Genomic DNA, 54,509 nt, shown 5'->3' with positions numbered 1-54,509 from the left:
TGTCACCAGCCATTGAGCCAACACAAAGGTCATGGTTGAAATCCTTGGAAAGGGATTTGAACAAATCAGCCTAGTCGCATTTTTTCCAAGTGCACGACCGATCAGCGGTACGGTAAAGTGCCGCCCCATGAAATTCTCCCGTTCCGATCGCTCACTGCTGGCCTGGATGCTCTATTGCTGCGTCCTGTTCAACGTGTTCGCCTGCAGCATCGGTCACGGGCAAATGGTCGGCATGCAGCTGAACGGTATCGGCGGCCAGTTCTGTACAGTCGACCCGGCCACTCAAGCGCCGCTCGCCAGCAACCCCACTGAAGAACAACTGCCGACCCTGTCCAAGGCATTTGGCTGCCCGCTGTGCTCGGTCGGCGGCGGCATGGGCCCGGCGTTCAACTCCAGCCTGACGCTGGCGATCCTGCCCGAACAACACAGCCCACCACTGGCGCCCATCGTCAGCGCCGACCTCCCTGCCCGCTTCACCTGGCCTTCGGCCAACCCTCGCGCCCCACCGCTCGCCTGAGTGTCTCTGCCTTTTTGATTTGTCAGCCTACTGCGCCAACGCGCCGCGTTCGCCTGTGCGCTGACTCCTAGACAAGCATTCAGGATTCAATGATGAAACAACTCACTCTGCTGGCGAGCCTGTGCGGCTGCCTGTCCATTAACGTCTGGGCGCAATCCACCGTGGATCTGGCGCCAATCACCATTGATGGCGAGTCCGGCGCAGAACCGGGTCTGAGCCTCGACCAATCCAGCGGCATGGCCTCGCGACTGGGTTTGAGCGTGCGCGACACGCCGGCCTCGGTGGCCATCGCCAATCGCAACGACATCGACCGCCATGGCGCGCAGAACTTCCAGGACGCCGCCAACACCTTGCCCGGGGTCAACGCCAGCGCACCGCCGGGGTTCGGCGGCTTCGTCTCCTATCGTGGCTTCACCAGCAGCCAGATCACCCAGATGTTCAACGGCATCAACGTCTCCGGCGGACTCGCGCGACCCGTCGATTCATGGATCTATGATCGGGTGGAACTGGTCGGCGGCCCGTCGTCGCTGATCAACGGCGCAGGCTCGGTGGGGGGATCGCTGAACTACGTGACCAAACTGGCCACCCGCGATGAGCAAGCGGTTGAAGGCCGGGTCAGCTACGGCACCTACGACACCAGCGAAACCGCTTTCGGCCTCAACCACGCCCTCACCGACCCGAGCGCCGACGTGCAGCACTACGCGCGCCTCGACGTCAGTCACAACACCAGCAACGGCTACATCGACCGCCAGGAGCGCGATGCCTGGAGCGTGGCGTTCTCGCTGCTCAGTGACCTCACCCCCGACCTGTCGCACACGTTGGCCCTGGAATATCAGGATGAACACGAAGACAGTCCGTACTGGGGCACGCCCGTGCTCAATCCCAAGGCCGGCGAGTTGAAGATCGATAAACACAATCGCTTCAATAACTACAACGTCGGGGACGGTCGTTACGAGCAGCGAACGATCTGGATTCGCTCGATCGTCGACTACCGGATCAACGACAGCACCACCCTGCGCAATACGCTGTACCACCTCGACAGCCAACGCGATTACCGCAACCTCGAAACCTACCAGTACAACGCCGACAACACCGCGGTGAATCGCTCCACTGCGTATCAGGTGCGTCATCAAGGCGAGCAAAACGGCAACCAGTTCGAGTTGCGCCATGACAACACGCTGTTCGGTCTCGATACGACGTGGTCGGGGGGCTTCGAATACAAGGTCAACCAGACCACTAACTCACCACTGAACGTCAAAGGTGCGAGCACGGTGGATCCGGACAACTACCGTCCGGGGCACTTCTACGACATTCCCGGTACCAACCCGAAATTGATCAGCGACAAAACCAACGAGGTCACCACCAAGGCATTGTTCGTGGAAAACCGTTTAGCGTTGACCGACAACCTGTCGCTGCTCACCGGTCTGCGCTATGACGACATTGACCTCGACGTGACCAACCATCGCACGGTAACCGCTACCAACCCGAAACATCTCAAGCGCAGTTGGGAACCAGTCACCGGCCGCGCTGGCCTGACGTACCAATTCATTCCGTCGGCCAACGTTTACGTGCAATACAGCACCGCCGCCGAGCAACCGAACGGCACGCAGGACTTCGACGTTTCCACCGGCAAGCAATGGGAGATTGGCAGCAAATTTGATTATCTGAACGGGCGCGGCTCGGCGACGATTGCGGCCTACACCATTGAGCGAAAGGACTTCGCCGTGACCGATCCGCTGGACCCGACCAGCAGTGTTCCGGTCGGCCAGCAGACGTCGAAAGGGTTAGAGATCGCCAGCTCGTTGCGGATCACCGACAAGCTGCTGGCTGAAGGCAACTTCGCTTGGGTCGATGCGCAATACGATGATTTCACCGAAAAGAATGCCGCCGGCGCGGTGGTATCACGCAAGGGCAACACGCCGACCAACGTGCCGGATCGGGTTGGCAATCTGTGGCTGACTTATGATTTTTCGCCGCAATGGCAAGGTGGGGTGGATGCACGATATGTGGCGTCGGTGTATGCCGATACTGCGAATACCATGACCGTGCCGTCTTACACATTGTTCGGCAGCTTTCTCAGCTACAAGGTTGATTCGCATACCACCGTCACCGGGCGCGTGCGTAACCTGACCAATGAGGTGTATGCCGAGTTTGCGCATGTTTCGCCGGCGTATTACCTCGGGACACCGCGTACCTTCGAATTGGCGGTGATGACGAAATTTTAAGAGCTTCGCGAGCAAGCTCGCTCCCACAGTGTTGTGAACGACACATATCCATTGTGGGAGCGAGCTTGCTCGCGAAGAGGCCGGCCGCTACGGCCTCTATTTCAGATCAGCCGAAACCTTCTCCGCCACATCCTTCGGCAACCACGCCTGCCACACATCCGGGTGGGCCTTCATGAAGGCCACCGCCGCATCACGCGGCGCCGTGTGCTTCTCACTCATTTCCGCCAATGCCTTGTTCAATGGCTCAATCGGGAAATCCACCTTGCTGAAGAACTCGGCAATCTGCGGATACTGCTTCTGGAACGGCGTCGACACACCAATCGACAGCTTCGACGCCAGCGACCGGGTCGGTTTTGGGTTGGGATTATCGGCATCGGTCAGCGTCTTCCAAGCCTCGGCATCAAATGGCGGCTCTTCCAGTTGCACCAGTTTGAACTTGCCCAGTAGCGGTGTTGGCGACCAGTAGTAAAACAGCACCGGCTTACCGCGACGAATCGAAGAACTGATCTCAGCGTCCAGTGCCGCACCGGAGCCACTGCGGAAATTGGTGTAATCGTCCTGCAGACCATAAGCCGTCAACTTCTGCTTGTTGACCACTTCCGACGTCCAGCCGATCGGGCTATTGAGGAAACGCCCCTTGCTCGGGGTTTCCGGGTCCTTGAACACGTCCTTGTACTTTTTCAGATCACTGACGCTGCGCAGATCCGGCGCCAGCGGTTTGATGCCTTTGGCCGGGTCGCCCTTGATCACGTACTCCGGCACCCACCAGCCTTCGGTGGCGCCCTTGACCGTGTCACCGAGGCTGACGACTTTGCCTTCGGCCTCAGCCTTGACCCACACCGGACTGCGCCCGGCCCACTCCTCGCCAATGACCTGAATGTCATTGTTGGCCAGTGCGGTTTCCAGCGTGATGGTGGTGCCGGGCAACGTGTCGGTCGGCAAGCCGTAGCCCTTCTCAACGATGACCCGCAGAACATCGGTAATCAGGCTGCCGCTTTCCCAGTTCAGGTCGGCAAAGTGGATCGGAGCCTGGGCGGCCAGCACCGATGGCGCTGATGCCAGCAAACCAAACGTGGCCACGCTGGCAGCCAATAACCGTCGAAATCCGTTCATGCATTGCACCTCGTGCTGTTCACAGCAATGGCAGGATGGCCTGACAGAAGACCGCAAGCCTCTGAATACTCAGTCAACTGACTGTAGCCGAGGTTCCTGCTTTTTCCGGGTCATGCTGCGGACGAGGTTATGAATCAGACTTTTCCTGCAGGCTTTGCAGCTCGCGTCTGACCATGCTGGCGTATTCCGCGGGGCGCAACTGATAGATCTGCGCAGCCAGCCAATTCAGCCAGGCACCTTGCAGTTCCGCCTTGGCGGCGAACAACCGCTGGGCTTCCTCGCGTGCAGTGTCGAGGTTCTGCGCATGGAAATCCGCGCGGCTCACTCGCTGGCCTTGAACGTCACCAGTTCGCCCTTGCGCCACTTGGCGGCTTTGGCCGTAACGGCTTTCAGGGTTTTGGTCAGGCCTTCCTGCAATTGCTCATGGGCGGCGAACACGGTCACCACGCTATGGCCTTCCTTGAACAGGATGGCGTGCCCGTCAGCGGTTTCGACGAAAGCGTAATCGCCCAGTCCATAGACCGTGAGTTTGATTTCGCGAAAACGCAGATCCATCTTGCCGCCTTCGCGGCTGGGCAAGACCGATGCACTGAAATGATCGCCGACCTTGAGCTTGAGCCCCGGTTTGTCATCGACCACCAAGGCACTTTCGGTGTCGATCTCGGCCACGTAAATGCCTTCGGCGTTCTGCTCGGTGATGTAAACAAAACGCGACTGGAACAGCTTGACCAGCTTTGCACGCAAATCACCCAACACGAACAAAGCATGCATATCGAGATTACTGACTGCCAAAGAAACATCCCCACATCTGAAAAAACCGCACACGGAAAACGCGCACGGCAAAAAAACGGCCAGGCCGATGTCACTGCAAACAAATCAATAAAGCCCGAATCGAGCAGAGTGCTCATTCAACGCGAGGTTGGTAAGACTACTGGATTGTCACTCGGGAAACTCATCCCGATGTCGCCAAAACCTGAAGGAAAAATCCTCAGCGTCGGCAAGAGCAGTCTGACTACGAACTTTAGGGAAAATTCTCACGAAAAAAAGCACTTCTCCGACATATCGCTGGCGAAAAATTGCTTTAGATAAGCCCTGTCGTCAACAGGTACTGGCGATTCTAGAGCAGCGATGCTCATTCCGACTACCCGAAACGGCCGGTAAATAACGGCCAACTGATGAAAAGGACTTCATATGTGCACTCGGACTCACTTTGCCATGACCGTTGACGCCCGGATCGAATCGCCGCTGATACTAAGTGCCACCACGATCAACGACGATTACCCGCGTTTCCAGGTGGTACCCGCCGGCAACGCTTTCTTCCATATAAAGGAAACATCGACCGGGCGCGTAAGAGGTTTCCGTGAAGATCACAACGAAGCCTGCGCCCTCGCCCGCTCACTTGAGTCAAAGATCGAACTCCTGGCGAGTGGATGCCTCAGATAAAGAGAGCGACCGATTGTGCCATCCCGGCGCAAATCAAAAAGGAGAACACGATGGATCTGGAAGGTTATAACTTGAAAACTCTGTTCGATCAGTTAGGTCTTCCTTCAGAAGGACCGGAGATCGACAGTTTCATCGACGCGCATACTCTCGACGCTGACACCAAACTAGTCGATGCCCATTTCTGGTCGGACTCTCAAAGGCAAACGCTGCAAGAGTGGATCAGCAAAGACGATGACAGGGCAATCGTCTTCGACGAGCTGAACGTACGCCTTCACGACGGCAAGTAACCGAACTCAGTGCAGGCTGTCACCACACTCGGCTTGCAATTGCGCGAGCCATGCAGCCTTGCACTCCTCGGCCTCGTTGCGACTGGCAAACGCGGTGCCGCGACGCTCGCCATTGAGCAAAACCACCCAGCACACGCTCTGCCCCATTGCGCGCAAACCGGCCGGCACGCCACTGCCGATCATCACAGCAACATCAACTCTGCACTGCATGCAGCCCCCGAAATCATTAGCAACCTAACTAAGCGGGCAGATTAATGGTTTCTTTCGAGCGGAAACAGCAAGCTCCGTGCACAGATTCATTGCACCGCAAGTAACAATCCCTCAGCGCGGTTTCTCCGGCTTATAGCCCAAACGCAATCCACCCCAGTGCCGCCCCTTGATCGTGATCGGCACCGACAGGTCATGCATCAGTTCACCGGTGTCGCGGGTGTAAGTCTGCAACAGCACCGTTTGCTGATGGCTGCCGCAGCGAATACCGGTGCGATCCGCGAACTTGCGTTTGGTGCGATTGTTCACCGCATCGACCTGCGCATCGCCAGTCAACGGCTGACTGAACTGCTGATTGTGCGTTGGCACATAACCTTGCTGCGTGCAGGCAATGGCGAACACCAACCCCTCGTGACGCGGCAACAATGGCTCCTGAATCGCCGGCAGCACCTGATCGGTGTAACGGTCGAAACGGGTCTGAAACTTCGCCGGTTGGGTATTCGGGATCGGCTGATACTGGCGATCAAACAGATCCTCGAGGCTAATCTTTCCTTGTTCGACATCCGCCTCGAAACGTGCGGCAATCTGGCTCGCCCCTTCGCGGGCCAGATCGTAGATGCGCTGGTGATAGTCATCCAGACCGACTGCGGCCAGCCGCTCGCTGATGGTTTCCGCTTGCCCTTCCATTTGCACCGCCGCTTCAGCGAGGCGGCGAGTCTGTTGATCGCTGATCGCCAGATCGCTGCGCATCTGCTCGATGGCCTTGAACAGGCTGTCGAGTTGCTCGCGATTGGTTTCCGCGCCCTGGGCGATTTCACCGACCTGGCTTTCCACCCCGGCAGCCAGTCGCGCGATGTTCTCCAGATGCTGGCCGGTGTGTTCGACCTGCTCGACACCGGTCTGCAGATCACTCGACAACTCGCGAATCTGCTCCACCACCTGCGCCGTGCGTTGCTGAATGTCGGCGACCATCTCACCCACTTCACCGGTGGCCGACGCCGTGCGCGCCGCCAATCCACGCACCTCATCCGCGACCACGGCAAAACCGCGACCATGCTCGCCGGCTCGCGCGGCCTCGATCGCCGCGTTCAATGCGAGCAGATTGGTTTGACTGGCAATCGACTGAATTACCAGGGTCACGCGCTGAATATCGTCACTGCGCAGGCTCAAGGCTTCGATCAACTCACGGCTGGCATTGGCGCGCTGACTGAGTTGATGCATGCGCGCGATCGAATCCACCAGTTCCGTGCGCCCCGCCGCGCTGCTGTGATGCGCCTGACTCGCTGCTTCAAGCGCGGCACGGCTGAGTTGTGAAGTGGCGTGTTCAGTCGCGATCATCACCTCGGCGTTGCTGACGATCCGCGCCGCCGCATCGAGTTGCGATTCGAGTTTGCTCGCCAGTTCCTTGACCGAAAACGCCACGCCAGCCGCCGACAAGGCGTTATGGCTGGTGGTGTAGGAAAGGTCGCGGGTCAGTTCGGACATGGCGCTGCCCGTGTCGGCAGGCTGGGCATCGGGGATGGCGCGGGAACGCAAGCGCGGTAGCCAGACAATCAGCACCGCTAGCGGCATGCCAACGTACAGCGACCATCCACCCAGCGTCATGCCGGCCAGCAACAGCATCAGGGCGATGCTTTGCAGGGTCGGCGCGATCCAGCGGTTTTTCGGCAAAAGCACTGGTGCAGGCAAAGCCCCAACCAGAGATCCGTCTCTCGTCATATCAACACCCCACGCTTGTTCTCATTATTGTGACTGCATTAAACGCCACTACAACGCCATTATCCATGGTCCGTTAGTCGTGGGGTCTGTGGCAGGTCAATGGAACGGCGCGGGCTTATTGCAGAGGAGCAAAAACAAAGATCGCAGCCTTCAGCAACGCCCATGTAGGAGCTGCCGAAGGCTGCGATCTTTTCAAGGTGCCCTGTTGAAAGGGTCACCCCACAGAATCAGGCCTGACGCTGGTGCTTGTCGATCTGCTCGTGACGCTCTTGAGCTTCGATGCAGTACTTGGTGGTCGGGCTGATCAGCAGGCGCTTCAGGCCAATGGCCTCGCCGCTGTCGTCGCACCAGCCAAAGCTGTCTTCCTTGATGCGCTCAAGGGCTTGTTCCAGTTGCGGCAGCATGCGCTGGTCGCGATCGATCGCGTTCACCAGCCAAGTGCGCTCTTCTTCAACCGAAGCCGCGTCCGCCGGGTCAGCCGGGGTGTCCAGGCTTTCGATGGCGATACGGTTTTGCTCAATGCGCTCGTGGGTTTCGACTTTCATGTTCTGCAGCAGCTCAGTGAAGAAAGCGTGCTGCTCTGCATTCATGTAGTCATCTGCCGGCATGGCCAGCAACTTGTCCTTTGTCATTGATATCTCTATAAAAAAACGTGCATTAAGGCGAATTAGGGAGCGTTTCGGCGAACCGCGTGCGGTCGGCGAAAAGGCATCGTTTATTGCAAATGCCACCCGGCACTCAATTTACGAGGGGCGGCAGTCTAAGGCCCGATCGAGGCCTCAGCAACTGTAAATACAGGGAATTTGTCCGACAACGCCCGGAAACTGCTCTGACACAGGGTTCACACGGCCATCGGAGTGCGTTTATAGCAAGAAATTCAGTCGAGCGGCTGTATATAGAAGACAAACGGCTAACCACGCAGCGCCCAGACGCAGTTTTTTACCACGCACTGCATCGTTTCAGCAAAGCAGAACCGCAAAAGCCCCCCTAATATCAGGCCCACCGTGTGATCAATCAGCCTGAAGGATGACCTATGCCCCGCCCCGATCTGCCGGCCATCGACGAGGTTTCACTCGCCAGCCCCCCGATCAATGCCGAGCGCCTGCTGCAACTGATCACCGACGAATACGACGCCCTGCCGCGCCAGCTCAAACGCATCGCCAGTTACATCAGCCAGCAGAGCGACCGGATCATGGTCGACCGCATCAGCGACATCGCCCGCGAGTGCGAAGTGCACCCGTCCGCCATCGTGCGCTTCTCGCAACGCTTCGGTTTCAGCGGCTTCAGCGAAATGCAGGCGCTGTTCCGCAGCGCCTACACGCACAAAGCCTCGCCAGTGCAAAACTACCAGCAACTCATCCGCAGCATGATCGCCGACCAGTCGCAGCAAGCCAGCGCCGGCGACCTCGCCCGCGAATGCATCGACGCCACCCGCTCCGGCATCGAACGCCTGGGCCGCGAACTCGACGACGCCGCGTTCGAAAAAGCCGTCGACCTGATCGTCAACGCCGACAACATTTATGTCGTCGGCGTGCGCCGCTCCTTCGCCGTCGCCGACTACCTCGTTTACAACTTGCAACACACTCAGAAGCGCATTCACCTGGTTTCGGGGCTAGGCGGTAGTTATCGCGAGCAAATGCGCAGCGTGCGCGCCAACGATCTGGTCATCGCCATCAGCTTCGTGCCCTACGCCAAGGAAACCCAACACTGCCTGCGCTTCGCCCGCCAGCAACAGGCCAACACCCTGATCCTCACCGACAGCCAGCTCTCGCCGCTGGCGAAACTCGCCAACAGCGTATTGCTGGTCAACGAAGGCAGCGCCCTCGCCTTTCGCTCGCTGAGTGCGACGCTGTGTTTGTGTCAGGCGTTGTTTGTGGCAGTGGCGTATCGGCTGGAACTGAATGTTGATGAGATTCACGAACAACCCGGCTTCGACGACTGACAATTGCCTCTGCGTCGGCTAGGTTATGCCTTCCCACCGGTTTGACTTGAAGGAACGCGTCATGAAACTGATCGGCATGCTGGACTCCCCTTACGTGCGCCGCGTGGCGATCTCCGCCAAACGCCTTGGCATCGACCTCGAACACGAGTCAGTCTCGGTGTTCCGCCACTTCGAGCAATTCCAGCAGATCAACCCGGTGGTCAAAGCCCCAACACTGATCCTCGACGACGGCGTAGTCCTGATGGACTCGACCCTCATCCTCGACTACCTCGAAGCCAGCTCCGGCAAAAGCCTGCTGCCAACCGACCTGAAACAACGCGCCCACGCCCTGCGCCTGATCGGCCTCAGCCTCGCCGCCTGCGAAAAAGCCGTGCAGCTCTATTACGAACGCAACCTGCGCCCAGCCGACATTCAATACCAGCCATGGGTCGAACGCGTCGAAGGCCAACTCGCCGCCGCGTTCACCGCCCTCGAACACGAACTGGAAAAAACCGGCCTGCCCACCGACGGCACACTCAGCCAGGCCGGCATCAGCCTCGCCGTCGCCTGGAGCTTCACCGGCCTCGTCGTCCCCGACCAGATCGACACCCGCCGCTACCCCCACATCGCCCAATACACCGCCTACGCCGAAACCCTCGAAGCGTTCGTCAGCACCCCGATGACCTGACCATGAGCACCACCGACACCGCCGCCCCGGCGTTAAAGGAAATCTTCAACGCCGAACGCTTGCAACACATCGCCTGCGAAATGAGCGCCGTGTACCCGGCGTTCAAGGCCAAGGCGTTTCTCAAACATGCCCAGGACGGACTCGCTGAATTATCAGTGATGCAACGTATGGCGCGCGTCAGCGAAAGCCTGCACGCCGTGTTGCCGCTGGATTACCAAGATTCCCTCGATGTATTGCGTGAACTCGCGCCTAGGTTGAACAGCGGATTCGTCAGCATGTGCCTGCCACACTACGTCGCCATCTACGGCGGACATGCGTTCGACACCTCGATGGACGCCCTGAAGTACTTCACCACCTTCGGCTCCTCCGAATTCGCCATCCGCCACTTTCTGCGCAGCGACCTGGAACGATCGTTAGAGCTGATGCACGACTGGACCCGCGATGAGAACCACCACGTCCGACGACTCGCCAGCGAAGGCAGCCGCCCTCGCCTGCCTTGGTCGTTTCGGTTGGAAGCGGTTCAGGCCGATCCGCAGTTGGCGGCAGGGATACTGGATCGGTTGAAGGCTGATGAGAGTTTGTACGTGCGCAAGTCCGTGGCGAATCATTTGAATGATGTGACGAAGGTGCATCCGGAGTGGGTGCTGGACACGATTGAAGGTTGGTCGTTGGAGAACAAGCACACGGCCTGGATTGCGAAGCATGCGTTGCGGAGTTTGATCAAGCAGGGGGATTTAAGAGCGCTGACGGTGATTGGTGCGGGGGCGAAGGCTGAGGTTGAGTTGTTGGATGTGCGGGTTGAGCCGGCGGTGGTGCGGTTGGGGGAAGCGATTACATTGTCGTTTGTGGTGAAGTCGACCGTGGCGCATGAGCAGAGGTTGGTGATTGATTATGCGATTGACTATGTGAAGGCGAATGGCGGGGTTTCGGGGAAGGTTTTTAAGTTGAAGACGGTGGTTTTGGCGGGGTTTGAGAGTGTGGTTGTGGGGAGGCGGCAGGTGATTAGGGATTTTACGACGCGGAAGCATTTTGCAGGCCAACATGTCATAACAGTGATAATTAATGGTGAGCATTTAGTAAAAACAACATTCAATATTATTCCTAATTCAGAAAACCTACACTCTTAGAAAATAAATTCCATCATCCAGCCACCTACTAACTTAAGGATTATCGCTGCAAAACTAGACGCAACAATGGCTATACGCTACCATACAAAAAAATGAAAGAGCACATGATATGGATATCAGCCCAAGCGATAAATTAATATTTAACCCATCAATACTAATAAGACTGGCTTTTTTTCACAAACCAGCAACCTTCTTAAATAGTGTAGTTAATTTAATTATTAATACACTAAACCATGACAACCAAAATCATATGCAGTGCAAAGCTTTGCATTAGCCTAGCGTTCTCACGCACTTTGCAAGCTTTGCGTACCGAGATAGCAAACCGATTTAGCAATCCAATTACAGAAACCACAGAGACAAATAACATGATGATTGAAAGCTTGCACGCAGTAGACTTACACGGATACATAACCGGCGTAACGCTTTTAAAGCCAGATCTGAACATTATTTTCGGAAAAAATGGATCCGGCAAGACTACTGCGCTCAACGTGATGAGAGCAATTCTAAACTTCGACACCGACTATATCCAGTCCTTAAAGTTCTCCGAATTGAAGTTGACATACTTCGATGAAAACACAAAAGGTACAATTTCAATAAAGAAAACAAAAGATGAACATATCGTAAAAGTTAACGACATCTCTGCGTCACTCTCATCTATCTCCATGATACTAAGAGAAGACAAAGGCAATGTACTGCGATCATTCATTGAAAGCTGGAATCTCGACAAAAAAAAAGGCAAGCCTTTAGGTGATGCTATAGCAGTAAAGGAAGCAATTGATGAAATAAAGAAAAAAACAAGCATAACACTAGTCAACATTGATAGAACAATTAAAGTCACAGCAAGCAGTGGTGATATCTCTTACGAAAATGCATGGCAACTCACAAAGCCAATGGACAGCCCTCTCGCGGAAAAAACCCCACTAGATGTCGTTCAATCATACTGCGTAAAAAACCATCGTGAGCTTACGAGAAATCTTGCCTCTATCAAGACCGAATTCATTAACGGCTTAATGGTTAAATTCCTAGACTTACGTGCAAATGAATTTGGCCGAGACAAAGCAAATGTGACCATTGACGACATATCAAGACTTGAACAACGACTAAGAGAGCTTGACATATACAGAGATCAAGGCCCAGCAAAAGTACTTGATAAATTTTTCAAAGACACTAAGAAAATTTTCGCCGCACAATCATCTGATATTCTTGAAAAGAAAAAAGCTGGACGCAGAACAGCAAAGGAGGAGCGAGACATTATTATTAAGAATATCTCCTTCGCTCGCATTGAAAGCCTTCTAACATCAATCCAGGAAATGGACGAAAAAATCGAGGCACGTAGCGCACGGATAAAAAAATACTTAGAAGTTGTAAACTCGTTCTTCTCATCATCTGAAAAAGAAATAGTATTTTCCAAAAGCGACAGCCAGTTGCGCTTCAAATTCCTTTCAGCTAGTGAAAATTTTGAATCGCAGGAATCAAGCATAAATGAATTATCGTCGGGTGAGCGACAAATCATCATTGTCCTCAGCTATCTATACTTCGTCGCTAAAAATGATTCGATTTTCATTATCGACGAGCCAGAACTATCGCTCCACTTAGCGTGGCAAAAAAAGTTTGTCGGTGCAATGATGGAACTAGCCCCCGTAAATTGCCAAATAATACTTGCCTCTCACTCTCCAGAAATAATCGGACCGTATAGAAGCACAGTAGCTAGAGTATTTAGCAACCAAGCTAGCGAGCAAAGCATATGAGCAACTATAAAGACCTCCCAATCTATTCAACTGAGGGCGGAGCAGCTCGCGATATATTTCTATCAGAATACTTCGACTTGCTATTTTACTTCGAAGATGAGAACCAGGAATATATCTACGAACAACTTCTAATAAAAATCGGAATAAACGAAGGATACGCCGTAATATGTACCGGCGGAAAAACAAAATTCAAGGAAATATCCAAAGAAACCTCTAACAAGAAAAGAATATTTGTTTGCGACAAAGACTTTGACGACATAACGGGCGAAGCAGAGTCATACACTGGAAGTCAATTCATTTACTTAGGCCGATTTTGCTTTGAAAACTATCTAATTTCTGAGAACGCAATAATCGGATTACTTCGTGAAAAACTAAAGAAAACCTCCCCGGAAATATCACCAACCTTGGATTATCAAAACTACTGGGAGAGACTAACATCTCAATATGAAAAACTTTCACGACTTTTTGCAGTTGCGAGAAATTACAGAGTCGGGATAAAAACCACAAAAGCAGATGCTAAAGACTTAGTAAATGATTGTGAAGAATACTATTTAGCTCCCACAGACGAATATATTGACTCAATTAGAAATAAAATAATAGAAAACTCTCAAAAAAACGGCGGTTGGATCACTGAAAAAGAATACCTACCTCAACTCGAGCAAGATGCTTTTAACGCCAGAGAGAAATTCAAGCATATTTCAGACAACTCCCAGACGTCCAACTTATGCGGAAAACACCTACTAAGAATATTAATCCTCCATTCAGACAAACTATTTGGAAGCAATGTATATGAAGATGACTTTCAAGATATTTATTGCAGACTTATTTCGCACAGCGACCCAAATATTTTTGAACCAGTACGCCAATCAATAGAGAGAGCTCTAGCCATATAATAATTATATAACAACACCTTCTTGCGTGGCGACACCTAACTACAAGCTGTCGTCACAAGTAAAACTTAATCTTGCCCGAAAGCCTCTCACACCTTCCATTTATTATTAAGAGTGGAAGAAGCGCGGGGCAACCAGAACCATCCACATTGCGGGAAATCTTTTCGAAAAAGTTCTTAACCCACAACTAACCGATAACTAACTGCCGCAAGATTCATCGTGAAGCACCGAGGGCAGATCACGACCTTCCAAAGGCAGACTCATATTTAGTTAATCATATTTCATATCCTTTAATTCACCAACTCCCGTAAGGAATTCCCCATTTCTCAATATACCGCTTGGACTTTTCACTAATGGGATAAGCGTAACGACCTTGGGTTTTCCCCTGGCTCGGCCCCAACGGTTCGATTTCGGCCTGCGCTTTCGCCACTTCGACCGGATGGTGACATGAGTCTCTTACCCAAACCTGGATGGCCCCGCCGGGAGCTAAACCCAGATAGACCGAAGATATATAAGTAGCTGTCTGGTCTGGAGTTTTCGCGCAGCGTTGATTCACCGATGTCAGCATCAGTTGTCTGGCTTCTTCGGGTATATCCACCCAGGCTCGATAGGTCTGAGGTTCTACGATGGACTGCCAGCGAACGAAGATCCGTTTCGGGAGATCAGCACCCACTACTGCTTTCGCGGAACTGCCCACACCGTGCCAGCCTCGCGCCGACTCTGTTCCATCTTCTGGCTGCCCACCCGATGCGGATCCCTTTCCCGTACGAAGAAACGTCTTTCCTTTGATGTCTTCAACGGCAGTGTCCTCAACCCAGACCTTCATGTAACGAGGCTCGGTAAACCCGAGCTCCCACCATGGTGACTTGGGGTCGTTATTTGCTGATAGCGGGTCAGCGTGACAACCGCTCACAAATAGGCTGCACAGCAGGGTTGCAAGTAACTTCATTACCAAAGCGTCCAGTCAGGTACGTGCGGATGTTTTACGCGAATTGCATCTGACGTGGGGGCGTTGATATATACCGCCTTCACGCCACTCCCGTCTCGTCGCCCAAGTGGGTGGTTCCAGTTGGCGGAGGTATGGATGTATTTGAGTCTTAGCATTTGCTCGTCCTGCTCCGTGGTGCTGTAGTCCCCCGAGACGAACCGATCGCATAAGGCTTGGAGTTCTGGTGGAACGGCAAACTCTTCAGTTTCAGGAATGTCGTTGAAGCGCACTCCTTTTGCTTTCGCCTGTTGATGCATCACCCGTAGGCAGACTCTCGACAGCATTCCGCTCACAGGACGCTTGAGTTGTACGGCAGCATAGACGCGCTTGACGCCCGGACTCAATCGGTCCCGTGGACTGCTCGGTATCAGAAGTGCAGGAGGCGTAACGATTTCCAGCATTTCAGCGGGCCAGCCTTTGTCGAGCCACTGATTTCTGACATTTACCGCGTCTCGGTAAATAGAGGTGCTGACGACATCTGTGTGAAGGGAGACTTCAAGAGTTTGCATCGGGCTGACGAGTACACACTCATTGGCCTCCTCAAGATAACCCCCACCAATATCGGAATGTACGCCAGGCAAAACAATTTCCTGGTGATCCATTGCTACTCGACTGAGGGCGAAATTACCTCTGCATTCATCTCGCGCGACCAATTGGACAACATCCGTGAAAAACCGCCTGTCCAGGTAAAGCTTGATACCTGTCGCGACAGCGCTTTTGATGTTCCCCAAATTCGACCAGCCAGCAATTGAAGGCACCGTATCGAACAGGCCTATAAAGCCCATGTTGATATCGCTTTTATATTGCTCGCTGAAGGTCGGACTGAAGCGATCAGAATCGCTGCGAAGGATATCTCCTAATGGGCCTTGTTTGCCGCGTACGATTTCATTTGCGAAGTGTCGCGCGGCGGCTGCGCCACGACTGAAGCCGAACGTGTCGAAGGTGAGCGATGTAATTTCGCTGCCCGGATTTTCATCCAATGCCTCCTTGATACGTTGTTTTATCAATACAAATGAAGATTGAACGCGGCCTGCAACACCCGTTTCGCCTCGCCCGGCGCCCGCTCCCAACGTACTGTCCTCTTCACCTGCACGGGTGCCAATCCCTTCGATATACACCATGCGGAAAGCTTGCTTGCGTGGTCCCGCGCCTTCAGCTGCTTCAGGCGTGTCGTACAGGTCACTCAGCTTTTTGACATTGCTGACATCATTGCCGTAGCTGCTGTCCGGATCACTCATATACGGCTTGCAGCTAGCATCGATATCTTTGGCGGCGATGGGGTGATGCGCACCGCAAAGTAAGCCTGCGGCAGCGTTATTCGCGTTATTGCCAGTGCCATCAAAGAACACGCCGATACGTAACGCGATCCCGATTTTCTCAGGTTCGCGCGCAGGTTCTTTCCCGTGTTTCTCATATTCCGCCCAACGCTGGGCGTGAATATCGACGGGTTTGGCTTCTTCGTAGCGGTAGTTTTTCGGGGGGTTGGGTACGTAGCCACTCATCCGTGATTCCTGGTTCTGATCCTTGAGAACGGCCCGAAGGTTGACAGTCGAGGCTGGGGGGCGCAAGCCGTGGCCGTGTGCCAGCCAGGGTGTGACCGCGGGGTTCGACGAGGGTTTCCCCTCGTCGGGGTGGGGGTTAGCTGGCGATTTCGACGTTATCCAGCGCTTGGTTGACGGCGATTTCGCCGAGCATCACGACTTGGGCGATGCCCAGTGCGGTTTTGCGGTGTGGGGTGTCGAGCATGGCGGCGAAGTTGAGGAGCATTTCGCTGGCAGAGCCGAGGGTTTCGCTGGCGTTGGCGAGCAGGGATTCGCTGTCGTACTTCGGGTTGGCGAGGTACATGCGTTCGGGTTGTTGGGTGCTGGCCATGATTTGGCTGGCGGGTTTGAGGTAGTGGTCGAGGGCGCGTTCGGCGGCTTCGTGGAATCGCTTGGAATCGGGGGATTCGTAGGGGGATGTGGGGTCGGTTTCTGGTGGGTTGGGTGTTGGTTTGATCATGGTGAAACTCCTAGTTAATAAAAAGGAGCCTTCACATTCGCTACCAAACGAAGGTGGCGGCCATACGCGGGTTGGTAGACCGGTAACTAGGACCCGGCACACCCGAAGGTGTCCTGCGCATGGCCACCATTGAGCAGAGACCTGATGAGGTCTGCGAACGGTTCGCGATGCGACTAGTTATGGCGGGCTACCAAACCCGATCACTGTTTTTCAGCGACCGACAGACGATAGAACCCGCGACCTAGACGCACAAGCCGGCGGATTCTGGCTTAGTCGTAGGTAACGGCGCAAGGCGTTGTAGGGTTTCGGTGGTTACTTGAGGCTTCGTTTAAACAGTGGCGGTTTTTACTGTTTATTTCGGTCAGTGATTGATGGGGTGACTGGGCTGGCGTCTTCGCTAGCAGGCTAGCTCCCACAGGGGTTTGTGGTTGCTTTGGGATTTGCGGTGGCTGGGCTGACGCTATCGCGAGCAGGCTCACTCCTACAGGGGATTGTGTTCACTTGAGGTCGAGTAGGGTGTCTGGGAGGGTGCCGGAGAAAGTGGGTTCTACCGGGCCGCTCAGGGTTACGGAGCCTGAGCCATTCCAATGGACGGTGACGGGGCCGCCGTCGCATTCAACGTTGACGGTGTGGTCGAGCAGGCCTCGGCGGATGCCGTTGACGGCCGCGCCACATGAGCATGAGCCGGAGCCGAGCGGGATGGCGCCGTTGCGTTCCCAGATGCGCAGGCGGATGTGTTGGCGGTCGATGACTTGCACGAAGTGCACGTTGGTTTTGTGTGGAAACAGCGGATGTGTTTCGAGGCTTGGGCCGAGGGCGGTGATGTCGACGGTGCTGAGGTCATCGACGAAATAGGTGCAGTGCGGATTGCCCATGTTGCACACAGTTGGAGCGCCGGCGAGCGGTAGAAATAGCGTGTCGTGTTCTTGCGCCAGAGGGATGTCTTGCCAGTCGAACAACGGTTCGCCCATGTCGACGGCGATCAGTCCGCTGGGCGTGTGTTCGCAGGTGAGCAAGCCACGGTTTGTGCGCAGGGTGATCGAGGTTCGGCTGACTTCGCGCATCAACCTGTCCGCCACGCCACGGGTGGCGCTGCCACACACGTCGAGTGCTGAGCCGTCGGCGTTCCAGAACTCCACGCGCGCATCGGCGTCCTCGCAATTGAGTACTACGGCGAGCTGATTAAACCCGATGCCGCGGTGGCGATCGCCGAGGCGCCGAACCAGTTGGCTGGTGATCGGGTTAGCGTGGTTGCGCGCGTCGACCATGACGAAGTCGTCGCCGTTGGCGTGCATTTTATGGAAATCCAACGGCATTGATCGATCCTTGATGGAGTGAGTTTCGCGGTGATCTGGCCGGATTTTCGTCGCTTTTGCAAGGCAGGTTTGTGTAACGGTCCCGCGTCAGTAGCGGCTTCTCCCGACTATAAACAGGCAGTGCGATTATCGCGAAGAACTCTAAAGGACTGTCAGTTCTTACAGGTCATTTTTTGGGTGCGCGTGGCTAAGCTGGCCCGACTGAATACGTCCTGAGGAATTGATCATGAGCCGCAATCGTTATCTGTTGCCGCTGGGTTTTGTGTTGTCGGCAATGCTGCCTGCTGTAGCTGATGCCGGTGCCACCTGGACTTATCTTTATCTCGAAGCAAACTTTCGCTGTGATAACGGCGTCACTGCACAGGGATACAGCGTCTATGCAGTGGGCAATGTCGCGGAGTTGGGCAATTGGGATACGGAAAAGGCCGTTCTGCTCGGCTCTGCTGCCTATCCCTCCTGGTCCGCAAAAATAAAATTCACCAAAGCGAAGCCTGGTGATGTCATTGAATGGAAATGCATCATTCGCAACGAGAAACCTCCATACGATGTAAAAACCTGGCAGTCGGGACCTAACACTCAGGTGACCATGACGTTTAGTGCATCACTTCAGACTACCGGTCAATTCTGAATCACGAGTGTGCATGGCCAGGATTCACAAACCTTGGGGCTGGCCTCTGCTGCGCGTCATGTTGATCAGCGCTGAACGTCTACCACCCGGCGCCGGGCGCTCTTCGATGGAGAACGGGACGAAGCCAAGTTTTGGGTAAAGCAGCAGGCCTGCGGTGTTTTCGTTGAAGCAGGACAGTTGCACTTCCTTGGCCTGGTACTTTTCGAAGCCGACGGCGGTCATGGTCTCGACGATATACCGCGCAACACCTTGGCCTCGAGCGTAGGGCGCGACGATGACGTTGCCAATGCAGCAAATGCCATCGTGCTCAGCCCGGTAGAAATTGGCGAAGCCGACGAACTCGCCGTTGGCCAGAAAAGCCGTGGAGTCGAAGCGTTGGCTGATTGCGCTGTGCATCTGTTCTTCCGTCAGCGGGAAGTTGGCTTTCGGGAACATGAAGAACAGCTCTTGTTCGCCTTGGGGAAAGCTGCACAGGGTGTTGACGTCGTCGGCCGTCACGGGCCGGTGGGAGAAATTCATCGCTGCCCTGCCCTCACTTTTTACCCGCCAAATGATGCGCAACCAAAGCGTTGGCATGACCGTGGCCCATGCCGTGTTCCTCCTTGAGCCACGCCACCAGTTCCATGTGTTTCTTGTCGGTGATGCCGGCGAGCAGGCTCAGCCAGTGATCAATGGGCTGGCCGTATTTTTTCTCGATGGAGGGGAAGTATGACGCCGGGCCTTTTACCCTGTTGTCTTCGCTCATGCTGCAAGCTCCCTGTGATCACGACGGAGTGTCGGCGGACGCTCCTTGTCGGCAGGTCATAGAGTGGACGCGAAGTGCGATTCCGGCAACTGCCCCGCTCTGCCAGACACCACAAAAACCCTGTAGGAGTGAGCCTGCTCGCGATGGCGTTTTTTCAGTCAACACTTACATTGACTGGACTACCGCTATCGCGAGCAGGCTCACTCCTACAGTGATATCTGCGTTATTCGGTGCGGCCCGGCAGCATCCGCACCAGCGTGTTATCCCGCACCCAATAATGGTGAAACAACCCCGCCGCTGCGTGCAGCCCGATCAGCCAGTAACCGGTGCTGCCAATCAGTTCATGCCAGTACTTCAGTTGCTTGGCGAAGTCCGGATCGATGGCCACTGGCGCCGGGACGTGGAAGCCAAAGTACGGGAACGGTTTGTCGGCGGCGGCGAGCATCAGCCAGGCGAGGATCGGCGTGGCGATCATCAGCCCATACAGTGCCAGGTGCATCAGGTGCGAGATGCCGGTCTGCCATGCCGGTGGTTTGGGGGTGATCGGCGGGCGTGGGCTGAGGCGGCCGAGCAGGCGGATCCACACGAGGGCGAAGATGCTCGCGCCGAACAGGCCGTGGAAGCCCATCAGCAAGCCGCGCGCTTCGCTGCCCTTGGGCATGTAGCCCTTGATTTCGACGCATGCGTAGACGCCAACGAACAGCGCCAGCATCAGCCAGTGCAGGGTGATTGAGAGTTTTCCATAACGGGTTACGGCGATGTCGCGGGTCATAAGCTGCGCCTCGTGATTGTCGTGAATGACAGTCGATTCGTTCGACCGTCTCGATCCGGTTGCCGGGCGAACCGACGGCGTTACCCTGCCCGCCCAGTCTTAAGAGAGTCTGAAGACAGAGCGTCAGGTTAACCTTTTTTCACCTTCAGACTTCGTTAAGAAATGCCTCCGATACTCGCCTCAAACCTATTGAGGGAGGCGTTCTGCCCATGCCCGAATTTGACTGGAACATCCCCCTTCCCCTGCGCTTCGGTCAAGCCGAAACGCCGCAGATGACGTTGACCGGTGCCCGGCCCGACGATGCCCTGCGAGAGCCGTTCGAAGCCTTTATCCAGCAACGTTTTCGCAAGGCCCATGGCGCCGACATCCGTCATTTCATGCCCGAACTGTTCGGCATGCACAACGGCGACGGCGAGTTGTGCGCCGTGGCCGGGGTGCGTCGCGCGCATCTGCAGCCACTGTTTCTCGAGCGCTATCTGGATGAGCCGATCGAGCCGTTGATCAGCGCGGCGGCAGATCGCCCGGTCGAGCGCAGCGCCATCGTCGAAGTCGGCAATCTCGCCGCCAACGACACCGGCAGTGCGCGCCTGAGCATCATCGCCATCACCTATCTGCTGGCCATGGGCGGCCTGGAATGGGTGACGTTCACCGGCAACATCGGCCTGGTCAACAGTTTCCATCGTTTAGGTTTGAAGCCAGTGACATTGTGCGCCGCTGACCCGGAACGATTGGGTGACGAGCGTCAACACTGGGGCAGTTATTACGAAAGTAAACCTTGGGTGCACGTCGGCAACATCCGCGCCGGGTTCATCCATTTGCGCAATATCGGCCTGTTTACCCGCCTGGGTTTGCCGAGTTCGATTGAAGGAGCCTGTCATGTCGCTTGAACTGCAACGCTTCCAGGAAACCCTGCGCGACCATGCCCGGCGCAATGACAACGCGACAGCCCTGTGGGGCGACACGTTGAAACTCGATTACGCCACGCTGTACGCCGAGGTGCTCTATCGCCAGGAGCGCCTGCGCGATGAGCAAGCGCAGGTGATTGCGCTGGCGTTGGACAACGGCGTCGACGCGATGCTGTGGGATCTGGCCGTGCTGTTCGAAGGCTTGACCTGCGTGACGCTGCCGCCGTTTTTCAGTGCGGCGCAACGCGCTCATTGTCTGCAACAGAGCCAGGCCGAACGGGTGATCGCCGAGCCTGAACTGGAAGCCGAACTGCTCGCGGCTGGCTATGAACAACGTGGCGAGTTCTGGTGCCGCGCGTTCAGTGGCCCCAGTCGCATGCCGGCCGGCACCGCGAAACTCACCTTCACGTCCGGCACCACCGGCACGCCGAAAGGTGTGTGCCTGAGCGCCGAGAGCCTGCTGCGCGTTGCTCGGGAGCTGGATCAGGCCAGCGAAGCCACCGGCCCGCAGCATCACTTGGCGCTGTTGCCGTTGGCGATCCTGTTGGAGAATCTTGGCTGTTACGCCGCGCTGTATGCCGGCGCCATGTTGAGTTTGCCGAGCCAGAAAACCCTCGGCATTCAAGGCGCCAGTGGCGTCGAGATTCCGCGCCTGCTCGGTTATCTGGCCAGCCGTGCGCCGGAGAGTCTGATCCTGGTGCCGCAGTTGCTGCTGTTGCTGGTCAGCGCCGCCGAACAGAAAGCCTTCGACCCGCAAACCCTGCGCTTTGCCGCTGTCGGCGGTGCGCGGGTCTCGGAGGATCTGCTGCACCGCGCGCAACGGGTCGGGCTGCCGGTTTATGAAGGTTACGGCTTGTCCGAATGCGCTTCGGTGGTGTGCCTCAATCGTCCCGGCGCACGCCGCCCCGGCAGCGTCGGCCGACCGTTGCCGCATGTTGAAGTGCGCCTGGCCGAGGACGGCGAAGTACTGATCAAGGGTTCGACGTTGCTCGGTTATCTGGGCGACGCGCCGTACGCCGATGAGTGGTGGCCGAGCGGCGATCTGGGCGAGTTCGACCCGGAAGGTTTTCTCTATCTCAAGGGCCGCAAGAAGCACCAGTTCGTCACCAGTTTCGGGCGCAACGTCAACCCGGAATGGGTCGAGTCCGAGCTGACCCAGCGTCGCCACATTGCCCAGGCGTTCGTTTACGGCGAGGCCTTGCCGCGCAATCACGCCCTGCTCTGGCCGCATCGCCCGGACTGTACCGATGCCGAACTGGCCGCTGCCGTCGCCGAAGCCAACGAGGCTTTGCCCGATTACGCCCAGGTGCATCAGTGGATGCGCCTGTCGCAACCCTTCACCGCCGCCAATGGCTTGCTCACCGCCAATGGCCGCCCGCGCCGCGACGCCATCGTCGCGCAGTACCACAGCCAGTTGACCGAATCCGCTGTTTCCGAGGAGTCCGCATCATGAGTTTTTTCGACACCCTGCAAGAAGCCACGCAACAGGAACGCCACGAACTGTTCAACCTGCCGATCATCGTCGATGCCCTGCAAGGCAAGGTCAGCCTCGAAAGCTATCGGGCGTTTCTCGCGCAAGCGTATTACCACGTGCGCCACACCGTGCCGCTGATGATGGCCTGCGGCGCGCGGCTGCCGACGCGTCTGGAATGGCTGCGCAAAGCGGTGGCCGAGTACATCGAAGACGAATACGGCCACGAGCACTGGGTGCTCAACGACATCGCCGCGTGTGGCGGTGATCGTGATGCGGTGCGCGACGGTCAGCCGTCGTTGTCGATCGAGCTGATGGTCAGCTTCCTTTACGACCTGATCGCCCGGGGCAATCCGGTCGGTCTGTTCGGCATGGTAAACGTGCTCGAAGGCACCAGCATCGCCCTGGCCACCCACGCGGCGGGCAGCATTCGCGAGCGTCTGGCGTTGCCGGAAACGGCGTTCAGTTACTTGAGCTCCCACGGTTCGCTCGACATCGAGCACATGCAAACCTATCGGCGCCTGATGAATCAGCTGGAAGACCCTGCCGATCAAGCCGCCGTGATCCATGCCTCGAAGGTCGTCTATCGCCTGTACACCGACATGTTCCGTGGCTTGCCGCGTGATGCGGAGGCGCAATATGCAGCTGCGTGAGGCGCGGGTGGTGTTGACCGGTGCCAGTGGCGGCATCGGCCTGGCCATCGCTGAAACCTTGTGCGCCGCCGGTGCCCACGTGCTGGTGGTGGCGCGGCATCAAGAGGCGCTGGCGCCGTTGCTCAAGCGCTACCCCGAGTCGTTGTGCTGGGTCGCGGCTGACCTGACCTTCCTCAGTGATCGGCGCAAAGTGCTGGTCGCCGCCGAAGCCATCGGCGGCATCAACCTGCTGATCAACGCCGCCGGGGTCAATCACTTCGCCATGCTCGAACAGCTGGATGACAGCGACATCAATGCGATGCTGGCGGTAAACATCAGTGCGCCGATGTGCCTGACCAAACTGCTGTTGCCGCTGCTCAAGCAGGCCGACAGCGCGATGGTGGTCAACGTCGGTTCGACCTATGGCTCGATCGGCTACCCGGGTTACGCCAGTTATTGCGCGACCAAATTCGCTTTGCGCGGGTTTTCCGAGGCGCTGCGCCGGGAGCTCGCCGACACCCGCATCAGCGTGCTGTACGTCGCGCCCCGCGCCACGCGCACCTCGATGAACAGCGCCGCCGCGCAAGCATTGAACGACGCGCTAAAGGCCAACGTCGACGATCCGCAAACCGTGGCCTCGGCGGTGATCCATGCGATTGCCGGTGATCGTCGCGATCTCTACCTGGGCTGGCCGGAACGCTTCTTCGTCCGCCTGAACAATCTGCTGCCGCATCTGGTGGATCGAGGCCTGCGCAAGCAGTTGCCGCTGATCCGCCGCCTCAGTGAAAAACCTGACAACGAGTCGCCAAAGCCATGAAAAAACTATCCGCATGCCTGTTGCTCGCTGCCCTGAGTCAAAGCGTCTGGGCGCTGGAACCGGCCGACCAGAAACGTCTGGAGGGCATCCAGCAGAGTTGGGCGCACATCCAATATGAAGTGGCGGAAAAACAGCGCGCCGCCGCGTTCGAGCAATTGGCCAGCGAAACCAACGCGTTCACCACGCAGCGCCCGGCGGTGGCCGAAGCGTGGATCTGGAAAGGCATCGTCACCAGCAGTTGGGCCGGTGCCGAAGGTGGACTCGGCGCACTGGGCAAAGCCAAGGACGCCAAGGCCGATCTGGAAAAATCCCTGACCCTCGACCCCAAAGCCCTGCAAGGCTCGGCCTACACCAGCCTCGCCGCGCTGTATGACCGCGTGCCGGGCTGGCCCATCGGTTTCGGCGACAGCGACAAGGCCGAGCAACTGCTCAAGCAAGCCTTGCAACTCAACCCCAACGGCATCGACAGTCTGTACTTCTGGGGCGATCACCTCTACCGTCAGAAGCGCTACGCTGAAGCCAAAGCAGCGCTGCTCAAAGCCCAGCAAGCGGCGCCGCGCCCGGGCCGGGAAAGTGCCGACGCCGGGCGTCGCAAAGAGATCGCCGCCCTTCTGGTGGACGTGAACAAGAAACTCGACTGACAGGAGTCCGCGTGCGTTTATTACTGGTTGAGGATGATGTGGCGCTGGGTGAAGGCATTCATCAGGCGCTGGGCCGCGAGGGTTACACCGTCGACTGGCTCAAGGATGGCAGCAGTGCGTTGCATGCGCTGCTCAGCGAAACCTTCGATGTCGCCATGCTCGATCTCGGTCTGCCGCGCATGGACGGCCTGCAAGTGCTGCGCCGCCTGCGCGACAGCGGTTCGAATCTGCCGGTGCTGATTCTGACTGCCCGCGACGCTACTGAAGACCGCATCGCCGGGCTCGACGCCGGGGCCGACGACTACCTGATCAAACCGTTCGACCTGGACGAGCTCAAGGCACGCCTGCGCGCCCTGTTGCGGCGCAGTGCCGGGCGCGCCCAGGCGTTGATCGAGCATGCCGGCATCAGCCTTAACCCCGGCACCCAGCAAGTCAGCTATCAGGGCCAGCCTGTGGCCCTGACGCCCAAGGAATATCAGTTGCTGCACGAACTGCTGTCACCGCCGGGCCGGGTGATGACCCGCGATCAATTGATGCAACTGCTTTATGGCTGGAACGAAGAAGCCGAAAGCAACACCCTCGAAGTGCACATCCACCACCTGCGCAAGAAGTTTTCCACCGACCTGATCCGCACCATTCGCGGTGTGGGTTATCTGGTGGAGGAGCGTCGATGACCTCGATCCGCCGCCGCACGCTGACTCTGATTATCGGCCTGTTGCTGGCCGGCCTCGCAGTCCTCAGCACCTTCAACCTGCACGACAGCAATCACGAAATCGCCGAGGTCTACGACGCGCAATTGGCGCAGAACGCGCGCCTGCTGCAAGGCGTGATGCGCATGCCCCTGGCCAGCAAACAGCACGCCGAACTGTACCAGGCGTTCAACTCGGCGCTGGGCGAAGCGGTGCCGCGCGGCGACGGTCATCCTTACGAACGCAAAATCGCCTTTCAGGTGTGGAATCCTGCCGGTGATGTGTTGGTGCACACCGCCAGCGCACCGTCCTTCAAGGCCCCACCGACGCAGCCCGGCTTCAGCGATGTAGTGGACCTGAACAATCGTCACTGGCGCGCCTTTCTCCTCGAAGACACGCAAAACAACCTGCGCATCTGGGTCGGTGAGCGCGACGATGTGCGCGCAGATTTGGTCGACCGCATCGTCCGTCACACGCTGTGGCCGAACGTGATCGGCAGCCTGCTGCTGGCGGCGATGGTCTGGCTGGCCATCGGCTGGGGCCTCAAGCCGTTGGCGAACATGGCCGAGACCCTGCGCGCCCGCCACAGCGGTTCGCTGGAACCGTTGCAACTGGCGCCGCTGCCCAGTGAGCTGGAACCGATGCAGGCGGCGCTCAACCGTATGCTCGCGCAAATTCAGGAAGTGCTTGGCCGAGAACGGCGCTTTATCGCCGATGCCGCCCACGAAATGCGCACGCCGCTGGCGGTGCTGCGGGTGCATGCGCAGAACCTGCAGGAGGCTGGCACCGAACAGGAGCGCCGCGAATCGCTGGCGTTTCTGATCGCCGGGGTCGACCGCACCAGTCGCCTGGTCAACCAGTTGCTGACCATGGCGCGCCTGGAACCGAAACCCAACCCGCCGCCGCTGCAACCCATCGACCTCAGCGAAACCGTGCGCAACAGCCTGGTGCAATTGACGCCATGGTTGCTGAGCAAACACCTGGAACTGGCCTTTGAAGACAGCGCCCAGCCGTTCAACATCATGGCCAGTCCCGGCACGATCGACATTGCCCTGAACAACCTGATCACCAACGCTGCGAACTTCTCCCCCGAACACGGCGTGATCACCGTGCTGCTCAGCCAGGCCGATGGGTTTTATCACTTGAGCGTTGAAGATCAGGGGCCGGGCATTGATGAAGCGGACCGGGCGCGCTTGTTCGAACGTTTCTACAGTCGCGGCAATGCCCAGGGTGCGGGGCTGGGGCTGACCATCGTCAACACCATCGCCACGCGATTGAGCGGGCGAATCACTCTGGTCAATCGTGCCGAAGGTGGCCTGCGCGCAACGTTATCGATCCCCGACGGGCAACCGCGCACCGTTGGGCAACGCAGCACTCGCGAGCCGCCGCAGATTTGAGTCTGATTGCGACGCCAGGAGCGCCATCACCCGGTAAAAACAGTGGCCGCACGTCGTAATCTGATCCAGATCAGTTCCCGGGGCAAACATCGGCGTAGAACAGAGTTAGCGCACTCCCCTGCGCGTTGCTCGTTCAGCCCCGATGGAGGCTCATCTCATGCTCACTGTCAAAGACCACAATGACCGCGCGGCGCCGGCCTATGCCGCGCACCCCGGTGAATACTGGATCGAGTCGCTCAAGGATGGTCGCCACGTCTTGATCCGCGCACTGGCAGCCAAGGATCGCGAACGCGAATACGCGTTCATCAAACGCTTGTCGCCCGAGTCCCGACACCTGCGTTTTCTCGCGCAGATCAGTGAGCCCGGCACCGCGTTGCTCGATCAGTTGATGGACGTCGACTGCAAGCAACGCGCGGCCTTCATTGCACTGGCTCACGAAAATGGTCAATTGACCGAGATCGGTATCAGCCGCTACGCCGCCACTGGCGAACAGGACTGTGAGTGCGCGGTGACGGTCGCCGATGAGTGGATGCATCTGGGCCTGGCCACGCTGCTGATGGAACACCTGATCAAGACCGCCCGGCACAACGGTTTCAAGCATCTGTATTCGGTGGATTCGGCCAGCAATACGGACATGCGCGACCTCGCCCGATCACTGGGCTTTGAAACCCACAGCGATCCTGACGATGCCCACCAGGTCATTCATCGCCTGAGTCTGTAGCGCCATTCCTGCGCCCCGTACCCGCCAAAGGTGCGGAGCGAGGCGCCCGCCGTTGCCGCATGTGAACGCAGCAGACCCTCGTTGCGGGACGGCCTCAGATCGAACGCTGGTTGACCCGTGCCATCAGTTGCTCGGCGCTTTCCTTGCGCTCGGAATAACGGTCAACCAGATGCGCCTGTTGATCGCGCAGCAGCACGGTGAACTTCACCAGTTCTTCCATCACATCGACCACACGGTCGTAGAACGGCGACGCCTTCATCCGCCCGGCGTCGTCGAACTCCATGTAGGCCTTCGGCACCGAGGATTGGTTGGGGATGGTGAACATGCGCATCCAGCGGCCCAACACGCGCAACTGGTTGACCACGTTGAACGACTGCGAACCGCCGCAGACCTGCATCACCGCCAGGGTTTTGCCCTGGGTCGGGCGCACGGCGCCGAGTTCCAGCGGGATCCAGTCGATCTGCGCCTTGAACACGGCGGACATCGCGCCGTGCCGTTCTGGCGAACACCAGACCTGCCCTTCCGACCACAGCACCAGATCACGCAGTTCCTGCACCTTGGGATGGTCGACCGGAGCGTCGTCGGGCAGCGGCAGGCCGGACGGATTGAAGATCCGCGTTTCGGCGCCAAAGTGTTCGAGCAGGCGCGCGGCCTCTTCTACCAGCAAACGGCTGAACGAGCGTTCGCGGGTCGAGCCGTAGAGCAGCAGGATGCGAGGTTTGTGTTCGCCCAAAGGGGACGCTCCTTCGAACAGCGAATGATCAAGATGGGGCAGGTGTTCTGACATATGTCCTCCAGCTCAGAGAGAGCCGATACGATCCAGCTCACGCTGGAGATCAGCGCGGCTGAGTGCTTTGAATGGCAGGCCGAGAAAGGTCGCGCAGCGCCGCTCGATGATCGCCAGCGTGGCAGCAAACGCCGCGTACACGGCGGCATCGTCGCCAATCACATCCGAGGGATCTGCCAGCCCCCAATGGGCTTTGAGCGCGGGGCCGAAGTACACCGGGCAGCTCTCACCTGCGGCCTTGTCACAGACGGTGATGACAATGTCTGGCGGATTGTCTTCGAACGCGTCATTGCCCTTGCTGGATAAACCATCGATGGCAATGCCAGCCTTTTGCAGCGTCGACAGGCTGCGTGGCAACACTTGGCCTTTGGGGAAACTTCCGGAACTCACGGCCTCGAATCCGGGGCGCGCCAGATGATTGAACATGGCTTCAGAGAGGATGCTGCGGCAGCTGTTGGCCGTACACATAAACAGGACTCGCATGTTTTCTCTTTCCTCAGCAGCAGGCAGCTTCGCGAACCGGACGCCCGTCCATGTTCTGCAGGCGGGCGGCGTTGTCCTTGAGCCAATCGACGTTGGCTTTGGACGTCACTTGCAGGATTTCGCGAACCCACGCAGGAAGATCAGGGTTGAGGCGGTAATAGACCCATTGCCCCTGACGGCGATCGAGCAGCAAACCATTGCTGCGCAGTTGCGCGAGGTGGCGGCTGATTTTTGGCTGGCTGTCGCCGAGTGCGCACATCAGTTCGCAGACGCAGAGTTCACCTTGATCGGCGATGAGCAGCATGGCGCGGACGCGGGTTTCGTCGGCGAGGCTCTTGAAGACTTCGGTGGGGGTGATCATGGGACGGGCTCAATACATACGGAAATTCGAATATACGGATATCCATATATAAATCAACTTTGAATTTGTAGCCCTCCCTGTAGGAGTGAGCCTGCTCGCGATAGCGGTATGTCTGTGAGTCAGATGTCGACTGGCACACCGCTATCGCGAGCAGGCTCACTCCTACAAAGGATCTACGGTTGGCGGGACTGTCCGCGTAACAAGCCCTGCTCCGCCTCACACAACCCCACCACATAATCCCAGACCACTCGCAGCCGCACCGACTTGTGCAACTCGCGCCGGGTGCTGATCCAGTAGCTGCGCTCGATGCTTTCATCCGGCAGCAACGGCACCAGATCGGGATCCGACTCGGCCATGTAGCAAGGCAGCACTGCAATGCCCAATCCCGACCGCGCCGCTTCCTGCTGAGCAATAACGCTGGTGCTATGGAACACAACTCGAGGGCTGCGGCAGAAGCTGTTGAGAAACATCAATTCCTGGCTGAACAGCAAATCATCGACATAACCAATCCACGCATGCCGCCCAAGGTCTTCGCGGCTTTGCAGTGGCGGGGCTTTATCGAGATAGCGTTGGCTGGCGTACAACGCGAGTCGATAGTCGGTGAGTTTGCGCGTGACCAGCATGTCCGCCGCCGGGCGCTCCAGATGGATGCTGATTTCCGCCTCACGGTTGAGGATGCTGACGAAGCGCGGCACCGCGACCAGTTCCACTTCCAGCCCCGGATAACGCTCGAACAAGCCGATCATGCGGCTGGCGAGAAACTTGATGCCCAGCCCTTCGGTGACGCCGACACGAATCTTGCCCAGTGGCGCAGTGGATTGGGTGATCTCTTCCTGCGCCAGCAACGCCACGTTTTCCATCGCCTCAGCATGCTTAAGCAGCGCCTCCCCCGCCGGGGTCATTTCGTAGCCTTGGGCGTGCTGGACGAACAGCGCGGTGCCGAGGCTTTTTTCGATGGCTTCGATGTGGCGGGCGACGGTGGCGTGGGTGGTGTTGAGGCGACGGGCGGCGGTGAGCAGGCGGCCGCTGCGTTGCAGCTCGAGAAAAAACCGCAGGTCGTTCCAGTCGAACATGGCGTGTCCTTGTCGGCTATGGTCAATGCAGGCTGTTTAAAAACGCACAGCGGCTGCGCAAAAACTAACATTCTTTTAACGAAAGCTAACAACTAGAGTGTCCGACAATAAAAACAAAAAGCGAGGTCAGGGAATGCAGACTTCCCTTGATGAATACGACTACATCGTGGTCGGCGCCGGCCCTGCCGGGTGTTTGCTGGCCAATCGACTGTCGGCGGATCCGCAGCAGCGCGTGCTGTTGCTCGAAGCCGGCGGGCGCGACAACTATGCGTGGATTCACATTCCTGTCGGTTACCTGTTCTGCATCGGTAACCCGCGCACCGACTGGTGCTTCAAGACTGAACAACAACCGGGCCTCAACGGCCGCGCGCTGAGCTATCCGCGCGGCAAAGTGTTGGGCGGTTGCTCCTCCATCAACGGCATGATCTACATGCGTGGCCAGGCCAACGACTACGATCGCTGGGCGGCCGAGGGCAATCCGGGCTGGGCCTGGAATGACGTGCTGCCGCTGTTCAAACAGAGCGAAAACCACTTCGCTGGCGCGGCTGAATTCCACGGCGCCAAGGGTGAATGGCGGGTCGAGCAGCAGCGCCTGTCGTGGCCGATTCTGGATGCGTTTCGCAGTGCGGCTGAGCAAAGCGGCATCGCCAGCATCGACGACTTCAATCAGGGCGACAACGAGGGTTGCGGCTACTTCCAGGTCAATCAGAAATCCGGCGTACGCTGGAACGCGGCGAAGGCGTTTTTGAAACCAGTACGCGAACGGACGAATCTGACGGTGCTGACCGGGGTTGAGGTGGATCGGGTGCTGCTCGAAGACGGTCGCGCCTCGAAGGTCAGTGCGCGTCACGAAGGTCAAATCAAACAGTTCAAGGCACGCAAAGAGATCATCTTGTGCGCGGGTGCCGTTGGATCGCCGAGCATTCTGCAACGCTCCGGGATTGGTCCGCGGCCGCTGCTCGAACGCTTGGGCATCGGCGTGATTCATGAGCTGCCGGGCGTTGGCGGCAACCTGCAGGATCATCTGCAACTGCGCCTGATCTACAAACTGGAAAACGCGCGCACGCTGAATCAGATCGCTGGCAGCGTGTGGGGCAAGATGGGCATGGGCCTGCGTTATCTGTATGACCGCAGTGGGCCGCTGTCGATGGCGCCGAGTCAGTTGGGCGCGTTTGCGCGTTCGGGGCCGGAGCAGACTTCGGCGAATCTGGAATATCACGTGCAACCGCTGTCCCTGGAGCGTTTTGGCGAGCCGTTGCACAGCTTTCCGGCGTTTACCGCTTCGGTGTGCGATCTGCGTCCGCAGAGTCGTGGACGCATCGATATTCGTTCGGCGGATCCACAGGAAGCGCCGCTGATTCAACCCAATTATCTAAGCCATCCCGAAGACCTGCGCGTGGCAGCAGATGCCATCCGCCTGACCCGCCGCATCGTCAGCGCCCCGGCCCTGCGCGCATTCAAACCGATGGAATATCTGCCCGGCGCCAGCCTGCAAAGTGACGAAGAATTGCAGCAAGCGGCGGCGAAGATCGGCACGACGATTTTCCATCCGGTTGGCACCTGCCGCATGGGCAATGACGGCGATGCGGTGGTCGACGCGCAGCTGCGCGTGCACGGTGTACCCGGTTTGCGCATCGCTGATGCTTCGATCATGCCGCGCATCACCTCGGGCAATACGTGTTCGCCTACGCTGATGATTGCGGAAAAGGCTGCTCAACTGATCCGCAATTCCAAAGCCACAAACACCGTACCTGTGGGAGCGAGCTTGCTCGCGAAAGCGGTAGATCATTCAACATAGAGGTTGACTGACAGGACGCCTTCGCGAGCAAGCTCGCTCCCACAGGGACTTGCATCCCATTCAAGGTTCGCGCATCACCCGGACACGCAACACCAGTGGAACAACAAAAACAATCACTGTGAGGGATACCGATATGTCAGAACACGTTCAGCCGCTGGACGCCGTGCGCAGCGCCGAGACCAGCCCGGATACACGCAAAGTCATCTTCGCTTCCTCACTGGGGACGGTGTTCGAGTGGTATGACTTTTTCCTCTACGGCGCCCTCGCGGCGGTGATCAGCAAACAGTTTTTCGCCGGGGTCAACGACACCACGGCGTTCATCTTTGCGCTGATGGCCTTCGCCGCCGGCTTTATCGTGCGGCCGTTCGGGGCGCTGGTGTTCGGTCGGTTGGGGGACATGATCGGGCGCAAATACACCTTTCTGGCGACGATCATTCTGATGGGCGTGGCGACCTTCTGCGTCGGCCTGCTGCCGACCTACGCCAGCATCGGCATCGCCGCGCCGATCATTCTGGTGCTACTGCGCATGCTCCAGGGTCTAGCGCTCGGCGGTGAATACGGTGGCGCAGCAACTTACGTTGCCGAACACGCGCCAATCGGCAAGCGCGGTTTCCACACCAGCTGGATTCAGTCCACCGCCACTCTCGGCCTGTTGCTGTCGCTGCTGGTGGTGCTCGGTTGCCGCTACTTCACCGGCGATCAGTTTGAAGTCTGGGGCTGGCGGATTCCGTTCCTGCTGTCGATCGTGCTGCTGGGCATTTCCACCTGGATTCGCCTGAGTCTGCATGAGTCCCCGGCCTATCTGAAAATGAAAGAGGAAGGCAAAACCTCGAAAGCGCCGATCCGCGAATCCTTCGGCAAATGGGAAAACCTCAAGGTCGTGTTGATCGCCCTGTTCAGCATCAACGCCGGGCAAGCGGTGACCTTCTACGCGGCGCAGTTCTACGTACTGTTCTTCCTCACCCAGTTCCTGAAAATGGACCCGGCGGTGGCCAACACCTTGCTGATCATCAGTGTGGTGATCGGCGCGCCGTTCTTCATCTTTTTCGGCTGGCTGTCGGACAAGGTCGGCCGTAAACCGGTGCTGATGCTCGGCTTGCTGCTGGCCACGGCGCTGTACTTCCCGATCTTCAAATCCCTCGCGCACTACGCCAACCCGGCGATCGATCAGGCCAGCCGTCAGGCACCGATCACCGTGCTGGCGGATCCGGCGACTTGCACCTTCCAGTTCGATCCGGTGGGCAAAGCCAAATTCGACAGCCCGTGCGACAAGGTAAAAACCTTTCTGGTCAAACAGGGCCTGCCCTACTCCAGCGCCGCCGCCCCGGCCGGCAGCGCCGTGCAAGTGAGCGTCGGCGACGTCAAGCTCGATGGTTTCGACGAGGCCGCACTGCGCGGCGCGATCACCCTCGCCGGCTACCCGCAACAGGCCGATCTGCAGCAGATCAACAAGCCAATGATCGTCGCCCTGATCGTGGCGCTGATCATCATCTCGGCCATGTGCTACGGCCCGCTCGCGGCGCTGATGGTCGAACTGTTCCCGACGCGTATTCGCTACACCTCGATGTCGCTGCCGTACCACATTGGCAACGGCTGGTTTGGTGGATTTCTGCCAACGGTGTCGTTTGCGCTGGTGGTGTACACCGGGGACATTTTTTATGGGCTGTGGTATCCGGTGTTGATTACCGGGGTGAGCCTGGTGGTGGGGATGATCTGTTTGCGTGAGACGAAGAATATCGACCTCGACAAGAACTGAAACTCAACCAGGCAACTCAATCGGCGAGGGCTTTGACCCTCGCCGTTTTTTTGCTCAGGCATCAGCCTTGATCACCTCGAACTTCACCTGATCGGGATAAAACGCCACGTAGTCCTTGATCGGCCCGACCGAGATTTTCGGCTTCTCATAAGTCCACACCGCGTTCGCCCCTTCATGCCCCGGCACTTGCAGACTGAAGTAATTGGCGTCGCCCTTGTACGGGCAATAACTGGTGTGGTCGGTGCGGGCGAAGTACTTTTCGTCGATGTCTTCGCGGGGGACGTAATAGACCGGCGGGTAGTTGGCTTCGTTGAGGATCAGTACGTGGGACGAGGCGGCGACCTGGATGCCGTGGAATTTCACTATCAGGCAGCCGGGAAGTTGTTCGAGGGCAATGACGGGACTAGGGCCGGAGCTTTTCATGGGGTTCTCCTGAATACGGCGAAGAGACCGGTTCAGGTATAGCTCATTGGTTCTGGTTGGGGTGGGTTTGCAGCTGAACGGCCCCATCAACTTCAAAAGCCCCTCACCCCAGCCCTCTCCCCGAGGGAGAGGGAGCCTACCTAGGTGTCTTTAGTTCTACATCGACCTGAACGTGCGGTTTCGATTATGGATTCAAAGCCAATCGTTCAAGTCGGTGAATTTCGCCAATATCCCCCAATCAGTCCCCTCTCCCCCTGGGAGAGGGTTAGGGTGAGGGCCGCTCTCCAGGCATCACGCAACGATATCAGCCGCCACCGCTTGCCCAACCACACCCACAGCAAAGTCCACCGCCCCCTGCCCCGTCATGTCAACCATCAAACTGGTCTGATTGGTCTGCGCGAAGTAAGTCAGAATCGCATCGCCCGCATGCCCGGTGAAGCCACTGACAAAATTCAACGACGCCGCGCCCGTGGCGAAACCGGCGATGCCCGACAGGTCGATCTTGTCCAGGCCGCTGGTGAAATCCATGATCCAGTCCGGTGCGGTCATGTTCGAATCGCTGGCAGCGCCGAACACGAAGGTGTCTGCCCCCTCGCCGCCCCACAACGTATCGCCACCGCCACCACCGTAGATAATGTCGTTGCCGGCACCGCCGACCAGATCGTTGGCGGCCGCATTACCCATCAGCAGGTCATTGCCCGAACCGCCCAGCGCATTCTCCACGGTCACCCCGTAAGCAACGGAAACGTTGCCGACCAAGCCACCAACATCGGAGAACGAACCTTCATTGAGGTTGATCTTCTGGTTCTGACTGAAGCCGGAGAAGTCCAGCGTATCGTTGCCGCCGCCGTCCCACACCGAGAACACCACTTTGGAGGACGCCGAAGTAGCGCTGTAAAAATCGCGCTCGGCAGTGGAATTGAAACCGTACGTGGTGTCATCGGCACGGGTAGCGTAGTTGGCTCCATACAATTTTTGCACCGCGACAATATCGTCGAGCAACGGCGCCGAGGCGTACGCGCCGCTGCCGTCCTTGCTGAAATTCTGATCGGTATTGGCTTCGCTCCAGTAGCTCATCAGGCTGTAGCCACGGGTGTCTTCGGCGTACTTGGCGTCGTTATAGGTCGGGTTGCCGTTGCCAGCGTTGTAGGCGCCCGGGTGCGACAGGCCGAGGGTGTGACCGATCTCGTGGGTCAGGGTCTGGCGCCCGTAGTTGTTGGTGTCCGGGGTCTTGTTGACCTGATATTGATCGTTGATCAGGTACCACGACTGGCCGTCATAGCCACCGCCGCTGGGCAGGTAAGCGAAAGCCGCACCACCGGTGCTGACGTCGTAGTTGCCAAACGTCATGTGGCCATCGCCGCCCTTGCCTTCAGTGAAGGTGACATTGGCGACATCAGCCCAGGATTGCATGGCCAGCACGGCCTGGGCCTTTTGCTGGGCGCTGAACTCGCTGAAGTTGCCCAGTTTGACGTTGTAATTCGCCGGTTTGTCGGTCAGAAAGCTGTAGCTGAGGTCGATCTTGCCATCAGCATTCTTGTCGCCCCACGACAGGCCTTTGCGCAGGATTTCATCAGCGGCCTGGTCAGCGGTAAATGAGGGTTTGCCGTTGACCAGGCCGACGCCACGGTCATACAGGTGGCTGAAAGCATCGACCTGGTCGAAGGCGCTGGTGGTTTTGGATTTGGCTTGAGCCATGATGGACTTCCTTGTTTCTGAGTAGTCAGTGTCGACAGACCACGGCGATCTTCTGGCGAGATCGTCCTGTCACTCGCGTGTTTGAATCGCTGAAAAACCTGACACAGGTGTAAACCGCAGGCTAATCAATTTCTCGATAGCCCGGGCTGCGTCCCTGTATTACCCGTCATGTGCTGCAATGCTTTTTATCTGTATATCCATACAGATAAAAGTTGCCGCTGACGCCAAGTCCGGCCATTCTGTGCACCTGTGCGGACCTTGATCGACGTGGGTGGTTATGCGGTTGTACCTCTGTGAAAAACCTTCTCAGGCCAAAGACATTGCGGCCGTGCTCGGCGCCAGGCGTCGGGGCGACGGCTGCTGGCTGGGAACAGACGTCACGGTGACCTGGTGCATCGGCCACTTGCTCGAAACCGCCCCGCCGGACGCCTACGACGCCCGCTACAAGCGCTGGGTCCTGGCCGATCTGCCGATCATTCCGGACAAGTGGAAAATGACCGTCAAGCCGCGCACCGCCAGCCAGTACAAAGCGGTCAAACGCCTGCTCGGCGAGGCCAGCGAGCTGATCATCGCCACCGACGCCGACCGTGAGGGCGAGATGATCGCCCGGGAACTGGTCGAGCACTGTCGCTATCGCGGGCCGATCCGGCGTTTGTGGCTGTCGGCGCTGGACGAAGCTTCGATCCGCAAAGCCCTGGCGGCACTGAAGCCGGGGGCCGAAACCTTCAGCCTGTATCACTCGGCGCTGGGCCGCTCGCGGGCGGATTGGCTGATTGGCATGAACATGAGTCGACTGTTTACGCTGCTCGGTCGGCAATCGGGTTATCAAGGCGTGTTGCCGGTAGGCCGGGTGCAGACGCCGACCTTGCGCCTGGTGGTGGATCGCGACCGCAGCATCGCCGATTTCGTGCCAGTGCCATTCTGGGCGATCGATGTTGATCTGCTGCACAACGGCATACCGTTTACTGCGCAGTGGCGTGCGCCGTCGGATGCCTGTGACGATCAGGATCGCTGCCTGAATCAGGCGTTGGCCCAGCAAGCGGCGGCTGCGATCAGCAGCGCTGCCAGTGCCCGGGTGGTCAAGCTGAAAACCGAGCGCATGCGTGAAGTGGCGCCCCTGCCCTTCGATCTCGGCACCTTGCAGGAAGTCTGCTCGAAGAAACTCGGCCTCGGCGCGCAGGAAACCCTCGACATCGCCCAGGCTCTCTACGAAACCTACAAAGTCGTCACGTATCCACGCAGTGATTGCGGTTATTTGCCGCTGAGCCAGCACAGCGAGGCGCCGGGGATTCTCGCCGCGTTGCGGCAGGCCGATCCGGGTCTTGAGGCGCTCAACGGGTTTCTGGAGCCGCAACGCAAATCCCGCGCGTGGAACGACGCCAAGGTCAGCGCGCACCACGGCATCATTCCCACCGCTGCAGCGAAGAACCTTGAACGCCTGACCGGCAAACACCGCGCGGTCTACACGCTGATCCGCGCGCGCTATCTGGCGCAGTTCCTGCCCAATCACGAATACGATCGCACCCAGGCCGATTTCGATTGCGCTGGTGAAGCGTTGCGTGCGGTCGGCAAGCAGATCATCGAACCGGGCTGGAAACGCGCACTGCCCGAGGCGCTGGCAGCGGCCAAGGGCCGCGAGGCACCGGTACCGCAAACCTTGCCGGCACTGACGCAAGGCGTTGAGTGCGCAGTGGCTGACGTCAAGTTCAAGGATCTGTGGACGCAACCGCCCAAACCCTACACCGAAGGCGATCTGATCAAGGCGATGAAAAACGTCGCCAAACTGGTGGAAGATCCGCTGCTCAAACAGAAGCTCAAGGACACCACCGGGATCGGCACAGAAGCGACCCGCGCCTCGATCATTCAGGGCTTGCTTGACCGCGGCTATCTGGTGAAAAACGGCAAAGCCCTCGCCGCTACCCCGGCGGCGTTCAGCCTGATCGACGCGGTGCCCCGCGCAATTGCCGACCCCGGCACCACAGCCATCTGGGAGCAGGCGCTGGACATGGTGCAAAGTGGCGAAATGAGTCTGGAAGAGTTCGTCACCAAACAGGCGGCGTGGATGAGCAAACAGGTGACGCGCTGTTCCAGTCTCAGCCTGACCATCAGCGGCCCGCCACCAGCCGGTAAAGCGGCGGCCCCGTGGAAGAAAAAACGCAAATCGACCCGTAGCAAAACCACGGGTACGACAAAACGCACAGCGAAACCGTCAGGCAAATAAAACCCGCTAGTGTTTCTGCAAGGCTCAGCACTTTCAGGAACTCGGCGCATGGCCAATATCGAACTGCACCCCGCCCAGCGCGATGAGCTGGATATCGTCGAAAACCTCATGCAGTTCTACATGTACGACTTCAGCGAGTGGCTGCCACTGAAGCTCGCCGAGCACGGCTTTTTCTCGATCCAGCCGAAAATCGACTACTGGCGCCATCCGGCCACCCAACCGTTCCTGATTCGCGTCAATGGCGAACTCGCCGGTTTCGTGACCGTCGATAACGAAATCCACATCGCCGGGGCCGAACACAACATCGGCTATTTCTTCATCGCCCGACGCTTTCGTGGCCAAGGCGTCGCGCAGTTTGTCGTCTCTGCCCTCTTGAGCCGCATCCCCGGTCAATGGCAGATTTTCCATATCGACGCCAACCTGCCGGCACAGCACTTCTGGGCTGGGCTCATCCCGCAATTGAGCGGCGGCGATTTCACCCGCCAGCAGCGCGAAGTGGACGGTTATCCGTGCACTTTCTACGTGCTGAATACGCCTTTTTCCGTCGCCTGAACGGATTCTTTCTCATTCCAAAACAGCTTTGTCCGACAATATGTAGTGAACAAAAATAATCACTACAAAACCGTTGACGGCGTCGTTTTGCTTTTGCATGATGAAGACGTTCCCCGATCGGGAACATCGGTAACACGCTTGAGCAAACTCGTCTGACCGCCGAGTTGTTTTTTCCGGATACACGCTGCCCACAAGGCAGATTGAAGAAGCTGACCTGGCCTGAACGTCCAGTACAAGGACGAGAAGCGCTGGCGAAAATTCTCAAGACGCTTGTGGCTGACACGGTAAATGTCGTCAAGGAGCCTCCCGGTTTTCGCTGCTTCTCCTCGTTGTGACGCTATTGCGTAGCAGTTATTCAACACGACTACATGCAACAGATGCACGACCCCGTACTTCACACGGGCGAGCGCTGACGTCCTGGTTTCGGTGCCAGGGATCAACTAACCGATGGGCTACCTGTATTAGCGAATCAACTTTGAAAGATCACCAGACTGGTCAAGGGGCAATATCATGAATCTGAACAATCAACCTACTATCGAAGAACTGGCTCGTATGTTCGCTGCGCAGAAAGACAGCCATGACAGCCATATTCTCTGGATCAGCAAGTCGGGTCAGGTGCATATCGACTGCCTGGCGACCCATGCTGACGAAGACGAGTTCGACCGCAACCATCAGAACCTGCTGGCCCGCCTGAAGATGTACCGCCGCGGCCACGGTTATGTTGGCAAGAAAGCCGCGGCCGACAAGGACTTCATCGGGAATGTTCTGCAAACGCTGAAACAGGCGTGGGATTCGATGCAGAATAAGAATGAAGTTCGGGTGATTGATCGGTTCTGCTGAGCTAGCAATTAAATAATTGAAAGGCCTGCTTCCTTAAAGGAAGCAGGCCTTTTTTTGTTCGCTTGCATAGATTTGGCGTGACTGGAATTGTGGCCCCTCACCCCAGCCCTCTCCCGAGGGAGAGGGAGCCGATCGAGTTGTATAAAATCATCCGTCAACCGGACACACCGAGTTGATTATGGATTCAGCAAAACACTTTCAGGTCGGCGTATTACTCCAGCATCCCTCGGTCAGTCCCCTCTCCCTCAGGGAGAGGGTTAGGGTGAGGGGCTTCCCATGTCCAACACCAATTCCACAAACGCCACCGCCGCCGCACTGTGATAATTATTGCGCCGCCGCAACAACGCCGCTCCACGCTGCGGCGCCTCGCTCTCCACGCGCAACCGACGCAATGCCCGATCCTCCGTCGCAATCGCCTGCGGCAGCATCGTCGCCAGCGGCGAATGACGCACCACTTCCAGCAACGTACTCACCGAATTCACCTCGATCCGCACCTGCGGCGTAATCCCATGCTGACGAAAATACTCATCCACCGATAACCGCGTAATGAAGTCCGGCGCCAACAAGGCGAAATCCAGTGAAGCGATATCATCCGGTGTCAGCACCGCCACACTGTCATACAGCGGATGCTCCCGCCCGACCATGATCCCCAGCGTTTCGGTAAACGCCGGAATGCATTCGATGTCGGCATTGCGCACCGGCGTAAACGCAATCGCAATATCCAGCGAGTCATCTGCCAGCCCCGCCTCGATGTCGTCCATCGACAGCTCGAAAATCTGTAAATGAATGCCCGGATAGCGCGCGGCAAAATCGCGCACCAACGGGCCGACCAGATAAGCCATGAACGTCGGTGTCATCGCCAGACGCAACGTCCCGCGAGACAAATCCTTCACGTCATGCAACGCGCGCTTGCCCGCCTCCAGCTCCACCAACACCCGTCGCGCGCATTCGATGTAGGCCTCGCCAGCATCGGTGGGTTTGACCGTCCGCGAGGTGCGATCAAACAGATTGACCCCCAGTGTCTCTTCCAGTTGGCGAATCTGCTGCGACAGGGTTGGCTGTGAAACATGCAACGCCTCGGCGGCACGGGTAAAGCCGCCGTGATCGGCAACGGCCAGCAGGTAACGCAAATGTCGCAGCAGCATGGCAACACCATCTATAGGCAGGACTTATGCGAAGCATTGTATATCGGTCTTGGACGCTATGGATGAATCGGCAGAAGATCAATCCCACACAGCAAGCCAACCCCTGAAAGGAGTGACACCATGCAACAGTCCCACGCCTACAACGACACCAGCCTGGCCCTGACCACCCGCATTCTCGACGCCAAGGCACGCAAAGATCTGTCGTGGCAGGATCTCGCCGATGACACCGGCCTGAGCCTGGCGTACGTCACCGCTGCCCTGCTCGGTCAGCACCCGCTGCCGGAAAACGCCGCCCAAGTGGTCGGTGACAAGCTGGAACTGAGCGCTGAAGACGTCGCGGCGATGCAGATCATCCCGCTGCGTGGCAGCCTCAGCGGTGTGCCGACCGACCCGACCATCTACCGCTTCCACGAGATGATCCAGATCTACGGCACCACCCTCAAAGCCCTGGTTCACGAGCAGTTCGGCGACGGCATCATCAGCGCGATCAACTTCAAGCTCGACATCAAGAAAGTCGAAGACCCGGAAGGCGGCTCCCGCGCGGTGGTCACCCTCGACGGCAAGTTCCTGCCCTTGCGTCCGTTCTGATCCGCACCGGCCCGCACCCTGCGTGCGGGCCAACCCACCCCAAATGGTTACCCGTCACCACTGCGTCTGGAGGCTGCCCCATGCAAAAAATTCTACTGATCCTGGCCCTGCTCGGCGGCTTTTCCGTCCAGGCATCTGCCGCTGACGAAGCCGTCGCCTATCGCTACGGCATGCAACTGGATATCGCCCAAGTGCTGAACATTACTCCGGTCGCCGATGTGTGTGGCGTGGTGCCGGTCGAGATGACGTATCTGGACAGCCACGGCGGCAAGCACATTCTTCAATACAGCGAATTCGGCAGCGGTTGCTCGAACTGAGAGGACAACACCATGAAAAACCTGATTGATGGCTTCCTGAAATTCCAGAACGAAGCGTTTCCGCAACGTACCGAACTGTTCAAACACCTGGCGACCACGCAACAGCCCGGCACGTTGTTCATCACCTGTTCCGACAGCCGTGTAGTGCCGGAACTGCTGACCCAACAAGAGCCCGGCGAGCTGTTCGTCATCCGTAATGCCGGCAATATTGTGCCGTCCTACAGCCCGCATCCGGGCGGGGTTTCGGCGACGGTGGAATACGCGGTGGCGGTGCTCGGCGTGACCGACATTGTGATCTGCGGCCATTCGGACTGCGGCGCGATGACTGCGATCGCGAAGTGCAAATGCATGGATCACCTGCCCGCCGTCAGTGGCTGGCTGCAGCATGCCGAGTCGGCGAAAGTGGTCAACGAAGCGCGGCCGCATGCCAATGACGCGGCGAAGTTGAGTTCGATGGTGCGCGAAAACGTGATCGCGCAACTGGCGAATATCCAGACCCACCCAAGTGTGCGTCTGGCTCAGGAGAAAGGGCTGCTGAATCTGCATGGCTGGGTGTATGACATTGAGACCGGTTCGATCGATGCGCTGTCCGCCGACCGCCGCACGTTTGTGCCGCTGGCCGAGCAACCAGCGACTTGCGCGATCCATGCACAAACCACCCACGCCGCCTGAGCAACTGATCGCTCCCACGCTGGAGCGTGGGAACGATCATTGTCCGCCAGATCAACGTTTTACCGTGAGATCGATCTGGGTCATGCGGCTACGCACGGTGAACACGCCATCCCCCGAAAGAATCGCACTGCGCGCAAACAAGCGCCCACTCTCCCAGTTCGAAAGCCCCAACTCTGGTTTGTTGAGCGCGTACTGCCCATCGACCCAACGGGTAATGCCGTTGCCCACGAACGGCGCATTCACCGCATTGTAAAAACGCTCCTGAACCTGCGCATCCTCACTGATCAACGACACAGTGAACTGCGGGCTGTAGCGGTTGAACAGCGCAATTGCATGATCCAGATCGTCAACGATCATCAGGCTGACTTCAGGGGTTTCTTCCCATTCCCACTCGCGGCCCAACGCCGATTCCGCCAAGGGTTCGGCCAGTGCTTCGGTCTGATAACCCTCGGCGCGATAGACCTCGACCGTCGCGTTCTGCCACTCGCTCGGCAAGCAACTTTCGCTGCCTTCGACGATGTGCAGTTTGCAACCCTGACCACGCGCGGTGCCGGCCTGTTGCAATGCCTCAAGAAACAACGGCACCAGTTCCGCCGCGCGATCACGCTGGATCAGGCAGACGTTCAACGTATTGCAGACTTTGCGATCCAGCGAGTTGCGCACCACGGCGGCGAAACGTGTGGCATCGGCATCACGATCGGCAATCAACCACGCGCCCCCCGTGCCGTGCAGGCTGACAGCGGTGCCAGCCTGCTGGGCGATACTGCCCAACTGACTGACCGCACGACCCGAACCGCGCGCCACCGCCAGCGACAAACGCCGGTCAGCGAACATCGCCCAACCGGCGGCATGATTGACGCTTTCCACCAACGACACCGCGCCGGCCGGCAGACCGGCATCGGCCAGCGCCGGGTTCAACGCATGAGTGACAATGGCCTGCGCGGTGCCCAACGCATCGCTGCCAATGCGCAAAACGGCGGTGTTGCCAGTGCGCAAGACACCGGCCGCGTCGGCGAACACGTTCGGCCGGCCTTCAAAGACAAACGCGACGATGCCCAACGGCGAAACCACTTGCTCGACCTTCCAGCCATCATGCTCAACGCTGCTGATGACTTTGCCGCGCGTGGCTGCGGCATCCCGCCAGGCGCGCAGGCCGGCGATCATGTCGCCACGCATGCGCTCATCGGCGAGCAATCGGGTGGTGGAACGACCGCGCGCCTTGGCGCGTTCGATGTCCGCGCGGTTGGCGGTTTCGATGTGAGCCCAGCACGCAGGGGTTTCCAGACGTTGCGCAAACAGGTCGAAAAACTGGCTGATGGCCTCATCGGACACCGCCGACAACGCCGTGAATGCCGCTGCCGCGCGCTCGATCGCTACCGACGCCGCTTGCTGATCCGCCACGGGAATCAACAGCAACTCGCCACTGACCTGCTCCACCAGCAGATGGTCACCGGGCTGAAAGCGCGCGGCCAGTTCGGGGCTGACCACGGTGACGCGGTTACCAGCGAAAGGGATCGGCGTGCCAGCGACTAGACGTTCGAGCGCAAGAGACATGAAGCGGATTCACCATGCAGGGAGCGGCCGGAAAATGTATAGGAACACAATCCTCCAAAGCAACCGCTAACCCTGTGGGAGCGAGCTTGCTCGCGAAAGCGGTGGATCTGATACATCAATGTTGGCTGACCTGACGCCTTCGCGAGCAGGTTCGCTCCCACAGGGTTTTGTGGTGTTTGTGTGATCGGGTCAGAAGACTGACCAGCCAATCCGCGCGCTAAGCATCTCCAGCGCCGCCATGCCCGCCAGCGAGTTCCCGGCGGCATTCAACTCCGGCGACCACACGCACACCGTGAACTGCCCCGGCACCACCGCGACAATCCCGCCGCCGACACCGCTCTTGCCCGGCAAGCCAACGCGATAAGCGAAGTTGCCCGCTTCGTCATACAGCCCGCTGGTGGCCATGATCGAGTTGACCTGCTGGGTTTGCCGACGCGTGAGGATCTGTTCGCCGCTGTGTTTGCAGAAACCGTCGTTGGCCAGAAAGCAGAACGCCCGCGCCAGATCAATGCAGTTCATCCGCAACGCGCAGTGGCTGAAATAACTGCGCAGCACCGCTTCGACGTCGTTGTGGAAGTTGCCGAACGACTGCATCAGATACGCCATCGCCGCATTGCGCGCACGGTGTTGATATTCGGAGTCGGCGACTTTGCCGTCGATCATGATCTGCGGATTGCCTGACAGGCGCCGGACGAAGTCACGCATCGACAGGGTCGGTGCGGCAAAGCGTGACTGGTTGATGTCGCAGATCACCAGCGCACCGGCATTGATGAACGGATTGCGCGGCCGGCCGCGCTCGAATTCCAGCTGCACCAGCGAGTTGAACGGCTGCCCGGACGGCTCGTGACCGAGGCGTTCCCAGATCGCTTCGCCGGAATGATCGATCGCCTGCACCAGGCTGAACACCTTGGAAATGCTCTGCACCGAGAACGGCGTCTCGGCGTCACCGGCGCAATACATCTCGCCGTCGTTGCCGTACACGGCGATGCCCAGCTGATTGGCCGGCACGGTGCCGAGGGCAGGAATGTAGTCAGCCACCTTGCCCTGCCCGATCAACGGGCGGACAGCGTCAAGAATCTCGTTCAACAGCGCTTGCATGCCGGGTTCCGAAGTCTCGCCCCATGGGATTGCGGGGACACTGGGGCTAGACGCTGCGCCCGCCCGTCGAATCACACCGGCCGCCATCGTGGTGAATGTTCTAGGCTCAACCGCACATTCAAAAACGGGAGAGCAACCATGCTACTCGAAGGCTCCTGCCATTGTGGCGAGGTCACATTCAGCCTCACCAGCGCCCATCCCTACCCTTATCAACGCTGCTACTGCTCGATCTGTCGCAAGACTCAGGGCGGTGGCGGTTATGCGATCAACCTTGGCGGCGACGCGACCAGCCTCAAGGTGCGCGGGCGCAAACACATCAGCATTTACCACGCGAAGATGAAAGACGAAGGCGACCAGCGCGCCCATCGCAGCACGGCCGAGCGGCATTTCTGTTCATTGTGCGGCAGCGGCCTGTGGCTGTTCAGCCCGGAATGGCCAGAACTGATCCACCCGTTTGCCTCGGCCATCGACACGCCGTTGCCGGTGCCGCCGGAGCACACGCATTTGATGCTCGGCTCGAAAGCACCGTGGGTGGAAATCGACGTTAAAGCGAAAGACAAACAGTTTGACGTCTACCCCGAAGAATCCATTGCCCAGTGGCATGAACGCCTCGGTTTGACCCGCTGAACGCGTAACTCCAGGCTCCCCCCTGTAGGAGTGAGCCTGCTCGCGATAGCGGTGGGGCAGTAGCAAAAATGCCGATTGGACTGACCCCTTCGCGAGCAAGCTCGCTCCCACAATGATCTCTGGCGTTCACAAATCCAATGTGGGAGCGAGCCTGCTCGCGAAGGGGCCGGCACGGGGCAGCGCATTTAATCCAGATGCGCCCAGGTCATCCGGAACGACGCCCCACCCCAAGGCGAATCGCCCACCTCAACCTGCCCGCAATGGGATTGCGACACCCGCCGCACCAGCGCCAGGCCCAAACCAAACCCACCGGTACGGCGATCGCGACTGGCATCCAGCCTCGAAAACGGCTCAAAGATCTTCTCCCGTCCGTGCACCGGCACCCCCGGCCCGTCGTCGTTGACCCGCACCTGGTAATAATCGCCCGTGCGTTCCAGCGTCACCTCCACGCGCTGCTCGGCATAACGAATCGCGTTGCGCAGCAGATTGATCACCGCCCGCGCCATGAATCGCGGTTCGATGCGCACTGTGTCGATCCGGCAATCCGCGATCAGCAACTGCACCCCCGCCGCCTCTGCTTCAAGCGCCACGCTGCCAACTACGCTATCAAGCCAATTGGCAGCCTGGATGTTTTCGCGCTTGATCACCGTTGCGCCGCGCTCAAGGCTGGCGTAGGTCAGCAGCTCGGACACCATCTCCTCCAGTTCACCAAGGTCGGCGTACATGTCGGCGATCAGCTCGCGGTTCTGACTGGCGTCCGGCTGTTGCTTGAGCTGGTCGAGTTCAAACGACAGCCGTGCGATCGGCGTGCGCAGTTCGTGAGACACGGCATTGGTCAGCTCACGCTGATTGGCGATCAGCCCTTCGATGCGCGCCGCCATCAGATTGAAGTGTTCGGCCAGATCGCGAATGTTCGAGCGTTTCGACAATTGAATGCGCACCGACAGGTCGTTATCGCCGAAACGCTCGGCAGCGAGGCGCAGTTTCTCCAGATCACGCCAGTGCGGACGTACCCAGAAAAACAGCACGATGCCGATCAGCACGGCGATCATCAGGTAGGCAGCGGCGATGTAGAACGGCATCAGGCTCGGCTCGGCCGGCAAGCGGATGCTGAGCAACTGCGGCCCCTCGTCAATCGCAGAAATGTACTGGGTGTACTTGTCGCGGATCACCAGCAGCCCTTTGGCCAGCTCGGCTTTTTCCTCGTCGCTCAGGGCCAGTTCAGAGGCGTCGACCAGCGTCAGCCCCAAACCGTAATGCGGGCGGATCGTTTCCAGCTGTTGTTCCCGGGCCGGGCCGTCGAGGTCGCGCAACTGCTGGCCCAACGCCCAGGCCTGGCCGCGCACGGCCTCACGGTTGTAGTCCTGCATCTGATAATCGAGCAAGGCATCAAAAGTGCGCTCGACCGTCTGCAAGGCCAGCACCAGACCCAACGTCATGACCAGAAACAGCCCGAGAAATAACCGCAGCATCTACAGCTCCCACGCGAACGGATTGAACAGATAACCCTTGCCCCACACAGTCTTGATACACATCGGCTCGCGGGGATTGTCTTTGAGCTTGTTGCGCAATTTGCTGATGTACACATCGACGCTGCGATTGAGCCCGTCGAAGGCAATCCCGCGCATGCGATTGAGAATGTCATCCCGCGACAGCACTTTGCCGGCCGCGCTGGCCAGCAACCACAGCAGCTCGAATTCCATGGTGGTCATTTCGATGACCTCGCCCGCCAGCCGCACTTCACGGCAACTGCGGTCGACGCTCAACTGACCGAACTCCATAAAACTCACCACATTGCTGTCCGGCACCTGCCGCCGCTGCAGCGCTCGCAGCCGGGCCAGCAATACCGGTGGCTTGATCGGTTTGATCACGTAGTCATCGGCGCCGGACTCCAGACCGAGGATATGGTCGAGGTCATCTTCCTTGGCCGTCAGAATCACGATCGGTGTGTCCGACACGCTGCGAATCTCCCGGCACACGTGCAGACCGCTCTGCCCCGGCAACATCAGGTCGAGCACCACGACTTTCGGTTTGAATTCGAGAAAGGCAGCCACGGCCAGATCACCGCGATGCACCGTGCGCACCTCGTAGCCGTGTTGTTCGAGAAAGTGGGCGATCAGCGCGGCGAGGCGCTCATCGTCTTCCACCAGCAGGAGTTTGCCAAAACCCAGGTTATCCATAACGACCGTCTGCCGCCCATGTGTGAAGTGGTCGGCATTATGGCGGCAATCGCGATGAAGGCGTTTGCTTCAGGCAGCAAAAACCGGCCGCTGGGGCCGGTTTTCAGTGATGTTTCATACTCTTAAGAGTTTTTAACAATCTTGTGCAGGCACACCGCTGTGGAAGCGGAATTCTTCGTCCGGCGACTCGATCAGTTCCTGCTCGGCGGCGCGGACCTTGTCGATGACCTGAGCAATATCCTTCGCATCGCCGTACTGATAGGCCAGTTTCAGATAACCCTGAAAATGCCGCGCCTCACTTTTCAGCAGGCCAAAGTAGAACTTGCCGAGTTCTTCGTCCAGATGCGGCACCAGTGCTTCGAAACGCTCGCAACTGCGTGCTTCGATAAACGCGCCGACCACCAGCGTATCCACCAGTTTCACCGGCTCGTGGCTGCGCACCACCTTGCGCAAGCCCGAGGCGTAACGACCGGCGTGGAGCTGGCGCAGTTCGATCTTGCGCCGTTTCATGATGCGCATGACCTGCTCGTGGTGCACCAGTTCTTCCCGGGCCAGACGCGACATCATATTGATCAGGTCGACGTGGGAATGGTACTTGGCAATCAGGCTCAGGGCGGTGCTGGCAGCCTTGAACTCACAGTTCTTGTGGTCGATCAGCAGGGTTTCCTGATCGGCCAGGGCGGCCTGAACCCAGGCGTCGGGGGTGCGGCAGCCAAGGAATTCGTGGATTTCGGGAAGGATCATGGGGCTCACGGTAAAAGGTGTTCGAGCGAAGGGCGCCGATTATACCGGCCTGTCCGCAGACCACCAGCGGCTGGCGTTGATATGCATCAAGTCGCACACGATCGGACAGCAACTATAGTTGTGCAACGCCGTGCCTTTTCTTTGCTGGAGACTCCGCTCATGCAAGCCATTCGCAGCATTCTGGTGGTCATTGAACCCGAACATTCGGAAAGCCTGGCGCTCAAGCGCGCCAAATTGATCGCCGGCGTGACCCAGGCCCATCTGCACCTGCTGGTGTGCGACAAGAAGCACGACCACGCCGGCATGCTTGGCGTACTCAAAGCCGCGCTGATCGCCGACGGCTACAGCGTGACCACCGAACAGGCGTGGAACGAGAGCCTGCATGAAACCATCATCGAGGTGCAGCAGGCCGAGGGCTGCGGTTTGGTGATCAAGCAGCATTTCCCCGACAGCTCACTGAAAAAGGCCCTGCTGACCCCGGCGGACTGGAAGCTCCTTCGCCACTGCCCTACCCCGGTGCTGCTGGTGAAAACCGCCGGTTCGTGGAAGGACAAGGTGATTCTGGCAGCCGTGGACGTGGGCAATGCCGATGGTGAACATCGGCATTTGCACACGACGATCATTGATCATGGCTACGACATCGCCAGCCTGGCCAAGGCGCATCTGCATGTGATCGCTGCGCATCCATCACCGATGCTGTCGGCTGCAGACCCGACGCTGCAACTGAGCGAAACCATCGAGGCGCGTTACCGCGAGCAATGTCGAGCGTTTCAGGCGGAATTCGATGTCGATGATGAGCATTTGCACATCGAAGAAGGCCCGGCGGACGTGTTGATTCCGTTCATGGCGCACAAGCTGCAAGCGGCGGTGACCGTGATTGGCACGGTGGCGCGGACCGGGTTGTCAGGGGCTCTGATTGGCAATACCGCTGAAGTGGTTTTGGATGAACTGGAGAGTGATGTGCTGGTGCTCAAGCCGCAGGAGGTTGAGGATCACCTGGTGGAGTTGGCGGTGAAGCACTAAACAGCCCAAATTGAAATGCGATCCCTGTAGGAGTGAGCCTGCTCGCGATGGCGGTGTGTCATACGACAACAGTGTTGACTGATAGACCGCTATCGCGAGCAGGCTCACTCCTACAATTGGAATGATTGCAAAATGTGGGAGCGAGCCTGCTCGCGAAGCTTCTAGGCGCCGAAGGCGTCTTTCAGAAAGCCCGGGGCGATGTAGCGCTGATAATGCGCTTCCGACAGCAGGAAGAATTCCCGATCAATGGCATCACGCAATTCCGGCAGGTTCCAGTCGCGAAACTCCGGCAGCAACACCATCCCGTAGGCTTCCAGATTAATGATCACCCGCGCCCCACGGGCAATCAGCTGATACGCCCAGCAATATTCCGACTGATGCGGCACGAAGCGGATCTTGCGCTGTTCCAGTTGCTCGCGCAGGCGCGCCGAATCGAAAATCTCGACCTTGGCCGCCATCACTTGTGACAGCAATTGCTCCAGACGCAACCACACCGCACGTTTTTCTTCCTCGTTGTAGCCATTCCAGTGGATCACTTCGTGGTGGAAACGCTTACAGCCACGGCACACCAGATCACCGTAAACAGTGGAGCAGAGGCCGACGCAGGGGGTCTTGATGGTCTGATTGGGCATAAGGTAGGTAAAACACTGAAACGCGGAACAGGTCGGCATGTTAGCCCTTTGTCGGGCATTGATCACCCCTCAAACTTCAGGGTCACAGCCACGCGCGGCGTTTGCCCTGGCCACGCGCATTGCCACGAAAGTCCAATAGAGCCCGACTTACCTTTAAATTTTTTTTGCCGTAGAATCAGCCAGCCTTTTAAGGCGCCAATGTCCGTTAGAAGCTGTTTTCAAAGCGTCACGAGCACAGTCGTTCCTTCAGAGCGGTGTTGGCGAGGGATTTTTCCAGCGGGGAAAAATCCAGCGCCAACCCTCATCAGCTCCCCGTTCTGCAGGCGTAAAACTTTGAAAGCAGCTTCTGTAAGGAATTGCCGGTAATTCTGGCCGAACGACCCACAACGTCGTGAGGAGCATGAGTACGGCAATTTCGGGATGAGCGTCCCGGACACCCATTTGGGACCACTGATGAGGGTAATAACTGTGCTTGAAGCCTACCGCAAACATATCGAAGAGCGTGCAGCCCTGGGTATCGTTCCCCAGCCGCTTAACGCCGAACAAACAGCAGGCCTGGTCGAGCTGCTGAAAAACCCTCCGGCTGGCGAAGAAGAATTTCTCGTTGACCTGATCACCAATCGCATTCCACCAGGCGTGGACGAAGCGGCCTATGTCAAAGCCGGCTTCCTGTCTGCACTGGCCAAGGGCGAAGTTTCCTCCCCTCTGCTGGACAAAAAACGCGCTGTAGAACTGCTCGGCACCATGCAGGGCGGCTACAACATCGTCACTCTGGTTGACCTGCTGGACGACGCCGAGCTGGCGCCGGTCGCTGCCGCGCAGCTCAAGCACACCCTGCTGATGTTCGATGCGTTCCACGACGTCGCGGAAAAAGCCAAGAACGGTAACGCTCACGCTAAAGCCGTGCTGCAATCCTGGGCTGACGGCGAGTGGTTCAAAAACCGTCCGACCCTGGCAGACAAGATCAGCCTGCGCGTGTTCAAGGTAACCGGCGAAACCAACACCGACGACCTCTCCCCTGCTCCCGATGCCTGGTCGCGTCCAGACATCCCGCTGCACGCCCTGGCCATGCTGAAAATGGCCCGCGACGGCATCGTTCCTGATCAGCAGGGCGCCATCGGCCCGATGAAGCAGATCGAAGAAATGCGCGGTCAAGGCTTCCCGATCGCCTACGTCGGTGACGTGGTCGGTACCGGTTCGTCGCGTAAATCGGCCACCAACTCGGTGCTGTGGTTCTTCGGCGACGACGTTCCTTACGTGCCGAACAAGCGTGCTGGCGGTTTCTGCTTCGGCAGCAAAATCGCTCCGATCTTCTACAACACCATGGAAGATGCCGGCGCACTGCCAATCGAGTTCGACGTTTCCAACATGAACATGGGCGACGTGATCGACCTGTACCCGCATGCTGGCAAAGTCTGCAAACACGGCACCGACGAAGTCCTGACCACCTTCGAAATGAAGACTCCGGTGCTGTTGGACGAAGTCCGTGCCGGCGGCCGTATCCCGCTGATCATCGGCCGTGGCCTGACCGAGAAGGCTCGCGCCGAACTGGGTCTGCCACCGTTCGATCTGTTCAAGAAACCTGATGCACCGATCGAAAGCACCAAGGGTTACACCCTGGCGCAGAAAATGGTCGGCAAGGCTTGCGGTCTGGCAGAAGGCAAAGGCATCCGTCCTGGCACCTACTGCGAACCGAAGATGACCACCGTGGGTTCTCAGGACACCACCGGTCCAATGACCCGTGACGAACTGAAAGATCTGGCGTGCCTGGGCTTCTCCGCTGACCTGGTGATGCAGTCCTTCTGCCACACCGCGGCGTATCCAAAGCCGATCGACGTGACCACCCACCACACCCTGCCTGACTTCATCATGACCCGCGGCGGCGTTTCCCTGCGTCCGGGCGACGGCATCATCCACTCGTGGCTGAACCGCATGCTGCTGCCAGACACCGTGGGTACCGGTGGTGACTCGCACACCCGTTTCCCAATGGGCATCTCGTTCCCGGCCGGTTCCGGTCTGGTTGCGTTTGCCGCAGCCACCGGCGTTATGCCGCTGGACATGCCGGAATCGATCCTGGTGCGCTTCAAAGGCAAAATGAAACCTGGCATCACCCTGCGTGACCTGGTTCATGCCATTCCTTACTTCGCCATCCAGAACGGTCTGCTGACCGTCGAGAAGAAAGGCAAGAAAAACGCCTTCTCCGGCCGCATCCTGGAAATCGAAGGTCTGGAAGGTCTGACCCTGGAGCAGGCGTTCGAACTGTCCGACGCCTCGGCCGAACGTTCGGCTGCCGGTTGCACCATCAAGCTGTCGAAAGAGTCGATCACCGAGTACCTGAACTCCAACATCACCCTGCTGCGCTGGATGATCGGCGAAGGCTACGGCGATGCACGTACCCTGGAACGTCGCGCCCAAGCGATGGAAGCCTGGGTTGCCAACCCGGAACTGATGGAAGCCGATGCCGACGCCGAATACGCCGAAGTCATCGAAATCGACCTGGCCGACATCAACGAGCCGGTACTGTGCGCGCCGAACGATCCGGACGACGCCCGTCTGCTGTCCAGCGTTGCTGGCGAGAAGATCGACGAAGTGTTCATCGGTTCGTGCATGACCAACATCGGTCACTTCCGCGCTGCCGGTAAACTGCTGGATCAGGTCAAGGGTCAGCTGCCAACCCGTCTGTGGCTGTCGCCGCCGACCAAAATGGACGCTCACCAACTGACCGAAGAAGGCTACTACGGCATCTACGGCAAGGCTGGCGCACGCATGGAAATGCCAGGCTGCTCGCTGTGCATGGGTAACCAGGCACGCGTTGAGCCGAACAGCACCGTGGTCTCGACTTCGACCCGTAACTTCCCGAACCGTCTGGGCGACGGCGCGAACGTCTACCTGGCTTCGGCCGAGCTGGCGTCCGTGGCTTCGATCCTGGGTCGCCTGCCGACCGTCGAGGAGTACATGGAATACGCTGGCAAGATCGACAGCATGGCGGCTGATATCTACCGCTACCTGTCCTTCGACCAGATCGCCGAGTTCCGTGAAGCTGCTGCGAACGCCAATATCCCGGTCGTTCAAGCCTAACGTTACAACGCACTGAAAAACGCCGCCCATCGTGAGATGAGCGGCGTTTTTTTATGCCTCACACATAGACCCTGTGGGAGCGAGCCTGCTCGCGAAAGCGGTGTGTCAGTCGATGTAACTATTGGATGATGAATCGCTTTCGCGAGCAGGCTCGCTCCCACATTTGATTCTTACCAGACAAGAGACCTGCATTTCCCCGATAGGGTTACGGGTTTAGTGTGAGGGCTTTCTGCACGGCGCCATCGACGCTCAGACCGCTGAGGATCACAGCGTTGGCTTGCACTTCGGGCAACGCCTCCAGCACCGCCAGCGCCTCATGCTTGAGCCGCGCCAGAATCAAACGCTTGCCTTCCTGATGCACCCGCACAAGGAACTCCTGCATCGCCTCAATGCTGGTGCCATCCAGGTCCGGCGTCTCCTCGAGACTCAGAATCACCGTATGCACCGGCGTTTCTGCATGGCGGATCAGCCGTAACGCCGCGCCCAGAATCCGTTCAACGTTGGCAAAGAACAACGCCTCACTGGGCCGAATGATCAGTACGCCAGGCTCCGTTTGCGCAACGGGATGACGCTGCACATCGACAAAATCGTGCCCGCCATCAATCCGCCCGAGCACTTGAATGTCCGCGGCCGACATCTGCTTGAGCATCAGCAGCACACTGATCGCCACCGAAACCAGCAGACCGTCCAGCACGCCCAATACCAACACGGCCGAAACCGCGCAGATCACCAGCAGACGATCCCGGCGCCAAATGAAGTAGCGGCCCAGTGGCTGCAGACTCAAACCGCGACCCAGCGCATGCATGACAATCGCGGCGAGGATCGGCTCCGGGGTCAGGGCAATCCACGGCAACACCGTCAGCACGATGATTAACACCACCAACGCCGCCACACCGCCGGCCCAGCGTGACGTCGCACCTGCTGCTTCATTCGCCGAGGTCGCCGAGTACCCTGCCCCGGCCGGCATACCATGAAACAACCCGGAGAGCAGATTCGATGCGCCTAGCGCCAACAGATCACGGTTTGAGGTGACGCGGTCGCCATGCTTGAGCGCATACGCACTGATCGACCCGTAAGACTCCGCATACAGAATCATCACCAGCGCAAAACCCACCTCCCCCAGCCGTAGCCAGTCGGCGAATGGCAGCACCGGCAGGTTGGGAACTTCCAGGCTCAGGTCGATAGTGCCGATCATCTGCACGCCGTACGCCGACAGATTCAACCATTGCCCGGCGGCGATGCCGATCACTA

The 54,509-nt window shown here is 58.3% G+C and carries 58 protein-coding genes (2 of these 58 cut by a window edge); 30 read left to right on the top strand and 28 right to left on the bottom strand.

What is annotated here, in order from left to right; all coding sequences use genetic code 11:
• Positions 1 to 33, bottom strand: the 5' portion of a protein-coding gene (locus CLU80_RS25245; RefSeq protein ID WP_093437296.1) for a DUF3995 domain-containing protein. Its footprint begins 408 nt before the window's first position; only the first 33 of its 441 coding nucleotides appear in the window; its start codon is at positions 31 to 33; its stop codon lies off the left edge, out of view.
• Between the two features lie 94 nt (positions 34 to 127).
• Here CLU80_RS25245 and CLU80_RS25240 point away from each other — a divergent pair, with 94 nt between their 5' ends.
• On the top strand, positions 128 to 517 hold the full coding sequence (locus CLU80_RS25240; RefSeq protein ID WP_016982997.1) for a DUF2946 domain-containing protein: 390 nt from the start codon (positions 128 to 130) through the stop codon (positions 515 to 517).
• A gap of 92 nt (positions 518 to 609) precedes the next feature.
• A complete protein-coding gene (locus tag CLU80_RS25235; RefSeq protein WP_099758702.1) occupies positions 610 to 2,742 on the top strand; it encodes a TonB-dependent receptor in 2,133 nt (710 codons plus the stop codon).
• A gap of 96 nt (positions 2,743 to 2,838) precedes the next feature.
• Here CLU80_RS25235 and CLU80_RS25230 read toward each other — a convergent pair whose 3' ends face one another.
• From CLU80_RS25230 to CLU80_RS25220, 3 genes are all read right to left on the bottom strand, one after another.
• The gene (locus CLU80_RS25230) at positions 2,839 to 3,855 is read right to left on the bottom strand and encodes an ABC transporter substrate-binding protein (protein WP_099758701.1); all 1,017 of its coding nucleotides are present in this window, start codon (positions 3,853 to 3,855) and stop codon (positions 2,839 to 2,841) included.
• A gap of 127 nt (positions 3,856 to 3,982) precedes the next feature.
• Complete coding sequence (locus CLU80_RS25225; protein ID WP_099758700.1) at positions 3,983 to 4,180, bottom strand: hypothetical protein; 198 nt, start codon at positions 4,178 to 4,180, stop codon at positions 3,983 to 3,985.
• Positions 4,177 to 4,626, bottom strand: a complete 450-nt coding sequence (locus CLU80_RS25220) for a hypothetical protein (RefSeq protein WP_176471300.1) — start codon at positions 4,624 to 4,626, stop codon at positions 4,177 to 4,179. The genes CLU80_RS25225 and CLU80_RS25220 overlap by 4 nt, the downstream gene beginning before the upstream one ends.
• Here CLU80_RS25220 and CLU80_RS30395 point away from each other — a divergent pair.
• The 3 genes from CLU80_RS30395 to CLU80_RS25210 all read left to right on the top strand — a co-directional run bounded on the left by CLU80_RS30395 (position 4,621) and on the right by CLU80_RS25210 (position 5,585).
• Entirely contained in the window at positions 4,621 to 4,944 is a 324-nt protein-coding gene (locus CLU80_RS30395; RefSeq protein WP_139213432.1) for a hypothetical protein, read from the top strand. The two genes, CLU80_RS25220 and CLU80_RS30395, sit on opposite strands and share 6 nt — an antisense overlap.
• Positions 4,945 to 5,046: 102 nt before the next feature.
• Positions 5,047 to 5,298 carry a hypothetical protein gene (locus CLU80_RS25215; protein WP_099758699.1) on the top strand — a complete coding sequence of 84 codons (252 nt, stop codon included), beginning with the start codon at positions 5,047 to 5,049 and terminating at the stop codon, positions 5,296 to 5,298.
• Positions 5,299 to 5,348: 50 nt separating this feature from the next.
• Positions 5,349 to 5,585 (top strand): DUF2789 family protein, encoded by a 237-nt coding sequence (locus CLU80_RS25210; RefSeq protein WP_099759408.1) that lies wholly within the window; start codon positions 5,349 to 5,351, stop codon positions 5,583 to 5,585.
• Positions 5,586 to 5,591: 6 nt separating this feature from the next.
• Here the strand turns inward: CLU80_RS25210 and CLU80_RS25205 are convergent, their stop codons facing one another.
• From CLU80_RS25205 to CLU80_RS25195, 3 genes are all read right to left on the bottom strand, one after another.
• Positions 5,592 to 5,795, bottom strand: a complete 204-nt coding sequence (locus tag CLU80_RS25205; RefSeq protein ID WP_093437265.1) for a hypothetical protein — start codon at positions 5,793 to 5,795, stop codon at positions 5,592 to 5,594.
• A 111-nt stretch (positions 5,796 to 5,906) separates the two neighbouring features.
• Positions 5,907 to 7,130: a methyl-accepting chemotaxis protein gene (locus tag CLU80_RS25200; protein ID WP_502694642.1), complete on the bottom strand. Its 1,224-nt coding sequence runs from the start codon at positions 7,128 to 7,130 to the stop codon at positions 5,907 to 5,909.
• 608 nt (positions 7,131 to 7,738) lie between these two features.
• Complete coding sequence (locus CLU80_RS25195) at positions 7,739 to 8,143, bottom strand: TraR/DksA family transcriptional regulator (protein ID WP_003225981.1); 405 nt, start codon at positions 8,141 to 8,143, stop codon at positions 7,739 to 7,741.
• A gap of 401 nt (positions 8,144 to 8,544) precedes the next feature.
• Between CLU80_RS25195 and CLU80_RS25190 the strand changes: the two genes are divergently transcribed.
• The 5 genes from CLU80_RS25190 (at position 8,545) to CLU80_RS25170 (ending at position 13,888) form a co-directional block, all read left to right on the top strand.
• Complete coding sequence (locus tag CLU80_RS25190; RefSeq protein ID WP_099758697.1) at positions 8,545 to 9,453, top strand: MurR/RpiR family transcriptional regulator; 909 nt, start codon at positions 8,545 to 8,547, stop codon at positions 9,451 to 9,453.
• Positions 9,454 to 9,514: 61 nt separating this feature from the next.
• Positions 9,515 to 10,120 carry a glutathione S-transferase gene (locus CLU80_RS25185; protein WP_099758696.1) on the top strand — a complete coding sequence of 202 codons (606 nt, stop codon included), beginning with the start codon at positions 9,515 to 9,517 and terminating at the stop codon, positions 10,118 to 10,120.
• A gap of 2 nt (positions 10,121 to 10,122) precedes the next feature.
• On the top strand, positions 10,123 to 11,247 hold the full coding sequence (locus tag CLU80_RS25180; protein WP_099758695.1) for a DNA alkylation repair protein: 1,125 nt from the start codon (positions 10,123 to 10,125) through the stop codon (positions 11,245 to 11,247).
• A 365-nt stretch (positions 11,248 to 11,612) separates the two neighbouring features.
• Positions 11,613 to 12,995, top strand: a complete 1,383-nt coding sequence (locus tag CLU80_RS25175; protein WP_286079773.1) for an ATP-binding protein — start codon at positions 11,613 to 11,615, stop codon at positions 12,993 to 12,995.
• Positions 12,992 to 13,888: a DUF4435 domain-containing protein gene (locus tag CLU80_RS25170; RefSeq protein WP_099758693.1), complete on the top strand. Its 897-nt coding sequence runs from the start codon at positions 12,992 to 12,994 to the stop codon at positions 13,886 to 13,888. The genes CLU80_RS25175 and CLU80_RS25170 overlap by 4 nt, the downstream gene beginning before the upstream one ends.
• A gap of 292 nt (positions 13,889 to 14,180) precedes the next feature.
• Here the strand turns inward: CLU80_RS25170 and CLU80_RS25165 are convergent, their stop codons facing one another.
• From CLU80_RS25165 to dapF, 4 genes are all read right to left on the bottom strand, one after another.
• Positions 14,181 to 14,834: a DUF2931 family protein gene (locus CLU80_RS25165; protein ID WP_099758692.1), complete on the bottom strand. Its 654-nt coding sequence runs from the start codon at positions 14,832 to 14,834 to the stop codon at positions 14,181 to 14,183.
• Complete coding sequence (locus CLU80_RS25160) at positions 14,834 to 16,375, bottom strand: phospholipase effector Tle1 domain-containing protein (protein WP_099758691.1); 1,542 nt, start codon at positions 16,373 to 16,375, stop codon at positions 14,834 to 14,836. The genes CLU80_RS25165 and CLU80_RS25160 overlap by 1 nt, the downstream gene beginning before the upstream one ends.
• Before the next feature lie 136 nt (positions 16,376 to 16,511).
• A complete protein-coding gene (locus CLU80_RS25155) occupies positions 16,512 to 16,874 on the bottom strand; it encodes a DUF6124 family protein (protein WP_099758690.1) in 363 nt (120 codons plus the stop codon).
• Positions 16,875 to 17,371: 497 nt separating this feature from the next.
• On the bottom strand, positions 17,372 to 18,190 hold the full coding sequence (gene dapF, locus CLU80_RS25150) for a diaminopimelate epimerase (protein WP_093437209.1): 819 nt from the start codon (positions 18,188 to 18,190) through the stop codon (positions 17,372 to 17,374).
• Between the two features lie 226 nt (positions 18,191 to 18,416).
• Between dapF and CLU80_RS25145 the strand changes: the two genes are divergently transcribed.
• Positions 18,417 to 18,818: a carbohydrate-binding module family 20 domain-containing protein gene (locus CLU80_RS25145; RefSeq protein ID WP_093437206.1), complete on the top strand. Its 402-nt coding sequence runs from the start codon at positions 18,417 to 18,419 to the stop codon at positions 18,816 to 18,818.
• Positions 18,819 to 18,842: 24 nt separating this feature from the next.
• Here the strand turns inward: CLU80_RS25145 and CLU80_RS25140 are convergent, their stop codons facing one another.
• From CLU80_RS25140 to CLU80_RS25130, 3 genes are all read right to left on the bottom strand, one after another.
• A complete protein-coding gene (locus tag CLU80_RS25140) occupies positions 18,843 to 19,337 on the bottom strand; it encodes a GNAT family N-acetyltransferase (protein WP_099758689.1) in 495 nt (164 codons plus the stop codon).
• A 13-nt stretch (positions 19,338 to 19,350) separates the two neighbouring features.
• A complete protein-coding gene (locus tag CLU80_RS25135; protein ID WP_099758688.1) occupies positions 19,351 to 19,563 on the bottom strand; it encodes a DUF4287 domain-containing protein in 213 nt (70 codons plus the stop codon).
• Between the two features lie 223 nt (positions 19,564 to 19,786).
• Positions 19,787 to 20,335, bottom strand: coding sequence for a cytochrome b (locus tag CLU80_RS25130; protein ID WP_099758687.1), 549 nt, complete (start codon positions 20,333 to 20,335; stop codon positions 19,787 to 19,789).
• Positions 20,336 to 20,544: 209 nt separating this feature from the next.
• On the opposite strand from CLU80_RS25130, the gene CLU80_RS25125 reads away from it, so the two are divergent.
• The 8 genes from CLU80_RS25125 to CLU80_RS25090 all read left to right on the top strand — a co-directional run bounded on the left by CLU80_RS25125 (position 20,545) and on the right by CLU80_RS25090 (position 27,608).
• Complete coding sequence (locus CLU80_RS25125) at positions 20,545 to 21,222, top strand: thermostable hemolysin (RefSeq protein WP_099758686.1); 678 nt, start codon at positions 20,545 to 20,547, stop codon at positions 21,220 to 21,222.
• Positions 21,212 to 22,693: an AMP-binding protein gene (locus tag CLU80_RS25120; protein WP_099758685.1), complete on the top strand. Its 1,482-nt coding sequence runs from the start codon at positions 21,212 to 21,214 to the stop codon at positions 22,691 to 22,693. Before CLU80_RS25125 ends, CLU80_RS25120 begins: the two co-directional genes overlap by 11 nt.
• The gene (locus CLU80_RS25115; RefSeq protein ID WP_099758684.1) at positions 22,690 to 23,364 is read left to right on the top strand and encodes an iron-containing redox enzyme family protein; all 675 of its coding nucleotides are present in this window, start codon (positions 22,690 to 22,692) and stop codon (positions 23,362 to 23,364) included. The genes CLU80_RS25120 and CLU80_RS25115 overlap by 4 nt, the downstream gene beginning before the upstream one ends.
• The gene (locus tag CLU80_RS25110) at positions 23,351 to 24,160 is read left to right on the top strand and encodes an SDR family oxidoreductase (protein WP_099758683.1); all 810 of its coding nucleotides are present in this window, start codon (positions 23,351 to 23,353) and stop codon (positions 24,158 to 24,160) included. The genes CLU80_RS25115 and CLU80_RS25110 overlap by 14 nt, the downstream gene beginning before the upstream one ends.
• Positions 24,157 to 24,801 carry a tetratricopeptide repeat protein gene (locus tag CLU80_RS25105; protein WP_099758682.1) on the top strand — a complete coding sequence of 215 codons (645 nt, stop codon included), beginning with the start codon at positions 24,157 to 24,159 and terminating at the stop codon, positions 24,799 to 24,801. Before CLU80_RS25110 ends, CLU80_RS25105 begins: the two co-directional genes overlap by 4 nt.
• 11 nt (positions 24,802 to 24,812) lie before the next feature.
• Complete coding sequence (locus tag CLU80_RS25100; RefSeq protein WP_099758681.1) at positions 24,813 to 25,475, top strand: response regulator; 663 nt, start codon at positions 24,813 to 24,815, stop codon at positions 25,473 to 25,475.
• Complete coding sequence (locus CLU80_RS25095) at positions 25,472 to 26,887, top strand: ATP-binding protein (protein ID WP_093437169.1); 1,416 nt, start codon at positions 25,472 to 25,474, stop codon at positions 26,885 to 26,887. The genes CLU80_RS25100 and CLU80_RS25095 overlap by 4 nt, the downstream gene beginning before the upstream one ends.
• A 157-nt stretch (positions 26,888 to 27,044) precedes the next feature.
• Positions 27,045 to 27,608 (top strand): GNAT family N-acetyltransferase, encoded by a 564-nt coding sequence (locus CLU80_RS25090; protein ID WP_099758680.1) that lies wholly within the window; start codon positions 27,045 to 27,047, stop codon positions 27,606 to 27,608.
• 94 nt (positions 27,609 to 27,702) lie between these two features.
• On the opposite strand, the gene arsH is transcribed toward CLU80_RS25090, so the two are convergent.
• The 4 genes from arsH to CLU80_RS25070 all read right to left on the bottom strand — a co-directional run bounded on the left by arsH (position 27,703) and on the right by CLU80_RS25070 (position 30,312).
• Entirely contained in the window at positions 27,703 to 28,395 is a 693-nt protein-coding gene (arsH, locus tag CLU80_RS25085; protein ID WP_099758679.1) for an arsenical resistance protein ArsH, read from the bottom strand.
• A 12-nt stretch (positions 28,396 to 28,407) separates the two neighbouring features.
• On the bottom strand, positions 28,408 to 28,878 hold the full coding sequence (locus tag CLU80_RS25080; RefSeq protein WP_099758678.1) for an arsenate reductase ArsC: 471 nt from the start codon (positions 28,876 to 28,878) through the stop codon (positions 28,408 to 28,410).
• Positions 28,879 to 28,891: 13 nt separating this feature from the next.
• Positions 28,892 to 29,239 carry a metalloregulator ArsR/SmtB family transcription factor gene (locus CLU80_RS25075; RefSeq protein WP_093437154.1) on the bottom strand — a complete coding sequence of 116 codons (348 nt, stop codon included), beginning with the start codon at positions 29,237 to 29,239 and terminating at the stop codon, positions 28,892 to 28,894.
• A gap of 173 nt (positions 29,240 to 29,412) precedes the next feature.
• Positions 29,413 to 30,312, bottom strand: a complete 900-nt coding sequence (locus tag CLU80_RS25070) for a LysR family transcriptional regulator (protein ID WP_099758677.1) — start codon at positions 30,310 to 30,312, stop codon at positions 29,413 to 29,415.
• Between the two features lie 133 nt (positions 30,313 to 30,445).
• Between CLU80_RS25070 and CLU80_RS25065 the strand changes: the two genes are divergently transcribed.
• Positions 30,446 to 32,110 carry a GMC family oxidoreductase gene (locus tag CLU80_RS25065; RefSeq protein ID WP_099758676.1) on the top strand — a complete coding sequence of 555 codons (1,665 nt, stop codon included), beginning with the start codon at positions 30,446 to 30,448 and terminating at the stop codon, positions 32,108 to 32,110.
• 133 nt (positions 32,111 to 32,243) lie between these two features.
• Positions 32,244 to 33,866 carry an MFS transporter gene (locus tag CLU80_RS25055; RefSeq protein WP_016982967.1) on the top strand — a complete coding sequence of 541 codons (1,623 nt, stop codon included), beginning with the start codon at positions 32,244 to 32,246 and terminating at the stop codon, positions 33,864 to 33,866.
• A gap of 54 nt (positions 33,867 to 33,920) precedes the next feature.
• Here the strand turns inward: CLU80_RS25055 and CLU80_RS25050 are convergent, their stop codons facing one another.
• Together CLU80_RS25050 and CLU80_RS25045 are read right to left on the bottom strand one after the other, a co-directional pair.
• The gene (locus CLU80_RS25050; protein WP_093437143.1) at positions 33,921 to 34,289 is read right to left on the bottom strand and encodes a DUF427 domain-containing protein; all 369 of its coding nucleotides are present in this window, start codon (positions 34,287 to 34,289) and stop codon (positions 33,921 to 33,923) included.
• Between the two features lie 291 nt (positions 34,290 to 34,580).
• Positions 34,581 to 35,987, bottom strand: coding sequence for a serralysin family metalloprotease (locus CLU80_RS25045; protein WP_093437138.1), 1,407 nt, complete (start codon positions 35,985 to 35,987; stop codon positions 34,581 to 34,583).
• Between the two features lie 277 nt (positions 35,988 to 36,264).
• Between CLU80_RS25045 and CLU80_RS25040 the strand changes: the two genes are divergently transcribed.
• From CLU80_RS25040 to CLU80_RS25030, 3 genes are all read left to right on the top strand, one after another.
• Entirely contained in the window at positions 36,265 to 38,208 is a 1,944-nt protein-coding gene (locus CLU80_RS25040) for a DNA topoisomerase III (RefSeq protein WP_093437133.1), read from the top strand.
• A 48-nt stretch (positions 38,209 to 38,256) separates the two neighbouring features.
• Positions 38,257 to 38,760, top strand: coding sequence for a GNAT family N-acetyltransferase (locus CLU80_RS25035; RefSeq protein WP_093437129.1), 504 nt, complete (start codon positions 38,257 to 38,259; stop codon positions 38,758 to 38,760).
• A gap of 510 nt (positions 38,761 to 39,270) precedes the next feature.
• A complete protein-coding gene (locus CLU80_RS25030) occupies positions 39,271 to 39,600 on the top strand; it encodes a hypothetical protein (protein ID WP_093437124.1) in 330 nt (109 codons plus the stop codon).
• 257 nt (positions 39,601 to 39,857) lie between these two features.
• Here the strand turns inward: CLU80_RS25030 and cynR are convergent, their stop codons facing one another.
• The gene (cynR, locus tag CLU80_RS25025; RefSeq protein ID WP_099758675.1) at positions 39,858 to 40,745 is read right to left on the bottom strand and encodes a transcriptional regulator CynR; all 888 of its coding nucleotides are present in this window, start codon (positions 40,743 to 40,745) and stop codon (positions 39,858 to 39,860) included.
• A 120-nt stretch (positions 40,746 to 40,865) separates the two neighbouring features.
• Between cynR and cynS the strand changes: the two genes are divergently transcribed.
• From cynS to CLU80_RS25010, 3 genes are all read left to right on the top strand, one after another.
• Entirely contained in the window at positions 40,866 to 41,333 is a 468-nt protein-coding gene (cynS, locus tag CLU80_RS25020; RefSeq protein ID WP_093437115.1) for a cyanase, read from the top strand.
• A gap of 80 nt (positions 41,334 to 41,413) precedes the next feature.
• Positions 41,414 to 41,650, top strand: a complete 237-nt coding sequence (locus tag CLU80_RS25015) for a DUF2790 domain-containing protein (RefSeq protein ID WP_093437110.1) — start codon at positions 41,414 to 41,416, stop codon at positions 41,648 to 41,650.
• A gap of 12 nt (positions 41,651 to 41,662) precedes the next feature.
• Positions 41,663 to 42,322: a carbonic anhydrase gene (locus tag CLU80_RS25010; protein WP_099758674.1), complete on the top strand. Its 660-nt coding sequence runs from the start codon at positions 41,663 to 41,665 to the stop codon at positions 42,320 to 42,322.
• A 51-nt stretch (positions 42,323 to 42,373) separates the two neighbouring features.
• On the opposite strand, the gene CLU80_RS25005 is transcribed toward CLU80_RS25010, so the two are convergent.
• Positions 42,374 to 43,876, bottom strand: a complete 1,503-nt coding sequence (locus tag CLU80_RS25005) for an aldehyde dehydrogenase family protein (RefSeq protein WP_099758673.1) — start codon at positions 43,874 to 43,876, stop codon at positions 42,374 to 42,376.
• A 189-nt stretch (positions 43,877 to 44,065) separates the two neighbouring features.
• Complete coding sequence (glsB, locus tag CLU80_RS25000; RefSeq protein ID WP_007911001.1) at positions 44,066 to 44,974, bottom strand: glutaminase B; 909 nt, start codon at positions 44,972 to 44,974, stop codon at positions 44,066 to 44,068.
• Between the two features lie 138 nt (positions 44,975 to 45,112).
• Between glsB and CLU80_RS24995 the strand changes: the two genes are divergently transcribed.
• On the top strand, positions 45,113 to 45,601 hold the full coding sequence (locus CLU80_RS24995) for a GFA family protein (RefSeq protein WP_099758672.1): 489 nt from the start codon (positions 45,113 to 45,115) through the stop codon (positions 45,599 to 45,601).
• A gap of 185 nt (positions 45,602 to 45,786) precedes the next feature.
• Here the strand turns inward: CLU80_RS24995 and CLU80_RS24990 are convergent, their stop codons facing one another.
• The 3 genes from CLU80_RS24990 to CLU80_RS24980 form a co-directional block, all read right to left on the bottom strand.
• Positions 45,787 to 47,073, bottom strand: a complete 1,287-nt coding sequence (locus CLU80_RS24990) for an ATP-binding protein (RefSeq protein WP_099758671.1) — start codon at positions 47,071 to 47,073, stop codon at positions 45,787 to 45,789.
• Entirely contained in the window at positions 47,074 to 47,781 is a 708-nt protein-coding gene (locus CLU80_RS24985) for a winged helix-turn-helix domain-containing protein (RefSeq protein ID WP_093437091.1), read from the bottom strand.
• A gap of 132 nt (positions 47,782 to 47,913) precedes the next feature.
• The gene (locus CLU80_RS24980) at positions 47,914 to 48,525 is read right to left on the bottom strand and encodes a MiaE family protein (RefSeq protein ID WP_093437087.1); all 612 of its coding nucleotides are present in this window, start codon (positions 48,523 to 48,525) and stop codon (positions 47,914 to 47,916) included.
• A 159-nt stretch (positions 48,526 to 48,684) separates the two neighbouring features.
• Here CLU80_RS24980 and uspL point away from each other — a divergent pair, with 159 nt between their 5' ends.
• Positions 48,685 to 49,548 carry a universal stress protein UspL gene (gene uspL / locus CLU80_RS24975; protein WP_093437084.1) on the top strand — a complete coding sequence of 288 codons (864 nt, stop codon included), beginning with the start codon at positions 48,685 to 48,687 and terminating at the stop codon, positions 49,546 to 49,548.
• A gap of 161 nt (positions 49,549 to 49,709) precedes the next feature.
• Here uspL and CLU80_RS24965 read toward each other — a convergent pair whose 3' ends face one another.
• Positions 49,710 to 50,180 (bottom strand): DUF1289 domain-containing protein, encoded by a 471-nt coding sequence (locus CLU80_RS24965; protein WP_064117650.1) that lies wholly within the window; start codon positions 50,178 to 50,180, stop codon positions 49,710 to 49,712.
• A 468-nt stretch (positions 50,181 to 50,648) separates the two neighbouring features.
• On the opposite strand from CLU80_RS24965, the gene acnB reads away from it, so the two are divergent.
• Positions 50,649 to 53,258 carry a bifunctional aconitate hydratase 2/2-methylisocitrate dehydratase gene (gene acnB / locus CLU80_RS24960; protein ID WP_093437081.1) on the top strand — a complete coding sequence of 870 codons (2,610 nt, stop codon included), beginning with the start codon at positions 50,649 to 50,651 and terminating at the stop codon, positions 53,256 to 53,258.
• Positions 53,259 to 53,463: 205 nt separating this feature from the next.
• Here the strand turns inward: acnB and CLU80_RS24955 are convergent, their stop codons facing one another.
• On the bottom strand, positions 53,464 to 54,509 hold the 3' portion of the coding sequence (locus CLU80_RS24955) for a SulP family inorganic anion transporter (protein WP_099758670.1). It continues 601 nt past the right edge of the window; only the last 1,046 of its 1,647 coding nucleotides appear in the window; its start codon lies beyond the right edge, outside the window; it ends in the stop codon at positions 53,464 to 53,466.

Origin of the sequence: Pseudomonas sp. 29 (assembly GCF_002754355.1) — a bacterium.
Classification (GTDB): domain Bacteria; phylum Pseudomonadota; class Gammaproteobacteria; order Pseudomonadales; family Pseudomonadaceae; genus Aquipseudomonas; species Aquipseudomonas neuropathica.
This window is presented reverse-complemented; position numbering and strand designations above follow the sequence as displayed.

What these genes read in the sequence shown, in the direction of transcription:
- CLU80_RS25240 (WP_016982997.1), top strand. Translation starts at nt 128, where the DNA reads ATGAAATTCTCCCGTTCCGATCGCTCACTGCTGGCCTGGATGCTCTAT.
- CLU80_RS25235 (WP_099758702.1), top strand. Translation starts at nt 610, where the DNA reads ATGAAACAACTCACTCTGCTGGCGAGCCTGTGCGGCTGCCTGTCCATT.
- CLU80_RS25230 (WP_099758701.1), bottom strand. Translation starts at nt 3,855, where the DNA reads ATGAACGGATTTCGACGGTTATTGGCTGCCAGCGTGGCCACGTTTGGT.
- CLU80_RS30395 (WP_139213432.1), top strand. Translation starts at nt 4,621, where the DNA reads ATGCATATCGAGATTACTGACTGCCAAAGAAACATCCCCACATCTGAA.
- CLU80_RS25220 (WP_176471300.1), bottom strand. Translation starts at nt 4,626, where the DNA reads ATGCATGCTTTGTTCGTGTTGGGTGATTTGCGTGCAAAGCTGGTCAAG.
- CLU80_RS25215 (WP_099758699.1), top strand. Translation starts at nt 5,047, where the DNA reads ATGTGCACTCGGACTCACTTTGCCATGACCGTTGACGCCCGGATCGAA.
- CLU80_RS25210 (WP_099759408.1), top strand. Translation starts at nt 5,349, where the DNA reads ATGGATCTGGAAGGTTATAACTTGAAAACTCTGTTCGATCAGTTAGGT.
- CLU80_RS25205 (WP_093437265.1), bottom strand. Translation starts at nt 5,795, where the DNA reads ATGCAGTGCAGAGTTGATGTTGCTGTGATGATCGGCAGTGGCGTGCCG.
- CLU80_RS25200 (WP_502694642.1), bottom strand. Translation starts at nt 7,130, where the DNA reads ATGATCGCGACTGAACACGCCACTTCACAACTCAGCCGTGCCGCGCTT.
- CLU80_RS25195 (WP_003225981.1), bottom strand. Translation starts at nt 8,143, where the DNA reads ATGACAAAGGACAAGTTGCTGGCCATGCCGGCAGATGACTACATGAAT.
- CLU80_RS25190 (WP_099758697.1), top strand. Translation starts at nt 8,545, where the DNA reads ATGCCCCGCCCCGATCTGCCGGCCATCGACGAGGTTTCACTCGCCAGC.
- CLU80_RS25185 (WP_099758696.1), top strand. Translation starts at nt 9,515, where the DNA reads ATGAAACTGATCGGCATGCTGGACTCCCCTTACGTGCGCCGCGTGGCG.
- CLU80_RS25180 (WP_099758695.1), top strand. Translation starts at nt 10,123, where the DNA reads ATGAGCACCACCGACACCGCCGCCCCGGCGTTAAAGGAAATCTTCAAC.
- CLU80_RS25175 (WP_286079773.1), top strand. Translation starts at nt 11,613, where the DNA reads ATGATGATTGAAAGCTTGCACGCAGTAGACTTACACGGATACATAACC.
- CLU80_RS25170 (WP_099758693.1), top strand. Translation starts at nt 12,992, where the DNA reads ATGAGCAACTATAAAGACCTCCCAATCTATTCAACTGAGGGCGGAGCA.
- CLU80_RS25165 (WP_099758692.1), bottom strand. Translation starts at nt 14,834, where the DNA reads ATGAAGTTACTTGCAACCCTGCTGTGCAGCCTATTTGTGAGCGGTTGT.
- CLU80_RS25160 (WP_099758691.1), bottom strand. Translation starts at nt 16,375, where the DNA reads ATGAGTGGCTACGTACCCAACCCCCCGAAAAACTACCGCTACGAAGAA.
- CLU80_RS25155 (WP_099758690.1), bottom strand. Translation starts at nt 16,874, where the DNA reads ATGATCAAACCAACACCCAACCCACCAGAAACCGACCCCACATCCCCC.
- dapF (WP_093437209.1), bottom strand. Translation starts at nt 18,190, where the DNA reads ATGCCGTTGGATTTCCATAAAATGCACGCCAACGGCGACGACTTCGTC.
- CLU80_RS25145 (WP_093437206.1), top strand. Translation starts at nt 18,417, where the DNA reads ATGAGCCGCAATCGTTATCTGTTGCCGCTGGGTTTTGTGTTGTCGGCA.
- CLU80_RS25140 (WP_099758689.1), bottom strand. Translation starts at nt 19,337, where the DNA reads ATGAATTTCTCCCACCGGCCCGTGACGGCCGACGACGTCAACACCCTG.
- CLU80_RS25135 (WP_099758688.1), bottom strand. Translation starts at nt 19,563, where the DNA reads ATGAGCGAAGACAACAGGGTAAAAGGCCCGGCGTCATACTTCCCCTCC.
- CLU80_RS25130 (WP_099758687.1), bottom strand. Translation starts at nt 20,335, where the DNA reads ATGACCCGCGACATCGCCGTAACCCGTTATGGAAAACTCTCAATCACC.
- CLU80_RS25125 (WP_099758686.1), top strand. Translation starts at nt 20,545, where the DNA reads ATGCCCGAATTTGACTGGAACATCCCCCTTCCCCTGCGCTTCGGTCAA.
- CLU80_RS25120 (WP_099758685.1), top strand. Translation starts at nt 21,212, where the DNA reads ATGTCGCTTGAACTGCAACGCTTCCAGGAAACCCTGCGCGACCATGCC.
- CLU80_RS25115 (WP_099758684.1), top strand. Translation starts at nt 22,690, where the DNA reads ATGAGTTTTTTCGACACCCTGCAAGAAGCCACGCAACAGGAACGCCAC.
- CLU80_RS25110 (WP_099758683.1), top strand. Translation starts at nt 23,351, where the DNA reads ATGCAGCTGCGTGAGGCGCGGGTGGTGTTGACCGGTGCCAGTGGCGGC.
- CLU80_RS25105 (WP_099758682.1), top strand. Translation starts at nt 24,157, where the DNA reads ATGAAAAAACTATCCGCATGCCTGTTGCTCGCTGCCCTGAGTCAAAGC.
- CLU80_RS25095 (WP_093437169.1), top strand. Translation starts at nt 25,472, where the DNA reads ATGACCTCGATCCGCCGCCGCACGCTGACTCTGATTATCGGCCTGTTG.
- CLU80_RS25090 (WP_099758680.1), top strand. Translation starts at nt 27,045, where the DNA reads ATGCTCACTGTCAAAGACCACAATGACCGCGCGGCGCCGGCCTATGCC.
- arsH (WP_099758679.1), bottom strand. Translation starts at nt 28,395, where the DNA reads ATGTCAGAACACCTGCCCCATCTTGATCATTCGCTGTTCGAAGGAGCG.
- CLU80_RS25080 (WP_099758678.1), bottom strand. Translation starts at nt 28,878, where the DNA reads ATGCGAGTCCTGTTTATGTGTACGGCCAACAGCTGCCGCAGCATCCTC.
- CLU80_RS25075 (WP_093437154.1), bottom strand. Translation starts at nt 29,239, where the DNA reads ATGATCACCCCCACCGAAGTCTTCAAGAGCCTCGCCGACGAAACCCGC.
- CLU80_RS25070 (WP_099758677.1), bottom strand. Translation starts at nt 30,312, where the DNA reads ATGTTCGACTGGAACGACCTGCGGTTTTTTCTCGAGCTGCAACGCAGC.
- CLU80_RS25065 (WP_099758676.1), top strand. Translation starts at nt 30,446, where the DNA reads ATGCAGACTTCCCTTGATGAATACGACTACATCGTGGTCGGCGCCGGC.
- CLU80_RS25055 (WP_016982967.1), top strand. Translation starts at nt 32,244, where the DNA reads ATGTCAGAACACGTTCAGCCGCTGGACGCCGTGCGCAGCGCCGAGACC.
- CLU80_RS25050 (WP_093437143.1), bottom strand. Translation starts at nt 34,289, where the DNA reads ATGAAAAGCTCCGGCCCTAGTCCCGTCATTGCCCTCGAACAACTTCCC.
- CLU80_RS25045 (WP_093437138.1), bottom strand. Translation starts at nt 35,987, where the DNA reads ATGGCTCAAGCCAAATCCAAAACCACCAGCGCCTTCGACCAGGTCGAT.
- CLU80_RS25040 (WP_093437133.1), top strand. Translation starts at nt 36,265, where the DNA reads ATGCGGTTGTACCTCTGTGAAAAACCTTCTCAGGCCAAAGACATTGCG.
- CLU80_RS25035 (WP_093437129.1), top strand. Translation starts at nt 38,257, where the DNA reads ATGGCCAATATCGAACTGCACCCCGCCCAGCGCGATGAGCTGGATATC.
- CLU80_RS25030 (WP_093437124.1), top strand. Translation starts at nt 39,271, where the DNA reads ATGAATCTGAACAATCAACCTACTATCGAAGAACTGGCTCGTATGTTC.
- cynR (WP_099758675.1), bottom strand. Translation starts at nt 40,745, where the DNA reads ATGCTGCTGCGACATTTGCGTTACCTGCTGGCCGTTGCCGATCACGGC.
- cynS (WP_093437115.1), top strand. Translation starts at nt 40,866, where the DNA reads ATGCAACAGTCCCACGCCTACAACGACACCAGCCTGGCCCTGACCACC.
- CLU80_RS25015 (WP_093437110.1), top strand. Translation starts at nt 41,414, where the DNA reads ATGCAAAAAATTCTACTGATCCTGGCCCTGCTCGGCGGCTTTTCCGTC.
- CLU80_RS25010 (WP_099758674.1), top strand. Translation starts at nt 41,663, where the DNA reads ATGAAAAACCTGATTGATGGCTTCCTGAAATTCCAGAACGAAGCGTTT.
- CLU80_RS25005 (WP_099758673.1), bottom strand. Translation starts at nt 43,876, where the DNA reads ATGTCTCTTGCGCTCGAACGTCTAGTCGCTGGCACGCCGATCCCTTTC.
- glsB (WP_007911001.1), bottom strand. Translation starts at nt 44,974, where the DNA reads ATGCAAGCGCTGTTGAACGAGATTCTTGACGCTGTCCGCCCGTTGATC.
- CLU80_RS24995 (WP_099758672.1), top strand. Translation starts at nt 45,113, where the DNA reads ATGCTACTCGAAGGCTCCTGCCATTGTGGCGAGGTCACATTCAGCCTC.
- CLU80_RS24990 (WP_099758671.1), bottom strand. Translation starts at nt 47,073, where the DNA reads ATGCTGCGGTTATTTCTCGGGCTGTTTCTGGTCATGACGTTGGGTCTG.
- CLU80_RS24985 (WP_093437091.1), bottom strand. Translation starts at nt 47,781, where the DNA reads ATGGATAACCTGGGTTTTGGCAAACTCCTGCTGGTGGAAGACGATGAG.
- CLU80_RS24980 (WP_093437087.1), bottom strand. Translation starts at nt 48,525, where the DNA reads ATGATCCTTCCCGAAATCCACGAATTCCTTGGCTGCCGCACCCCCGAC.
- uspL (WP_093437084.1), top strand. Translation starts at nt 48,685, where the DNA reads ATGCAAGCCATTCGCAGCATTCTGGTGGTCATTGAACCCGAACATTCG.
- CLU80_RS24965 (WP_064117650.1), bottom strand. Translation starts at nt 50,180, where the DNA reads ATGCCCAATCAGACCATCAAGACCCCCTGCGTCGGCCTCTGCTCCACT.